The 56,659-nt window shown below is 45.9% G+C and carries 49 protein-coding genes and 1 tRNA gene; 40 read left to right on the forward strand and 10 right to left on the reverse strand.

The features are described 5' to 3' along the window. A partial coding sequence (locus Q0135_RS05215; protein ID WP_297988876.1) for a hypothetical protein occupies positions 1 to 206 on the forward strand: 206 nt, incomplete at its 5' end. A 529-nt stretch (positions 207 to 735) separates the two neighbouring features. Here the strand turns inward: Q0135_RS05215 and Q0135_RS05220 are convergent. Continuing rightward, positions 736 to 1,155, reverse strand: a complete 420-nt coding sequence (locus tag Q0135_RS05220; protein WP_367272145.1) for an EamA family transporter — start codon at positions 1,153 to 1,155, stop codon at positions 736 to 738. 158 nt (positions 1,156 to 1,313) lie between these two features. Here Q0135_RS05220 and Q0135_RS05225 point away from each other — a divergent pair, with 158 nt between their 5' ends. The 4 genes from Q0135_RS05225 (at position 1,314) to Q0135_RS05240 (ending at position 4,920) form a co-directional block, all read left to right on the forward strand. Continuing rightward, positions 1,314 to 1,700, forward strand: coding sequence for a hypothetical protein (locus Q0135_RS05225; protein WP_297923430.1), 387 nt, complete (start codon positions 1,314 to 1,316; stop codon positions 1,698 to 1,700). Between the two features lie 792 nt (positions 1,701 to 2,492). Then, complete coding sequence (locus tag Q0135_RS05230) at positions 2,493 to 3,716, forward strand: OprD family outer membrane porin (protein WP_297988880.1); 1,224 nt, start codon at positions 2,493 to 2,495, stop codon at positions 3,714 to 3,716. A 75-nt stretch (positions 3,717 to 3,791) separates the two neighbouring features. Then, positions 3,792 to 4,367, forward strand: coding sequence for a c-type cytochrome (locus Q0135_RS05235; protein ID WP_297988883.1), 576 nt, complete (start codon positions 3,792 to 3,794; stop codon positions 4,365 to 4,367). A 10-nt stretch (positions 4,368 to 4,377) separates the two neighbouring features. Then, positions 4,378 to 4,920 carry a DJ-1 family glyoxalase III gene (locus Q0135_RS05240; RefSeq protein WP_297988884.1) on the forward strand — a complete coding sequence of 181 codons (543 nt, stop codon included), beginning with the start codon at positions 4,378 to 4,380 and terminating at the stop codon, positions 4,918 to 4,920. A 598-nt stretch (positions 4,921 to 5,518) separates the two neighbouring features. Here the strand turns inward: Q0135_RS05240 and Q0135_RS05245 are convergent. Next, positions 5,519 to 6,337 (reverse strand): hypothetical protein, encoded by an 819-nt coding sequence (locus Q0135_RS05245; RefSeq protein ID WP_297988886.1) that lies wholly within the window; start codon positions 6,335 to 6,337, stop codon positions 5,519 to 5,521. Positions 6,338 to 6,456: 119 nt separating this feature from the next. On the opposite strand from Q0135_RS05245, the gene Q0135_RS05250 reads away from it, so the two are divergent. The 3 genes from Q0135_RS05250 (at position 6,457) to Q0135_RS05260 (ending at position 9,569) form a co-directional block, all read left to right on the forward strand. Further along, entirely contained in the window at positions 6,457 to 7,203 is a 747-nt protein-coding gene (locus Q0135_RS05250; protein ID WP_297988889.1) for an SDR family NAD(P)-dependent oxidoreductase, read from the forward strand. A 16-nt stretch (positions 7,204 to 7,219) separates the two neighbouring features. After that, positions 7,220 to 8,914: a Na+/H+ antiporter NhaC family protein gene (locus Q0135_RS05255; RefSeq protein WP_297988891.1), complete on the forward strand. Its 1,695-nt coding sequence runs from the start codon at positions 7,220 to 7,222 to the stop codon at positions 8,912 to 8,914. Positions 8,915 to 9,209: 295 nt separating this feature from the next. Beyond that, positions 9,210 to 9,569, forward strand: coding sequence for an EexN family lipoprotein (locus Q0135_RS05260; RefSeq protein WP_297988971.1), 360 nt, complete (start codon positions 9,210 to 9,212; stop codon positions 9,567 to 9,569). Positions 9,570 to 10,529: 960 nt separating this feature from the next. On the opposite strand, the gene murI is transcribed toward Q0135_RS05260, so the two are convergent. After that, complete coding sequence (gene murI / locus Q0135_RS05265) at positions 10,530 to 11,861, reverse strand: glutamate racemase (RefSeq protein WP_297988893.1); 1,332 nt, start codon at positions 11,859 to 11,861, stop codon at positions 10,530 to 10,532. Positions 11,862 to 12,053: 192 nt separating this feature from the next. Here murI and Q0135_RS05270 point away from each other — a divergent pair, with 192 nt between their 5' ends. After that, the gene (locus tag Q0135_RS05270) at positions 12,054 to 12,737 is read left to right on the forward strand and encodes a tetratricopeptide repeat protein (RefSeq protein ID WP_297988895.1); all 684 of its coding nucleotides are present in this window, start codon (positions 12,054 to 12,056) and stop codon (positions 12,735 to 12,737) included. Between the two features lie 768 nt (positions 12,738 to 13,505). On the opposite strand, the gene nfo is transcribed toward Q0135_RS05270, so the two are convergent. Further along, a complete protein-coding gene (nfo, locus tag Q0135_RS05275; RefSeq protein ID WP_297988898.1) occupies positions 13,506 to 14,360 on the reverse strand; it encodes a deoxyribonuclease IV in 855 nt (284 codons plus the stop codon). 353 nt (positions 14,361 to 14,713) lie between these two features. Then, a complete protein-coding gene (locus Q0135_RS05280; protein ID WP_297988901.1) occupies positions 14,714 to 15,205 on the reverse strand; it encodes a hypothetical protein in 492 nt (163 codons plus the stop codon). 77 nt (positions 15,206 to 15,282) lie between these two features. Here Q0135_RS05280 and Q0135_RS05285 point away from each other — a divergent pair. The 8 genes from Q0135_RS05285 (at position 15,283) to Q0135_RS05320 (ending at position 23,020) form a co-directional block, all read left to right on the forward strand. Next, positions 15,283 to 15,357, forward strand: a tRNA-Glu gene (locus Q0135_RS05285). A gap of 247 nt (positions 15,358 to 15,604) precedes the next feature. Continuing rightward, entirely contained in the window at positions 15,605 to 16,342 is a 738-nt protein-coding gene (locus tag Q0135_RS05290) for a spore coat protein (protein ID WP_297988903.1), read from the forward strand. Next, positions 16,326 to 17,525, forward strand: coding sequence for a multidrug effflux MFS transporter (locus Q0135_RS05295; RefSeq protein ID WP_297988905.1), 1,200 nt, complete (start codon positions 16,326 to 16,328; stop codon positions 17,523 to 17,525). Before Q0135_RS05290 ends, Q0135_RS05295 begins: the two co-directional genes overlap by 17 nt. A gap of 102 nt (positions 17,526 to 17,627) precedes the next feature. Next, on the forward strand, positions 17,628 to 19,451 hold the full coding sequence (gene thrS / locus Q0135_RS05300) for a threonine--tRNA ligase (protein WP_297924317.1): 1,824 nt from the start codon (positions 17,628 to 17,630) through the stop codon (positions 19,449 to 19,451). Next, positions 19,448 to 19,969 carry a translation initiation factor IF-3 gene (gene infC / locus Q0135_RS05305; RefSeq protein WP_005871062.1) on the forward strand — a complete coding sequence of 174 codons (522 nt, stop codon included), beginning with the start codon at positions 19,448 to 19,450 and terminating at the stop codon, positions 19,967 to 19,969. Before thrS ends, infC begins: the two co-directional genes overlap by 4 nt. A gap of 314 nt (positions 19,970 to 20,283) precedes the next feature. Next, a complete protein-coding gene (gene rpmI, locus Q0135_RS05310; RefSeq protein WP_005871089.1) occupies positions 20,284 to 20,475 on the forward strand; it encodes a 50S ribosomal protein L35 in 192 nt (63 codons plus the stop codon). Between the two features lie 98 nt (positions 20,476 to 20,573). Further along, on the forward strand, positions 20,574 to 20,930 hold the full coding sequence (gene rplT / locus Q0135_RS05315) for a 50S ribosomal protein L20 (protein WP_297924321.1): 357 nt from the start codon (positions 20,574 to 20,576) through the stop codon (positions 20,928 to 20,930). A gap of 128 nt (positions 20,931 to 21,058) precedes the next feature. Further along, entirely contained in the window at positions 21,059 to 23,020 is a 1,962-nt protein-coding gene (locus tag Q0135_RS05320; protein ID WP_297988908.1) for an autotransporter domain-containing protein, read from the forward strand. A gap of 339 nt (positions 23,021 to 23,359) precedes the next feature. On the opposite strand, the gene Q0135_RS05325 is transcribed toward Q0135_RS05320, so the two are convergent. The 3 genes from Q0135_RS05325 to selA are packed head-to-tail and all read right to left on the reverse strand — an operon-like array spanning position 23,360 to position 27,557. Further along, positions 23,360 to 24,073 carry a histidine kinase gene (locus tag Q0135_RS05325; RefSeq protein WP_297988912.1) on the reverse strand — a complete coding sequence of 238 codons (714 nt, stop codon included), beginning with the start codon at positions 24,071 to 24,073 and terminating at the stop codon, positions 23,360 to 23,362. Between the two features lie 51 nt (positions 24,074 to 24,124). Beyond that, positions 24,125 to 25,945 (reverse strand): selenocysteine-specific translation elongation factor, encoded by a 1,821-nt coding sequence (selB, locus tag Q0135_RS05330; protein WP_297988913.1) that lies wholly within the window; start codon positions 25,943 to 25,945, stop codon positions 24,125 to 24,127. Then, positions 25,938 to 27,557: an L-seryl-tRNA(Sec) selenium transferase gene (gene selA, locus Q0135_RS05335; protein WP_297988916.1), complete on the reverse strand. Its 1,620-nt coding sequence runs from the start codon at positions 27,555 to 27,557 to the stop codon at positions 25,938 to 25,940. Before selA ends, selB begins: the two co-directional genes overlap by 8 nt. A gap of 166 nt (positions 27,558 to 27,723) precedes the next feature. Between selA and Q0135_RS05340 the strand changes: the two genes are divergently transcribed. The 17 genes from Q0135_RS05340 (at position 27,724) to Q0135_RS05415 (ending at position 48,048) form a co-directional block, all read left to right on the forward strand. Beyond that, positions 27,724 to 29,406 (forward strand): 4Fe-4S dicluster domain-containing protein, encoded by a 1,683-nt coding sequence (locus tag Q0135_RS05340; protein WP_297988919.1) that lies wholly within the window; start codon positions 27,724 to 27,726, stop codon positions 29,404 to 29,406. Beyond that, entirely contained in the window at positions 29,406 to 30,275 is an 870-nt protein-coding gene (locus tag Q0135_RS05345; RefSeq protein ID WP_297988921.1) for a molecular chaperone TorD family protein, read from the forward strand. Before Q0135_RS05340 ends, Q0135_RS05345 begins: the two co-directional genes overlap by 1 nt. Positions 30,276 to 30,527: 252 nt before the next feature. Beyond that, complete coding sequence (locus Q0135_RS05350) at positions 30,528 to 30,725, forward strand: twin-arginine translocation signal domain-containing protein (protein WP_005871103.1); 198 nt, start codon at positions 30,528 to 30,530, stop codon at positions 30,723 to 30,725. A gap of 10 nt (positions 30,726 to 30,735) precedes the next feature. Beyond that, positions 30,736 to 33,657, forward strand: coding sequence for a formate dehydrogenase subunit alpha (locus Q0135_RS05355; protein ID WP_297988923.1), 2,922 nt, complete (start codon positions 30,736 to 30,738; stop codon positions 33,655 to 33,657). A gap of 9 nt (positions 33,658 to 33,666) precedes the next feature. Next, positions 33,667 to 34,224, forward strand: coding sequence for a formate dehydrogenase FDH3 subunit beta (gene fdh3B / locus Q0135_RS05360; protein ID WP_297924332.1), 558 nt, complete (start codon positions 33,667 to 33,669; stop codon positions 34,222 to 34,224). Positions 34,225 to 34,465: 241 nt separating this feature from the next. Further along, positions 34,466 to 35,083, forward strand: a complete 618-nt coding sequence (locus Q0135_RS05365; RefSeq protein ID WP_297988925.1) for a hypothetical protein — start codon at positions 34,466 to 34,468, stop codon at positions 35,081 to 35,083. Then, positions 35,080 to 36,018 carry a hypothetical protein gene (locus Q0135_RS05370; RefSeq protein WP_297988927.1) on the forward strand — a complete coding sequence of 313 codons (939 nt, stop codon included), beginning with the start codon at positions 35,080 to 35,082 and terminating at the stop codon, positions 36,016 to 36,018. Before Q0135_RS05365 ends, Q0135_RS05370 begins: the two co-directional genes overlap by 4 nt. Before the next feature lie 12 nt (positions 36,019 to 36,030). Continuing rightward, complete coding sequence (locus tag Q0135_RS05375) at positions 36,031 to 36,660, forward strand: LysE family transporter (RefSeq protein ID WP_297988930.1); 630 nt, start codon at positions 36,031 to 36,033, stop codon at positions 36,658 to 36,660. 42 nt (positions 36,661 to 36,702) lie between these two features. After that, entirely contained in the window at positions 36,703 to 37,188 is a 486-nt protein-coding gene (locus Q0135_RS05380) for a hypothetical protein (RefSeq protein ID WP_295151131.1), read from the forward strand. Positions 37,189 to 37,721: 533 nt separating this feature from the next. Then, entirely contained in the window at positions 37,722 to 37,829 is a 108-nt protein-coding gene (locus tag Q0135_RS11415) for a DUF2892 domain-containing protein (protein ID WP_367272144.1), read from the forward strand. A gap of 374 nt (positions 37,830 to 38,203) precedes the next feature. Further along, positions 38,204 to 39,415: a saccharopine dehydrogenase family protein gene (locus Q0135_RS05385; RefSeq protein ID WP_297988933.1), complete on the forward strand. Its 1,212-nt coding sequence runs from the start codon at positions 38,204 to 38,206 to the stop codon at positions 39,413 to 39,415. Continuing rightward, positions 39,370 to 40,203, forward strand: coding sequence for a hypothetical protein (locus tag Q0135_RS05390; RefSeq protein WP_297988936.1), 834 nt, complete (start codon positions 39,370 to 39,372; stop codon positions 40,201 to 40,203). Before Q0135_RS05385 ends, Q0135_RS05390 begins: the two co-directional genes overlap by 46 nt. Before the next feature lie 345 nt (positions 40,204 to 40,548). After that, positions 40,549 to 40,923, forward strand: coding sequence for a hypothetical protein (locus Q0135_RS05395; RefSeq protein ID WP_005871123.1), 375 nt, complete (start codon positions 40,549 to 40,551; stop codon positions 40,921 to 40,923). Positions 40,924 to 41,450: 527 nt separating this feature from the next. Continuing rightward, positions 41,451 to 43,631 carry an STT3 domain-containing protein gene (locus tag Q0135_RS05400; protein ID WP_297988938.1) on the forward strand — a complete coding sequence of 727 codons (2,181 nt, stop codon included), beginning with the start codon at positions 41,451 to 41,453 and terminating at the stop codon, positions 43,629 to 43,631. Between the two features lie 253 nt (positions 43,632 to 43,884). Further along, positions 43,885 to 44,469: a hypothetical protein gene (locus Q0135_RS05405; RefSeq protein WP_297988941.1), complete on the forward strand. Its 585-nt coding sequence runs from the start codon at positions 43,885 to 43,887 to the stop codon at positions 44,467 to 44,469. A gap of 355 nt (positions 44,470 to 44,824) precedes the next feature. Beyond that, positions 44,825 to 47,107, forward strand: a complete 2,283-nt coding sequence (gene metE, locus Q0135_RS05410) for a 5-methyltetrahydropteroyltriglutamate--homocysteine S-methyltransferase (protein ID WP_297988944.1) — start codon at positions 44,825 to 44,827, stop codon at positions 47,105 to 47,107. 179 nt (positions 47,108 to 47,286) lie between these two features. Then, positions 47,287 to 48,048, forward strand: coding sequence for a hypothetical protein (locus Q0135_RS05415; RefSeq protein ID WP_297988946.1), 762 nt, complete (start codon positions 47,287 to 47,289; stop codon positions 48,046 to 48,048). Positions 48,049 to 48,460: 412 nt separating this feature from the next. On the opposite strand, the gene Q0135_RS05420 is transcribed toward Q0135_RS05415, so the two are convergent. After that, complete coding sequence (locus tag Q0135_RS05420; RefSeq protein WP_297988949.1) at positions 48,461 to 48,586, reverse strand: hypothetical protein; 126 nt, start codon at positions 48,584 to 48,586, stop codon at positions 48,461 to 48,463. A 1,082-nt stretch (positions 48,587 to 49,668) separates the two neighbouring features. On the opposite strand from Q0135_RS05420, the gene Q0135_RS05425 reads away from it, so the two are divergent. The 5 genes from Q0135_RS05425 (at position 49,669) to Q0135_RS05445 (ending at position 55,037) form a co-directional block, all read left to right on the forward strand. Next, the gene (locus Q0135_RS05425; RefSeq protein ID WP_297988951.1) at positions 49,669 to 51,228 is read left to right on the forward strand and encodes an MBOAT family protein; all 1,560 of its coding nucleotides are present in this window, start codon (positions 49,669 to 49,671) and stop codon (positions 51,226 to 51,228) included. Continuing rightward, positions 51,229 to 52,533 (forward strand): DUF459 domain-containing protein, encoded by a 1,305-nt coding sequence (locus Q0135_RS05430; RefSeq protein WP_297988953.1) that lies wholly within the window; start codon positions 51,229 to 51,231, stop codon positions 52,531 to 52,533. Further along, positions 52,526 to 53,578 (forward strand): GDSL-type esterase/lipase family protein, encoded by a 1,053-nt coding sequence (locus Q0135_RS05435; protein ID WP_297988955.1) that lies wholly within the window; start codon positions 52,526 to 52,528, stop codon positions 53,576 to 53,578. Before Q0135_RS05430 ends, Q0135_RS05435 begins: the two co-directional genes overlap by 8 nt. A gap of 362 nt (positions 53,579 to 53,940) precedes the next feature. Then, positions 53,941 to 54,651 (forward strand): metallophosphoesterase, encoded by a 711-nt coding sequence (locus Q0135_RS05440; protein WP_297988957.1) that lies wholly within the window; start codon positions 53,941 to 53,943, stop codon positions 54,649 to 54,651. A 152-nt stretch (positions 54,652 to 54,803) separates the two neighbouring features. Continuing rightward, entirely contained in the window at positions 54,804 to 55,037 is a 234-nt protein-coding gene (locus tag Q0135_RS05445) for a SelT/SelW/SelH family (seleno)protein (protein WP_295098848.1), read from the forward strand. 273 nt (positions 55,038 to 55,310) lie between these two features. Here Q0135_RS05445 and efp read toward each other — a convergent pair whose 3' ends face one another. After that, positions 55,311 to 55,877 carry an elongation factor P gene (gene efp, locus Q0135_RS05450; RefSeq protein WP_297988966.1) on the reverse strand — a complete coding sequence of 189 codons (567 nt, stop codon included), beginning with the start codon at positions 55,875 to 55,877 and terminating at the stop codon, positions 55,311 to 55,313. An 88-nt stretch (positions 55,878 to 55,965) separates the two neighbouring features. On the opposite strand from efp, the gene Q0135_RS05455 reads away from it, so the two are divergent. Next, a partial coding sequence (locus Q0135_RS05455) for a hypothetical protein (protein ID WP_297988969.1) occupies positions 55,966 to 56,659 on the forward strand: 694 nt, incomplete at its 3' end.

Raw genomic sequence — 56,659 nt, forward strand, 5'->3', positions numbered from 1 at the left:
AAGCTAAAGATACCGCCAAATCTACTAAGGCCAAAGTAAATGCCAAATCAGAAAAGATGCAAGAGAGAATGGATGATAGCATGGATAAGGCTATTAATGATGATGGTAAAGCAAAAGGCTCTACGGCTAAGTTGAAAGACGAAGCTAAAGAAGAGGGATCATCTAAGGCTAAAGGTAAGAGGGGCAAGAAGGGTAGGGGAGAGTAATTTCTCCCGGTCTTAGCTTATTATTCTACAAGCCTAGCACTTGCGACGAATCATGATCTACGTAGCAAGAGCATAAATTTAGGCGGAGCTATGGAAGTGTGCAAGATTTCAATTCGCATCTTGCGTAATTAGCTTGTGATTGACTATACTGTAGATTTAGAAGTTTACAGTTCGATTTAAACTTGCGGATGCAATTTTATTTTATGATACGGTGAGCCGATATTTTTTGGAATTTTAAGGTGTAAATTCTTGATTTTTCATAAATTTTAATCTCACTACTTTTAAACAGAACTAAAACTACCCTAAAGACCGCCTAACTACAGCAAGGTATCGGCAAATCGATTATCGGCACGTTTAAGCTAATGCCTAGAGATCGTGTAGGCTAAAGTCAAGCCATAAGAAATCATAGTGGTTTAGGGCGGCAATTTTGCAGAAGCGGCAGTGGGTTTATCTGACGCAAAGCATATGGCGTAGTGCGAGAGTAGCGGCTAAAAAGACCACAAGAGATAGATTTAAAGCAAATTTTACCCTATTTAAACGCCAGCATCATCACTCCCGCGCCGATTAGTGCTAGCGCGAGCCATTCGCGAAGACTCGGTCGCTCGCCTAAAAATATCACTGCAATTATTACAACGAGCACTACGCTTAGTTTATCGATCGGTACTACTTGATAGGCTTTGCCGATTTGTAGGGCTTTGAAATACGCTAGCCACGATGCACCCGTTGCCAGCCCGCTTAGTATCAGAAATACCCAGTTGCGCGCCGTTAGGCTGGATAGCGGCTGCCAAATTTTGGCGTAGCGCAGGAAGGCGCCGAGGCAAAGAATGATGACGATCGTGCGAATGAATGTCGCAAAGTGGGAGTTGATCCCTTCGAGTCCGATTTTTGCAAATATCGCAGTCAGCGCCGCCAAAAGCGCATTCTCGCTTCGCCTAACGCTAAGAGAGATCTGTTTAAATTCCACTTCGACGCTCCTCAAAAACAAATGCCAGCGACGCAAGCGCATCCATCGTCGTTTAAATTCCAATTCGATGCCTCTCAAAAAAGCAAACTTTAAGCCCAAACCTACTACTCTAAAAATTCAAATTTTACAAATAAGGATACTGAATGAAAAATTTCATATTTTCCGCACTTTTGGCTCTTGGCATCGCAGGCTGCGCCGTAAGTACCGCTCCGACGCCTGCAGACAACTTACGCTCGCTAAAATCCGAGATTGTAAACTACACTCGCCAAAGCTCCACAGCTTACGTCTATACGTTTAAAGACCTATCCAGCGGCGAGCTTTACACCGCTCGCGCAAGCAGATACTATGCGGCTGCAGGAGATACTGCCTATATAAGTACCGCTTCAGGCGCTATCACCGATATGCGAATCATCTCGCGCAAAGCGGGTTCCGTTGCTCCGCGCGCTTATGATATCGGTAAAATCGAGACCAAACAAATGCATAAAAACGACGCTATTGCTGTACCTGAGAGCGAAAATATCAGCTTTTAATCCTACGCGATTTTTAGTCGCTGCGCCCTTTAAGGTAAGCGAGCCTGCTTTTACTTTGTGAAACGTTTTTGTGTTTGCTCTCTACTCTTATGAAGGCAATAGTTTCTGTTCTTAATCATGGCGGACTGGCGCGATTTGCTTGCGCTTTAAAGTCCGCTGATTCTTTACGCGATGTCTGCATAAATTTTATATTTTAAAAGTTGTGGAATTTTATATTTCACAGAATTCTGCGCTGCACATCTTACTTATATGGCTCGGCTCGCATTTCATATCCACTTGCTTTCGCGCTTAAATTCCTTGCTGCATGGCGCTATTTTGTCCGTAAATTTTATATTATAGAAATACAGCTGGCGCTAGAATTTTGATTGCGAAATTCTTATAAATTTTCTTTCTCGCGGTTTTTCGCGCACTGCTCGTTTTCAGTGCAGTATTCCCCGCTGATAAGATGTCGCGTAGATATTTTTAAAACCCACGCTTTGCAAATTTTGTGTCTTGAAAATTTCATTCATAAAATTTCACGTCGTAAAATTTTATGAAATTTCTCCCGCATGAAAGAGGTGTTGCCGTCTGTTTACCGCAGCCTGATATAATCCCCACATCGAAATTAGAACTCCTTTCAATAATGAGCGAGACCTGTGTGGGTCTCGCTTTTTTTATGCCCGTTAAATTTGGATTTTCGGTAAATACTCGGTAACAATTTGGTAAAATTTTAGTATTTTTCAGCCTATTTTAAGCATATAATTTGTCATTTTGTGCTACTATTGCGCTTACAAACTTTTAAAGGAGTTCAAAATGAAACTAGTTAAACTTAGTTTAGCGGCAGCAGTCGCTGCAGGTGCTCTTGCTATGAGTGCAAGTGCTGTTCCGTTAGAGGAAGCTATCAAGGACGTGGATCTAAACGGATACGCTCGTATGCGATATACCCATGATCACCTTAAAAATGAAACAAATAGTAATAAGGGCGTTTGGGAATTTAAATCCGAAGTAGATTTTAAAGCAAAAATCGACGATAACTTCTTTGGTGTAGTCGGTGTTAGATTTTTAGATAGAGATAATGGCGAGTCGCTTTCTTCTTCAAATAGCCAATATCACGGTACACAAAATCCAAGCGACAAAGATTCTGATTTCGATATCGCTAAAGCTTATTTAGGATACACTATCGGCGGTACCACTATTGCAGTCGGTCGCCAGGGCATAGGTTCGTTCTTTACCGACGATATGTATGGAGACGGTGTTAAGATTACTAGTACCGATATCGAGGGCTTGACAATTAGCGGCTTTTGGATGGATTCTTTAGAGAATGATAGCGATATTAGCTCTATAGATTCAAATGGAGCTTGGATGAATGATATTGGTCGAGTAGGTGGAAAATTAACTACCGATCATAATCTATATGGCATAGGATTTATGGGCTCATATGATCCTGTATCTTTCCAACTATGGTATAACGCTTTAGAGGACGTAGCACAGCTTTTCGCTGCAGAGCTAGCTCTAAATTTTGATATTTCCGATGATTTCAATCTTGGCGTAAAAGGTCAATACGCATTCTCTGATTTCGACGGAGATTATAAAGATGCGGGCGCTAGTGATGCAGACTTCTGGGCAGCAGAGGCTAATGCTGGTTTCTTTGGCGTTGATTTAGCTGCAGGTTATTTAAAATTCGAACCTGATGATAAAGATAAAGTTTCTTTTGTATCTTTTGAAGACCAAGGCTCCTTTATTAGCCCAGGTGAAGAGCTGCTAGACTATAGAACTTTCAGTGGTAAAAATCACTACTGGTATGTAGTAGCAGGCTATACCATCCCTGATACTGGCATCAGAATCGGCGCTGATTACCTAGACGGTAAAGCAGATGGTGATAATGCATATGAGGTAGTAGGTAGAATTTCTTATAAATATAATGAAAAGCTAAGCTTCAAAACTTGGTATTCTCACTATAAGATTGATGATGCTTATGGCACAGGTCTTGATGAGAAAAAAGATCGCATCAGATTTGAGGCTAAATACAGCTTCTAATTATTTACCTTATACGGGTAAAATTAGGGCGAAGCTTTTGCTTCGCCCTTTTTAAATTCTAAATCAAGGTTTTCTATGAAAATTTTTAAAATTTCTTTTTTAGCATGTTTTTTTGCCTTTACTCTAAACGCTGCAGATAACACAAATGACGATACATACGTATTCGAAGCCAAAGGTGAGTTTGCCAAAGAGCTAAAATCCCTGATCGAAAAGCATTCTAAAGATGAAAACGTAACTGTAAATATCTACAAAAACGCTCCGGTCGCAGGCAGTAAAACCCATAGCGGCAAGGTAAATCGAAATATAAATTCTTTAAAAGAAAGAGGTGGAGCTATCTTTGCTGAGAAGTGCGCTTCATGCCACGGCGAGAATGGCCAAAAAAAAGCTTATGGAGTATCACGTAAACTCAAAGATATGGACGCCAAAGAGATCTCGATAGCTATGTCGCAATACACTACAGATCTAAGTTATGGTGGCAAGATGAAAAATATCATGCAGCCGATCGCCGCTAAGACGGGCGCTACGGAGCTAGGCTACATCATTGCTTATCTAAAAGGCGACGATTCGTTCCTATACGATAGCTCGTCTAGTAGGAGCACGAATACTGAAATTTCGACCGCCCCGAGCGAGCAGGGCTCATACCTAAAATAAAGGAGCGTAGATGAAAGTAGCGATCGTTTTGGCAAACGGATTTGAAGAGATCGAGGCGGTAAGTTTGATCGATATTTTGCGCCGCGCGGAGATTGATGCAGTATCCGTGGGGCTGGATAAGAAATGCGTCTGCGGTACGCACGGGGTAGAGATGATCGCTGATGAAATTTTAGACGATATAAAAGTTTCGGAATTTGATATGATCGTTTTGCCTGGCGGCTTGCCCGGAGCCGAAAATTTGGCAAAGAGCGAGAGGCTGGGGCAAGTACTGCGCGATTTCGATGCAAATAACGCAAAAATCGGCGCAATATGTGCCGCTCCATGGGCGCTAGCTACCGCGGGTGTGCTAAAAAGCTCTTACACTTGTTATCCGGGTTTTGAAAATCAGATCGCTCACCCAGGCTATACGAATTCGGCGAATGTCGTAAAAGATCAAAATATAATGACTTCGAAAGGCCCTGCTACTGCGATGGAATTCGCACTACAAATCGTCCGTGAGTTAAAAGGCGAGCAGGTTTATTCCAAGCTAAAGTCCGATTTGCTTTTTAAATAAAATTTCAAGTGAAGGCCGATTCCAACGCGCTTTATTTTGCCATTTGTAAAATGTGGCGTGCTGATTTTGCTGCGCCTGAAGGCTGTAAATTTTATCTCGTTCTACACGTATAATATAGCCACAATATTTATTCTGAGTATCCGTAAACGACAAATGGAATTCTTGCAACTCAAATTTTAGATCGAAAAACGCAAAAGGTTTTATGGGCAACAGATGGAATTTTATTGGAGCTAGTTGCTATTAAAACCAAATATTAACATCACGACGGCGTGAAACGCGAGTATGAAGGGATATTTTGGGCGTAGGCTCTTAAAAGGATACTCAGCTGAATAAATTTCAGTGCGGCATCTTCGCGATGTACTCGCTAGCTGAAGCTAAACAGATCGCGCAAAACGTGCTAAACAAGGGTATCGGCGTGATCAAAAACGATAAGATCACGCTGGATATAAATTTGATCAAATAGCGACGTCGATGTATCAAGAGGCAAAATGGCGCAGTTTTTGAAGGTTTTGTTGGTAAAGCACAGACTTATCGGGAAGAATATAAGCTTGTAGTGCGCGACAAAAGCGTTATTTAGAATTCCTAAAAAGGATAAAATTTAGCGCTTCTTTAAAATATCGTCGTTTAAAAATGTCGCGCTACTTTGTATCGTTTTGATAACGCGGTCTTTAGAATTTTGCGTTTTGTCGGGTACAGGTCTGTGTGCGATCAAATTTACGCGCCCGATTTTCGCCGTGAAATAAAAAATCCCCAGTATCGTCGCGTTTAGAAATACTTCAAAATGTATGCGTTCTAATCCCCATATCCCTATGCTGGCGGCATGAATGGGCACAAAAATTATCGCGATTAAGACCGGATAATAATCCGAAATTTTATTTTTGGCAAGGATTACGGTCGTAACGATGGCGTATGCGATGAGCGTAAAAGGAGAGATAAGCAAGAGTGCAAAAAGCGCGTTTATGCGCTGATAATCTTCGTGCCCGATTAAGACGCAAAAACTACAAAACGCGAGCGTTATGAGAAAAAATAAAGGTAAAATCCACCGCGTTTTCACGTCGCGTCCTTTAAGCAACGATAAAAAGAGCAGATGAGAACCCAGCGCAATACAATAATAATCAAATATAACCGATGAGCTTAGAAACGTGAGCGGTATGGCGAGCAGCGTACCCGGTCCATCAAAATATATCCCACTAAACATGAGCCACGTGATAAAGAGTATAAAAGCATATTTAAGACCCGCATAAGTGGCGCAAACACAGATACTAACGAGGATAAATCGTATAAATTTGCTCATTTGCCTTTTCCCTAAATTTAGGTAATTATAGCAAACCGCGACAAATGAACGGCGTAAAATTTTAAATTTAGCCGTGCGCTCGCCGAATCCACTGCCGATCGCGAGCTCGCGCGCTAGAAGCACGCCCAATGTCCTTCGTGTTATTTCATCCGCGCCCGCGCCGCAAGATAAAATTCATAAATTCTAAATCCGTTTTGCGTTATCATTGCGCTAAATTTAAAATTTTACGCAAAGGGGATCATATGAAAAATACGGCATTCATCACGGGCGCTACGAGCGGCTTTGGAGAGGCGATCGCCAGGGCGCTTAGCGCGCAAGGCTATAAGATCATAGCACTCGGGCGTCGCAAAGATCGGCTACAAAAGCTAGCCGGCGAGCTAGGCAACACTCACATTATCGCCGCAGACATTCGCGATAAAGCTGCGGTGTTTGACGCCGTAAGCGCGCTGCCGCAAAATTTCAAAGACGTCGAGGTGCTCGTAAATAACGCAGGCCTCGCGCTCGGGCTTGAGGGGATCGCGCAGACGCCCGTAGAGGATTTGGAGACGATGGTTGATACGAATATCAAAGGCGTGCTGTATTCGACCAAGGCGGTGCTGCCGCTGATGATCGCGCGCAAAAGCGGCTATATCTTCAATCTCGGCTCGACTGCAGGCGCGTGGCCCTATCCGGGTAGCCACGTTTACGGCGCGAGCAAGGCGTTTATCAAGCAGTTTAGCCGCAATATCCGTAATGACCTGCGCGGCACCGGTATCCGCGTGACGGAGATCGCGCCGGGTATCTGCAAGAGCGAGTTTAGCGAGGTGCGCTTTAAAGGCGACGTGGCGCGCGCCGCGGCCGTGTATGAGGGGGTCGATGCGATCCTGCCCGAGGATATTGCGCAGATCGTGCTAAGCTGCCTAGCGATGCCGCACCGAGTCAATATCAACGTCGTAGAGGCGATGGCGACGCAGCAGAGCTGGGCTGGGCTTTTTATCGAAAAGCATTAAATTCTAAGGCGAGAAAATGAAAAAAATTCTATTACTAATGTTTTTATCGGTTGCCGCGTTTGCGGTAGATGACGCGACCAGACAGCATAATGCCGAGCTTTTCGGCATCTGGACGCTGGTGCCGCCCGTCGTGGCTATCGCACTTGCCTTTATCACCAAAGAGGTGATTTTATCGCTTTTCATCGGCGTTTTTAGCGGCACCTATATGCTTGCAGTCGTTAACGACAATCCGATCTCCGCGCTTGTGGGCAGCTTTACGGATCTGGTCGCGCGCGTGGTGGGGTCGATGGCTAGCAAAGGCAACGCGGGCGTACTTTTGCAGGTGCTTTGTATCGGCGGCGTGGTCGCGCTGATTAGCAGGACGGGCGGCACGAAAGCCGTGGCGCTTTGGATTAGCAAGCGCGCTAAAACGGGTATCTCGGCGCAAATTTCAACGTGGGTTATGGGTCTTTTCGTATTTTTCGACGACTACGCAAACGCACTGATCGTAGGCCCAGTCATGAGGCCGATCACCGATAAATTTAAGGTCAGCCGCGAAAAGCTCGCTTTCATCATCGACGCTACCGCCGCGCCGATTGCGGGTATCGCGCTAATTTCTACCTGGGTAGGTCTTGAGGTCTCTTTGATAAGAGCGGGATATGATCAGATCGGCGTACAAAACGTAAATGCCTTCTCGATCTTCGTGCAAACCATGCCGTATCGCTTCTACAATCTTTTCATGCTTGCTTTCGTGGTTTACGTAGCGTTCATGCGCAGAGATTTCGGACCGATGCTCTCTGCCGAAAGGCGCGCGGCGACGGGCGAAATTCACTCTAAAAATTCTAACATCGCCGAGCTAGAAGATAAAACGCTAGAGCCTAAAGAAGGCATCAAGCCGCAAGCTTCAAACGCCGTTATCCCGCTTATAGTGCTAATCTGCGGCGCATTTGCGAGCTTTTATTTTAGCGGGCTAAGCAAGCTTGAGGGCGATGCCCTCGCAGCCGCAAAGGCCGCTCCGCTAAGCTTTGCGACGCTTCAGGCGACGTTCGGCAACGCAAACTCGTCGGTCGCGCTTTTTCAAGCGGCGCTTCTTGCTACGGTCGTGTCTATATTCATGAGCGTTTACCGCAAAATTTTTAACGTCAGAGAAGCGATCTCTACGTGGATCAAGGGGTGGAAGACGATGATCGTCACGATCGTGATCTTGCTGCTTGCATGGTCGCTCAGCTCAGTCATCAAGGAGCTCGGCACGTCGCGCTATCTGGTCGATATGCTAAGCCAAAACACGCCGAAATTTTTGCTTCCGGTAGCGATTTTCGTGCTGGGCTCGTTCATTAGCTTTTCGACGGGCACCAGCTACGGCACGATGGGAATTTTAATGCCGCTTGCCATACCTTTGGCAAACGCCGTGGGACTTCACTACGGGCTTTCGGACGATGCGCTTCACGCCTATATGATCGTAAATATCTCTGGCGTGCTTACAGGTGCAATTTTCGGCGATCATTGCTCGCCGATTTCGGATACCACGATCCTTTCGTCGATGGGCGCGGGCTGCGATCATATCGAGCACGTAAAGACGCAGATGCCTTACGCTCTATCCGTCGGCGCGGTCGCCGTAGTGGCGGGCTATCTTCCCGTAGCGCTAGGACTTAGCGTCTGGATCGCGCTGCCGATGGGGCTTGCCGTTACGTGGGCTCTCGTGCGGTTCGCAGGTAAAAAGATAGAGGAGTAGCTCCCGCAAATTTTAAATTTGCTTTTAAATTTTGAATTCCGCAGCGATGCGGAATTTTGCTTTATCCCGCAGAATTCCGCTCTGCAAAATTCCGTCGCGCGGATAAAATTTTAAAGCGAAATTTCAAAAAGCGCGAGTAAATTTTAAAAGCAAAATTTTAACGAGCCGCGTTAAAACGGCGCGTGCGCCTGCAATTTAAAATTTTTAAATTAAACGAGTAGTAAAATACCGATAAATTTCAAACAAGGAGAATGAAATGAAAAATCCTAAGATGTTCCTCTGGGGGGGGTGTTAGCTGCTTTTTTTAGTTGGTTGCGGCGATGATACCGAGGTAAAAACTAAAGAATACTACGACGCGCATCTGGACGAAGCCAAAGAGGTTTTGGCAAAGTGCGATTTCAATACCCTTAAAGACGGGAGCAATTCCTATAAGAATTGCGTAAACGCCAAAGAATCAGTTAATGATATAAAAGTTGTGACGGTAGAATACTATGAAAAGCATATAGAGGAAGCTAAAGAGGTAGAAAAGAATTGCGATTGGTATAAGATAGAGGAAGGAAGCAAAATGCACAAGAATTGTGAAAATGCAAGTAAGGGGTTAGAAGAATATAGATTTAATGAGCGTAAAAAATATTTTACTGGAGGGCAGAAGTAAAAAAACCATAGGCTTGCGATAAACATGTTAATTTTAATATTATTTAAATATTAAAATTTCTCTTATCTCACACACTTAAATTCATTTTAATTCACTCTATGCCTTCGGCGCAGAGTGAATTTACCCCCTTCGGCGCCGAATTTTACAATATAAATCTCGCCCTCGAAACGATACGGCGCGAAATCTTGCTTTACGGATTTTGGAATTTCAAATTTAAAGCCTGCGGGCTTGGCTATCACAGAAAAGACTTACGGGCTGCGCGGCGCCTTAAAATTTAATCATTTTAAAATTTACGCCGCGTGGCTAGTCTAAATTTAACTCGGCGGCGGTGAAATTTCGCAGTGCGGCATGCTAAATTTCACGATCTCACATGCCGCTAGTCAAATTTTCTCGGCGGCGGTTTGCGCGGCGTGCTAAATTTAACTTCGCTCGCGCCTCTTATCTGCGCCCTAGTCTAAATTTAAAATTTCAATTTGCGGCGATAGTTCGTGCGGCGCGAGGCAACTCCTAACATACGGCGATCTCGGCTTACGCTATGAAATTCAAAGAATTAGTGGCAACGGCGGCGCTTGGCTTGCGCTATGCGGTTTCAAGGCAGACGGCGGCGTTGTGCGTTAAATTTTAAATTTACGTGCCGGACAGCGGAAGGCAGCATTTGCCCTGTAAAATTTTAACTTTCGCGCACCGGACGACGGCTAGGTGCCATTGCTCACATGCTGTTGCGAAGCTGCTTCTAAATCGCCGAGTTAAATTTTAGCGCGCCGAAATTTTAGTCTATGTGACGCGATTTACGAAACGGCGAAATTTTGAGTCTGCGCTGCGATTTATAGTGCATCAAAATTTTAACTTTCACGAAACGATCTGTGATGCGCTAGAATTTTAATTAAAATTTTAATTTGCGTGGTGCGATCTGCGATGCGATAAAATTTTAACCCACGCTGCGGCTCGCAGGCACGCTGCCTAGCCGATCCCTCGCATCGCATCAAGCCGCTTTAAAAATAGTTCTACTTTGCGCAGCTGCGCCGCATTTAGCGCCCTACCCGAGCAAAAATACTCCACGCTGTTACCGTTTGGATAATTAACTCGCGAAATGCCCGCCTCTTCGCTTCGCGGCTCAAATTCTAAGGACAAATCCGCGCCGCCTCGAGAATAAAGCTTGAGCTGTGAATTCGCATCTACGGCGCGTGGCGACATGCGGCATTTGTCTTCGTCGCACTGCTCTACGCCGCGGGCATTGACCGACAGCTTACCGTCGCGTTCGCGGATTGCGCCCAGCTCGCCCGTTTGCGAATTTGCGCTAAATTTTATATCACCGTCTGCGTCAAATTTATCCGCACAAACCTGCGATTTTACGTCGCGCGAAGTATCCATGCCGAAGCCGCACTCATCCGCGTTAGAAAACTCATCGCACTCATCATACCCCACTGCGCCGTTTTTTCTGGCGCCGCACGACACTGCACGAAGTTCGCTCATACCTTGCTCTATCATATCGGGCTTGCTCTCGCCGCAACTTTCTGTGTCGCGCCCACGGCCGCTATTATCGCGACCTTCTACGCCCCGCTTGTTCTTGCCTTTTATGCTCTCACTGCCCGCGTTAAATTTAGCCGTCCGCGAGGGCAAATCCTCGCTGCGCGCGAGCTTTAACCGCCCGCCCAGCTCGCTTGCTAGGCGATTTAGCGTGCCGTCTATGCCGTCGATGATACGCACGTGAGACGGCAAAATTTCGCGCAAAACGTCCTTGAAATAGTTAAAATGCGTGCAACCAAGCACGAGCGAACCGAGGCGCTCAAGCTCAAATTTAGCTAGTTCCTCCCGCAGATACGCCCGAACCGCGGGCGAGTCAAACTCCAAATCCTGCGCAAACTCCACGAGGCGAGGCAGCGGCAGGCTCCACGTCTCGCACTCCAGCCGCCCCACGAGGCGCGCTAGCTTCTCGCCGGCGATCGTTAGCGGCGTGGCGATGAGCAGCGTCGGGCGCGCGCCGAAGCTGTCCGCGGCGAGCTTGACGGCGGGCTCCATGCCGATAACCGGCACGCTAAATGCGCCGCGAAGCTCGGAAATAGCCGCGCTCGTGGCGGTGTTGCAAGCTACGACGACCGCGTCTGCGCCGTGCGCGACCAAAAACCCCACCGCATCGAGGCTTAGCCGCACGATCTCGGCTCTACTTTTCGTGCCGTAGGGGACGTGATCCTCGTCGGCAAAATACAAAAACTCCGCCCCGCTAAACCGCCGCAGAGCCTCAGCTAGCACGCTTAGTCCGCCGATACCCGAGTCAAAAAACGCTATTTTCAAATCTTTATCCAAGGTTAAATTTCAAAAAAGGGATTATAGCTCAATTCGGGTAAAATTTAAATTTTGAGCGGGCTTGGCGGATCCGCGGTCGGAATTCTCGCTACCTTATTAAAATTCGCGATAAATTTAATCAATTTTTTAGGGGGGGGGAGGGGGTAGAATTAGCCAAATTTTACCCGGAAAGGATACTAAATGAAAAAATCGCTATTTGCGTTAGCATTTATCGCTTGCTTTGCGTTCGGAGCATCCGAGCTTGAGACGCTAGAAAAAGAGTGCAATGACGGCAATATGGAGTCTTGCCTTAGAGCCGCTTTACAATACGAAGACAATACTAAAACACTTAAGCTGCTTGAAAAAACCTGCGACGGCGGATATGAGCCAGGTTGCCTTGTAATGTCGATCAGAATGATGCAAGAAAATCCTAAAAAAGGCATCGAATATCATGAAAAAAGATGCGATGCGGGAGACGCTATGTATTGTGGGTTATTGGGATCAATGTATAGTGACGGAGATGGAGTCGAAAAAGATATATCAAAGGCTATAATCTACCATGACAAAGCTTGCAATCTAGGGCAAAAGCTATCAGCGCTATCATGCGGTATGTTGGCAGAGATGTATCGTAAAGGAGACGGTGTAAAAATAAATTTAATGAAAGCGGCGGTTTATGATAAAAAAGGTTGCGACATAACGGACGAGCTAGCGAGTTGCTATAATTTTGCGCTATTTAACTACAACTCTAACGATAAAAGTAAAGCTGCGCGGTATTATAAAAAAGCTTGCGATTTAGGAAAAAATAAAAATTCTCCTTTTATGAATCCACCCGAGTTTAAAGAACTTTGGCAAAAATCCTGCGATATGTATGAGCTGCTAAAATAGCACGCCGAGCTGCGGCTGATACAATACGCGTCGGCTGCGGCTCAAAATCCCGCCGCCCTTAAATTTAAATCGTGGCGGTAGGCTACTAAGCTCAACGATAAAATTTTAAATTAATCGGGCGATATGCGGCAGAATTTAACGTAAATTTACACGGATCCTGCATAGATTTTAGCGCAAGCAAAGCGCTAAAATAAAGAGGCAGATTTGTCATAAGCAAATGCGTGCTAAAAGCATAGATTGGCACGCAGCAAAATTTTAAGTTAGAATTTATGAAATCTTATGCGCTTCGCCTCTGCACGGATCGGACGAAAGTAGAATTACAAGATTGGAATTTACGCAGTCGCGCGTATAAAACTTCGCGCGAATTTTTTGATGTGGAATTTAGAATTTTAGAATTTCTAGAACTTCGAATTTGACGCTGAGCCTTGAAATATCGTAGCGATAGAATTTTAAAATTTACCGCTGCATCGCTTTAAAAATCTTGCTTGAAAATTTTAATTACGCAGCGTAAAATTTTTCATTTCTGCCGCGACGCTGCGTTTTTCTATAAAAATTTTGCTCTTTTGCTCTGGTGCTGTGTTTTCGTCGTAGAATTTCGCGACTTTTTACGGCGCAGAATTTTTAGCGCGAAGTTCCTCATTATTTTTGCTTGTTAAAATTTAAGCGATAAATCTCACGATGTTAAATTTGCACGGCATAAGGCTCTTATCGCTGGCGCCACTTTGAAGCGAAATGAGATAAATTCTACGTGGCGCAAAAGGCGCCCGACTAGGCTTTGCGGCGTCCTTGCATACTGCGCAAAAGTGCGATCTCCTCCGCCCAGAGGCTATCGTCGATCGTTTCTAAAATCAGCGGGATCTCGTCGATGTTCGGGTCGTTCATGATGTTTTCAAACGCCGCGAGCCCCAAAAATCCGCGCCCGAGGCTCTCGTGCCGATCTTTGCGCACGCCAAGCTCATTTTTCGTGTCGTTTAGGTGCATGCCGCTTAAAAATTTATAGCCGATCGCGCGGTCAAACTCGCTCATCGTGCGCTCATAGGCCTGCTGGCTGCGCAGATCGTATCCTGCGGCGAACGCGTGACAGGTATCGATACAGACGCCGATGCGATCTTTGTTTGAAATTTTGCCGATCACGTAAGCGAGCTGAGCGAAATCATAGCCGAGATTGGAGCCCTGGCCCGCGGTGTTTTCGAGCACGAGCTTGACGCCTGCGGTGTTTGCGATGGCGAAATTTAGCGATCCTGCGATATTATCTAGGCACACTTGAGCTGAAATTTCATTTAGATGCGAGCCCGGATGAAAGTTCAAAAGCCTAAGCCCGAGCGCCTCGCAGCGGCGGATCTCGTCCACGAAAGCGTTTAGGGACTTCTCGCGCTCTGCCTCGCGCGGATGGCCCAAATTTATGAGGTAGCTGTCGTGCACCAAAACATGCTCCGCGCTGATGCCGCTTTGTTTCAGCGCGTCTTTAAATGCGGCGATCTCCTCCGCGCTAAGCGGCGGCGCGTCCCATCTGCGCTGATTTTTGACGAACATCGCAAACGCGTCCGCCCCGATCTTTGCGGCGTTTAACGGCGCGTTAGAAACCCCGCCGCTAGCACTCACGTGCGCTCCGATCCGCTTCATTTTACCTCCTAAATTTTATTTTGCGCCGCACGCGGCAAATTTCATCAACCCTAGCTGCGCGCGGATTTTTTAAATTTAAATGCACGCTTTTTCTTTCGCACATACGCGCTGCTTAGTAAATTTCGTCGCAAAGAGCCGGCGCAGAGTATTGATAAAACCGCGCCGTTTGCACAACTTAGGCGGCTACCCCGCCGAGTAATGGAATTTTGACCGCTCGCGCCGTATTTTGAAGCGGCTGCTAGAGCGCATTATTCCCGCGCGCTTACAAGAACGCACCGCGCGAAATTTTACTCGTTTTCGAGCCCTGCGGAGTAACATATCTTGCGTGCTGTAAATGCCTGCCGCGCGAAATTTTACTGCAGTTCACGGATTTTGATCTTCACGCCGCGTTTTGCGTCGGCGAAGCTTATGGATCTTCCGCCGCCGTCCTTGTCACGGCAAACCTTATAATCGATAGAGCCATCTTGTAAGCTTTGTTCAAAGCAGTGGCCGCCCGTGTCGCTACCGCCGAAGATCGGTTTGCCGTCTAGGATTTCGCCCAGAAGTCCGCGGTAGTGCTCGGCACCGAAGAATTTTTTATTGAAAACGAGCTCGTCGTCGCACGCACCGTTCATGCAAATTTTATCGCCTTTTAAAACCAGGCTCAGCACGCTGATGCCGCTTGCATAAATTTGAACCTCGGTTTGGTTTTTAAATTTACGCATAAAGCCCGCGTCGCTGGTGCGGGTAAGCGGCGAAACGACGGTGAAATTTACAGCTTGCGTAGAAGCGGGCTTGAGTGCAGTGGTAGCGCAGCCTGCGAGCAGAAGCGAAAGTGCAAGCGGCGCCAGAAAAGAGCATTTCATAAATAATCCTTAATTTAAGTTGGGTTTAAGTGCGTCTTGAGTAGAATACCGCCTTTAATCTTAATACCAGATTAAGTGGCCCCTTCGTCTAACGGTTAGGACATCGCCCTTTCACGGCGGTAAAACGAGTTCGAATCTCGTAGGGGTCGCCACTTCTAGGTTTTAAAATTTTTTGACGCAAATCTTAGTTTTTGTAAAATTCTGAAATTTTATCCAACTGCTAAATTTTAAAATTATGCGCTTTTGCTGTTTCCTGCGCTACAAAATTCCAAGACTTCAATAAATTCTACTTGATAGTTTTAAAATTTAGCCCCGCCGAATTTATGTAATAAATTTTATGCAAACAAATAAAACTCGCAAATTTAGCTCTTTCTAAAAAAAATTCGCTAAATTTATTGAATGCAAAATTTTAAAGAATATGTAAATGAAATTCTAAAAAATCATCCTGGCGAGCGCGTCACGAGCTTTAGTTTCGAGGGTGAGAAATACTGGCTCAAGCAGCCGGAACTGCGCATCCGCGGCGGATTACTTACGAAAATATCTAAAGCAAATCCGAAAGCCTCTTTCGATTACGAAGCGCTAAAATGCGAGAGCCTGTACGCAGCCGGCGCGCCTGTGCCGCAGCTGGTGCTGCGAGACGAGAGCTTTTTCGTACTCAAAGACGGCGGCACGCCGGTGGACGAGGTGCTAAAAAGCTCGGATGAGGCATCTTGCTTGGCGCTCATTCAGGGCTACGCTGCGGCGTTAGCACATCTACATTCGCGCGGCTTCATACACGGCAGACCCGCACTGCGCGACGTCTTAGTAAAAAACGGCGAGATGAAATTTATAGATTTTGAAAATCGCGGCGAGCGCGGTGATCTGCAAAAAGCCAAAATGCGAGATTTTTTGCTGTTTGTCTATGATCTTTGTCGCGAAGGTCTGAGCGAAGGCTTTGTTCGCGCAAGCATTTGCACCTACGCCTCAAGCGGCGGGCAGGATGTAGTGCAAAGTGCGTGGGCTACGGTACTTGCGCTGCGTCCGATATATTTTATCGCCAGGCTCTTGCCGCAAAAATTTAAAGATCTAAACGCGCTCGTGCGCACGTTTGAGCTCTGCCTAAAAATAATTGAGGAAAACGATGGTCAAACAAAGTAAATTCGCTAAATTTAAGCTGGTGATTATACTCGCCTATATGTCCGCTCTGGCGCCACTTTCGACCGATATGTATCTGCCCGCGCTGGAAAAGGTAAAGGCAAGCTTTGCTACGAGCGAGTTTTACACTCAGCTATCAGTTGCGAGTTTTTTCATCGCTTTTGCGCTAGGACAGCTCGTTTATGGGCCGCTAAGCGATAAATTTGGTCGTAAAAAGCCGTTATACGCGGGCATTTTGCTTTTTATATTTGCGTCGCTTGCTTGCGTGAGCTTTGATAGCGTTTACGCGTTTATATTTTTTAGATTTTTGCAAGCTTTAGGCGGGTGCGCGGGAGTGGTACTTGCGCGAGCCGTAATTAATGATAAATTCGAACTGCACGAGGCTGCGGCGATGTTTGCGCTGATGATGGTCGTAGGCTCGCTAGCGCCGATGCTAGCACCAACTCTAGGTGGATTTGTGCTAGATTTTTTCTCATGGCAAGCGATTTTTGCGATTTTGTTTGCGCTTGGAATTTTGCTTTTTGCATTTATATTTTTCGGACTTGGCGAGAGCGCTCAGATAGACAGGACTGCTACACTTAGCGTAAAAGGCGTACTTGGCGAATACGGCATAATCTTGCGAAATAAAGAATTTATGCGCTATACGCTAGGATTTGCAGTTGCGATGAGCGCGCTTTTTGCTTATATCACGGGCTCTAGCTTTATATTTTTGGGCTATTATGGGTTGGGTGAGCATGCCTTTGGCGTAATATTTGGCATCAACGCTCTTGGAATGACCCTCGTTTCGGCACTAAATGCCAAACTCGTGCAAAATCGCGAACCCATAGCTTTATTAAATTTCGGCCTAATCGCGATGCTTGTGACGAGCCTGATTTTGCTCGCATGCTCTATGCTTGACCTTCCTTTCATCTGCTTTGAGGCTTCGCTTTTCGTGCTGCTCTCATCTCTTGGCTTTGTTGCTCCTAACGCCACGACGCTTGCGATGGCGCTGTATAAGGACGGCAACTCGGGCGCAGCTTCGGCGGTGCTCGGAACTGCGCAATTTGCCATCGCCGGGGCTATTTCGTTTATCGTGGGTGCAGTGGGAGCGAATAAGCCGTTTTTGCTCGCAAGTGTGATGGCGATTTGTGCTCTTTGTGCGAACGCTGTGTATTTTTTATTGCGAGAAAAGAATCAAAAATTTTAATTTTAATATTTTTTAAATTTATCGTTAAGGATTGATTAGCTAAAATTAGCTTTCGTTCTTTCAGTGTAAGAAAGACAATTCGGTAAAAAAGGAAACAAGCCAATGAGCGATATTATCGCATATAAACTTAACGGTGAAATTTATGATACTCAAAGTATCGGCGAGCGCGCTAACGAGGCGCAGCCGATATATTTCGATAACTCCGAGGACGCGCTTAAAATTCTGCGCCACTCCTGTGCGCACCTTTTGGCGCAGGCGGTGCGCGAGCTTTATCCGAGCGCTAAATTTTTCGTAGGACCCGCGATCGAGGATGGGTTTTACTACGACATCCGCGTCAGCAAAGATAACGGCGAAAAGCTCGGCGAAGAGGATCTAAAGACGATCGAAAAAAAGATGCGCGCGCTTGCCGAGGCAAATTTAGAGATTAAAAAGATAGCCTCCACCAAAGAGGCGGTTGCGAAAAAATATTCAAACGACGATCTTAAGCAGGAAGTTTTAAAACGTATCCCCGAAGGCCCGGTGAGCTTATACGCGCAGGGCGAGTTTGAGGACATCTGCCGCGGCCCGCATGTGCAAAATACGAAATTTTTGAAAAATTTTGCCCTTACGCGCATTGCAGGAGCGTATCTCGGCGGCGACGAGAAGCGCGAGATGCTAACTCGCATCTACGGCGTCGTATTTGCCGACAAAGATAGCCTTAAAAAGCACCTTGCGATGTTAGAAGAAGCTAAGAAGCGCGATCACCGAAAGCTCGGAGCCGAGATGAAATTCTTCACCTTCGACGAGCAGATTGGCGCGGGACTTCCGATCTGGCTTCCTGCGGGCACGAGGATGCGTATAAAGCTCGAGGAGCGCCTTTATAGGCAGCTTCGCAAGCGCGGCTACGAGCCGGTGCGCGGCCCTGAAATTTTAAAATCCGACGCGTGGAAGATCAGCGGGCACTACAGTAACTACAAAGAAAATATGTATTTTACGACGATCGAGGATCAAGAATACGGCATCAAGCCGATGAACTGCGTCGGTCATATCAAGGTTTATCAAAGCGAAATCCGCTCATATCGCGATCTGCCGCTTAAATTTTGCGAGTACGGCGTCGTGCACCGCCACGAAAAAAGCGGCGTCTTGCACGGGCTTTTCCGTGTGCGCGAGTTTACGCAGGACGATGCGCATCTGTTTGTGATGCCGAGCCAGATCAAAGAAAACGTCTATGAAATTTTAGATTTCGTAGAGCTTTTGATGAAAGCTTTCGGCTTTGAATACGAGCTTGAAATTTCGACCAAGCCGCAAAAGGCGGTCGGCGACGACGAGGTTTGGGATATCGCGACGAAGGCTTTAAAAGACGCACTTGACGAAAAAGGCTTAAAATATGGTCTAGACGAGGGAGGCGGCGCATTTTACGGACCTAAGATCGACATCAAAATCACCGACGCGCTCGGTCGAAAATGGCAGTGCGGCACGGTGCAGGTCGATTTTAACCTGCCTGCGCGCTTCGAGCTTGGCTATATCGACGAAAACAATGAAAAAAAGCAGCCCGTGATGCTGCATCGCGCGATTTTGGGAAGCTTCGAGCGGTTCGTGGGGATTTTGCTCGAGCACACCGCGGGCGAGCTTCCGTTTTGGATCTGTCCTACGCAGGTATCAATCGTGCCGATCGGTGAAGCGCACGCAGACTACGCGAAAGAAATTTTAAATTTGCTGCGCGCGGCGGACATTGACGGCGAAATTTTAGATAGAAACGAGACGTTAAATAAACGAATCAGAACGGCTGAAAAGCAGAAGGTGCCGCTCATCATCGTCCTAGGCGATAATGAAGTTTCGGCTCGCAGCGTGGCCTTGCGCGATCGCAGGGCGCGCGAACAGCGAAATTTAGGGCTGGATGAGTTTTTAAATTTCGTAAAAGCTAAATTAAACGAGGTGAATTTTTGAGCAGAGAGAAAGAGGTTTTTCTAAACGAGGACATTCCGGCTAGCGAAGTCAGGTGCATAGGCGACAACGGCGAGGTTTACGGCATAATTTCAAAGGCGCAGGCGCTGCAAATCGCCGAGCGAGAGGGCGTGGATCTGGTTTTGATAGCGCCCGATGCAAAGCCGCCCGTTTGCAAGGTCATGAACTATAGCAAATTTCGCTATCAGCAGGAAAAAAAGCTCAAAGAGGCGAAAAAAAAGCAAAAAATCATCGAAGTCAAAGAGATCAAGCTGTCCGCTAAAATCGCTCAAAACGACATTAATTATAAAGTAAAACACGCGAAAGAATTCCTTAGTAGCGGCAAACACGTCAAACTTCGCGTATTTTTAAAAGGGCGCGAGATGTCAAGCCCAGAAATCGGCGTAAATTTGCTCAATAAAATTTGGGATGAATTTTTCGCAGAAGTGGCCGATCGCGATAAGGCGCCTGCGCTGGAGGGTCGCTACGTAAATATGCTGATCACGCCGAAAAAGGCGTAGCGTAAATTTAACGGTATTTTGCGCCGAGTGCGGCAAAATTTTAAAATTTACGCGCTGTTTTTCCCCGCGGTACAGCGCGTAAATTTAAACTAAATAGCAAAATTTTAAAATTTATACAGGCTAGTTTATCTCTAAATTTAACCCTTTAAATTTGTATAAATTTTTTGGATCCAGCTAAACCGAATCTTAAACGGGCGGCAAAATTTAACTTTAAATTTATCTTGCGTTAATTTAAGCTCTAAAATTCCTTAAATTCAAATTTTTCAAAGAAACTTTATTATATACTTCCCATTCACTTTAAAAAAAGGACGACCATGCCAAAGATGAAAAGCGTGCGCGGTGCCGTCAAGCGTTTTAAAGCGGGCAAAAACAAGATCAAAAGAGGCTCTGCGTTTCGCAGCCATATTTTGACGAAGATGTCTCAAAAACGCAAGAGGAATTTGCGCGAGGCCCAATACGTCGATTCTACGAACGTATCTGCGGTTAAAAAAATGCTTTGCAAATAGTGCGAAGTTAGTTTTTGACGAAAGTCATTCAAACTCCCCTAAATTCATGGATTTTAGGGCAAGATCCCCAAAGGGACGCCGATTAAGAAAGGATTAATATGGCAAGAGTAAAAACGGGTATCGTTAGACGCCGCCGTCACAACAAGGTGCTAAAGCTTGCGCGCGGATTTTATAGCGCAAAACGCAAACATTTCAGAAAGGCCAAAGAGCAGCTGGAGAGAAGCCTCGTTTACGCCTTCCGTGACAGACGCGCGAAAAAACGCGATTTCCGCAGACTTTGGATAGTGCGCATCAATGCAGCTTGCAGGCTAAACGACATCAGCTATTCTAAATTTATAAACGGACTTAGAAAAGCGGGCATCGAGCTTGATAGAAAAATTTTAGCAAATATGGCTATGAACGACGCCGAAGCTTTCGCAACCGTCGCAAAGAAGGCAAAAGCGGCATTAAAATAAGCTTTAAAATTTGGTCGCCTTAAGGCGGCTAAATTTTTAAATTTCGACAAAGCTTTTAATTTTAAAAGCGCGTCCGCAAATTTATCGAAATTTAAGAATTTGGATAATTTTATTTGAGGCGGTGCAGAATGCTAAAGTCTTTGAAAAAAATCGTATCTCTTGCGCTTATCGGTGCAGCAGGGTTCGGCTATGCGAGCGAGCAGAATTCCTGGGGCTATGCAAACGCGCAAAAATCACCTTCCAACAACACTTCCCGTTCCGATGTAATGAGCGCTGCGGATAGCTTGGGCGCGAAATTAAGCAGGCGCGACGCAGCTAGCGATAACTCCGCGAGCGACGAGTATGAAAACTCATTTCGTATCAAGCTCGAATATGCAAGAGGCTTTGCTAAAAAGGGTTCATATTCGGGCAGACTTAATAATCAGCGCGTTATGATGCCTGCGTTTCGCTGGACGGGTAATAGCGGCGTAAATGCCGAGTTTTGGAACGGCATTACCAATATAGGCGGCGCGCTGGTTCCTTACGTGGCTTTCGGCTCTTACGAGGCGGCGATACCGGGCGATCAAACTACGCAATATCTGGTCAGAAGGGACGAAGACGCCGTTCAGATGAAGCGAAATATTGCGGCGGGCATAGCAAATTTAGGCTATACCTATACCAAAAATTCTACTAGAAATCTAAATTTGGTCTATGCCGATATCGATAATTTCGTAAATTTCTACGGCAGAGAAAATATCGCAGGATACTTTATCGACGAAGTCAATACCGAGAATAATCCCGCAACTATTGCCTATATGGAGAGTATCTACAATTATATCAAGACCAAATACCCCGGAATGCTAGTTTTGGCAAATAACGGCTGGGGCGTGCGCGACGCCATAGCCCCTTATGCGGACGTTTGGATGCTGCAAGAGGTGAGCGCGGACGACTACATAAACCACTATCGTCCTAGAACCTCTGAGTTTGAAAAAGACCCGGCAAATTCCTCTAAAATTTTGCACGTCATATACAACGCAAGACCCGATCAATACGACGAGATCATAAGATTATCTCGCGAGCGCAATGCGGCGAATTTATTCATCACTTCCGATACGAATGCCTATCCTAGCGGATACGATGATCTGCCTACCTATTTTGAAGCGCTGATGCTGGCGATCAATAACTTCACGCCTAAAAACGGCAGCCTGTTTTCGCAGGTCGCAAGAGGCGGCAACCGCATAGGCATCGAGATGCCGCGCTCGAAGGTCGATCTGGATCTTACCAAGCTAGCAAGAAATTCCGCTTATAAAAATTTAGCCGATACCGACGGGCAGGAGTTTAACGTAAACGTAAGCGCGATTGGAAACTACGGCGGGGATTACAAAGACCGCTCGGGCGGCGTCAAATACGATCACAAGAGCGACGGAATTTTACTCGGAGCCTCCAAGAGAGTGGATGATCTTACGCTGGGCGTGATCTTTGGGTATCAAAAATCGGACGCTTGGTACGAGGGTAAATTCGACGGTGTCAAAGAAAACATCAAATCCTACGAGCTCGGTCTGGTGGGCAGATACGATTTTAACGAGAACGTGGATCTGGCGGTCAATTTAACATATTCGACGAACGATCATAAATTTGAAACCAACAACGGATTCGGCGCTATCCACGGCGCGAAATACAAGTCGCAAATTTGGGATTTCAGTACGAGGGCAGGGTATAAATTCTTATTTGAAAACGGCTACATTAAGCCATATTTGGGGCTTGGAGCGATTATGGTGAACGAGGACGCGATCTCTAGGCTTAAATTTAGCTCCGCTTCAAAAACCGCGCCGAACGGCACCGCGGGAATTTACGCGATCAAGGCTTTCGGCGATCTGCAGATATTCGCAAATGCGGAGTACGAGCATCGATTTAGCGGCGATTCGTATCATGCTAGCAGAAAGTATTCGGACAGATACGACGTGGAGGGGCTTGATTATTCTAGCGGCGTATTTAACGGCGCGATCGGACTGAAATATAAGATCCTTCAAAGCGTCGCACTTAGCGCATCATACGAGCTAAGCGAGAGCAAAAATAGCCTGGCAAGAGCAGGGGTAGAGGCGGAATTTTAATTTTTATAGAATTTAACGCAAGCTCTAAGCGGACGACATAGAGCCTAGAGATAGAATCCCTTTATAGCAAGCGGAATTTTACAAAAATCCGCGTTCAAATTTCATTTAGAACTCCGCCTAAAATTTTAAAATTCCAGCTGTGGATTTCGTTTATATATTTTCTCGCTTTTAAATTTCATACACTATCGTTTTTATGCTACTTTCAATATAAGGAACAATGCAGAATTTTGCTGGAATTTTGCACGTGTAAAATTTTATAAAATCCGGATTAATTAAAATCGCTAAGGCTAAGACGATGAGGTAGAATTTTGCGGATCGCTCCGCAAAATTTAAGAGAGATTATTTTAGCTTGTCTAGTTCGATGATGTAAGGCACCGAGTTTACCCCCGCATCGAAGTATTTGGCAGCTAGGGCTTTTGCAGCGTTTAGCTCAGCAGCGCTTACGTCCTTGGCGCCTGCTTTGTTATCTTCAGCGTAATATTTTTTAAAAACCGCTATCTTTTGCTCGTCGGTTTTAGCATTTTTGATCTCTTTGTAGATGAGTGCGGATTTTGCGTGGCCGTCGTCGCCGTGAACGGAGGTCATGACGATATCGACATTGTTATTTTTTAACGTTTCTTCGATCCTTGCCATCTCTTTGCGGCAGAATGGGCACAAAGCGTCCGTCAGCATTAAAATCGTAGGCTTTTTAGGATCGTTTCCTAGTTTGATGATATTGTCTTTGCTCTCTGCTTTGAAGACCTTACTTAGCTGTCCTGCAATGCGGTCTTGTTTGATCTGCTCCTTATAGACTACGCGTTTTTTAGGATCGATGATATCGGTAAAGATCAGATCGCCTTGGGTGAAAATGATCTCCTCTTGCGACATATTGCCTTGAGAAATCTTTAAAACGACCGCCTCTACGCCCTTTGGCTCGCTAAGCGGGATGCGCTCGGCGACCTTTATTTCGATGCCTTGAGGCGCACCGCCGTAGATGGATAGAATTTCGCTGTCGCTTAAAGCCGCGTTTAGGCTCGCTGCGAGCGCAACTGAAGTTAAAATAGCTTTTTTCATTTTTTTCCTTTGCAAAAAATTCCGCGCATTGTAGTGCAAAATTTTAAATTTTTACTTTTTCAAATAGCGTTTATTGTCGATCGTCACGATATTTCCCATTTTATCTAGGTATTCGAGATAGCAGATGACGAATTTCCTGCTAAGCCCAAGCTCCTCTTTGGCGTTCGTGACGTTTACGAAGCCCTCTTTTTCGATGATCGCGTAGAGGCGCTTGATCGCTAGGGCTAAATTTTCAGCCTCTACGAAGAGATTGTGCGCGAGACGGACGACCTTTTTGGCGTAGGTCAGCTTCTTTAGCGCGTCATCGCCGCTACTGCGGTCAATCTCCAGCTCGTCATAGACGTTATAAGGCGCTAATGGCGCTATGCCGCCCTTTTTGATGAGATCAAAAATTTTACTCTCCAGGCTCTGTTTGAGCGTGTCAAAATCCACCCCCGATTTTACGTAAACTCCGCCCTTTTTGGAGACGATGCCGCTCCGCTCAAGCTCGCTAAGAGCGCGCGCGGCAAGCTCCTCGCTGGCCCACGATAGCTTTAGGGCGATCGAGGCGGGCGAAAAGATCGCGTAGTCGTTTTTTGAGACGATAAATTTTATGAGATTTTTTACGTCCTCGATCGCGCTTAGATCGTAAACGCATAAATTTGCCTCGTCAAAATACGTCCCTTCTAAGCCGCGCGCGATCTTTACCGCTTCGTCGTATTCCATCCCGAAGCGCTGATACGCCGAAAATAGCCCGAATCCATGCTTGTGAAAGAGGCTTAAAATTTTAAACGCTTCGGTAAAATTTCGCTTCAAAAGCGCGGTGAGAAGTACGGCTTTGCTCTGCTTTTTTAGCGGCTCGACTACGGCGTTTAGCACGCGTCCTCCGCCGATTACGCGCGAGTTTGACAAGCAAACGAAGGGCTCGCCGAATTTTAAAAACATCGTTTTATCAAATTTAAAGCTTACGAGTTTCTCGCCGCTTGGAAGTTCCTTTAAAATGAGCGCTTTTGCTGCGCTTTGCTTGCTTCCGACGCAAAACAGCACGTCTTGATTATGCGAAATTTCGCCGCTAAAGGTGCAGTCCGCTTCATTAAAGCCGCGGAAAAAGCCTTTTTTGCTTAGGATTTGCCCCTTTTGCAGCTCGCTCGTTTTGGCGTCCAGACTTAGCGCGACGCGGTTTGGAGCCTGCGCTAGCGGCGTATCCTCGTCGTGGATCTGCACGCTTTTGACGTTAAAAATTTTACCCAGATCGCAGTTATAAAGCTTTTCGCCCTTTGAAATCGCGCCGTTAATGAGGCTGCCCGTTACGATGGTGCCGAGCCCCTTAAGCGAAAAGACGCGGTCGATGTAGTAGTGCACCACGCCGCCTCCTTGGCGCTGCGCGGGCTTGATATTGAAGAGATAGTTTTTCAGCTCAGCGATGCTTGCGGGATCTTTTATGCTGATAAAAAAGGTGTTTAAAATTTGCAAATCTTTAAATTTGCAGATATATTCCTTGCACTGCGCCGCGACCTCGGATTTGCGCGCGTCGTCCGCTAGATCGCACTTGCTGATGCATAAGATCACGCTTTTTACTCCAAGCAGCGATAAAATTTGAATATGCTCTTTACTTTGCGGCATTAGCCCGTCGTCCGCGGCGACTACTAGCATCGCAGCGTCGAAGGCATACGCGCCGCTAATCATCGTCTTTACTAGATTTTCATGCCCGGGAACGTCGATGAAAGCGACGTTAGTATCCCCCGAGCGCAGATGCGAAAAGCTAAGATCGATCGTGATGCCACGTTCTTTTTCGCTCGGCATTCGGTCTCCTTCAAAGCCGTTTAGCGCCTTGATTAACGCGGTCTTTCCGTGATCGATATGGCCTGCGGTGCCGATGATTACGCTATTCATAAATTTCTCCGATCTTTTTTATTAAATCTTGCAAGTCGCTTTTTAAAATCGATCTGAAATCGAGCAAAAATTTATCATCCTCGATCCGCCCGATTATGCCCGCAGCGCGAAATTTTGCCTGCGTGCTCTGCGGATCTGCGCCATCTAAGATCGCAAGCGCGACGCTAGGGTAGGGGGCGCCGGGCATCGTACCGCCGCCTACGAAGGTGGTAGTAGGCACGATCTGCGATTTTACGCCGATGCGCGATCGCACTAGCTCCGCTCGCTCACGCAGCTCATCTAGGCTTAGATGGATCTGATCTATCGTCGTGATGAGGTGAAATTCTTTATTTATATACGCCTTGATCGTCTCGGCAAGCAGGCTTAGCGTGATCTTGTCCACGCGCAGCATTCGCAGTAGCTGGTTTTTGCGCAGGCGCGCGATGAGCTTGCGATCCCCTAGGATGATGCCGCACTGCACGGAGCCGAAAAGCTTGTCGCCGCTAAAGCTAAGCAGCCGCACGCCGCTTTTTAAAAGCTCAAAAATAGATGGCTCGCTTTTGCCTAGCCCAAATCCCAGCCCGCTTGCATAGCCGCTTCCAAGATCGTAGTAATCGATGATCTCGTTAAAGCTTTCCTCTTTTTTCATGCTAAATTTTGCGGGGTAAATTTTAGAAATTTCATCGGAAATTTCGCTCTCGCCGCCCGCACTATCTCCATGAAAACGCTCGCTCTTTGCGGACGGCTCGCTGCTATTTAAATTTAGAGCATTCGCAGAGCCTGCAGCTAAGCTTAAACCATTCGGCGCAGAATTTAAAATTTCGCCGTCTGCGTCCGAAGAGCCGCCGCAAAGATCTGCTAAATTTTTAAAGCTTGCCGCTCTAAGCGCTAAAAATTCTCTCTTTGCCTGTGAGGCGCGACGTGCGAGAGCCGCTACCTCCGCAGCGCTTACGCTCGAGCTAAAGCCCGAAATTTTAAAATTTGAGCGGTGTACCTTCATCAAGATCGCCGTGTTTTCATTGATCGCCTCTTCGTAATCTTCCGGCTTGGTTTTGTTCGTAGTGCCTATCTCTGTGAGTTTTGCGCCAGAGTTTGCCATCACTTCGCTTACCCGAAAGCTCCCGCCGATCTCGACTAGCTCGCCGCGGCTTACTACGACTTCGCGTCCGCGCGCGAAGGTATTTAGCACCAAAAATACCGCCGCAGCGTTGTTATTGACCACGAGCGCGTCCTGCGCGCCGAAGAGCTCGCTGCACAAAAGCGCTATGTAGTCGTATCTGTTGCCGCGCGCGCCCTTGGATAGGTCGTATTCTAAATTTGAATATGAGGTGATGATCTTTTGCGCGCGGGCTAAAATTTCGGCGCTGATGACGCTGCGGCCGAGGTTTGTGTGCAGCACGACGCCGGTTGCGTTGATGAGCGGCTTAAGGCTTAAGCTTTGAAATTTTTCGTAGCGCGATTTGATGCGCGCGATGATCTCGCTTTCGTTTGCGACCGTGCCTCCTTGCAGCGCCTCCCTGCGTGCTTCTTCGATGAGCTCTTGTGCGATTTTGATGATTTGCGGGCGGAGGCAGTTTTGAAACTCCTGCGCGTTTGCGATTTTGTCGATTTTTGGTAGTTTGATTCGTTGCATTGCGACCCCGATGCCTTAAAATTTAGGCGATTTTATCATTTAAAGCTTTGATTTTGCTTTATCTATAGAATTATTAATTTAAATTCGATTTACTTTAAGTGCAGAATTTAAAAGCTGTTTAGAAAATAAGAGTAAAACCCGCCTAATTATCAATTTAGGATAGATTATGAAAGAACATGGATTTTACGCCGCGGGGCTAAAAGATGTCGTCTTAAGCGATGATATCGAAATTTGCGGCGATGAAGAGGGGGCGAAAAATGAGGAATTTATCGTCGCCAATTCGCCGAAACTAAAAGCGCAAATTTATGCGCCCGAGATAAATTTTTATATAGAAAATTCCGCAGATGAGCCGCTGCAAATCGCTAAAAACGTAGATATTTTGTATCGCGCCAAGGATATCGCCTTCGACGGTGCGCTAGATAGTGACTATCAAAAGCCCGTCGGCAAAAACGTGATTCTCGCCTGTGACGAGCCGCGAGAGGAGCTTGTGGGGCTACTTAGGCAGCATGGATTTAAGGTGATCACGTTAAGCAGAGCCGAGATTAAGTTCGTCTACGGCGAGATTGGCGATCTCGCGGTTACGATTTTAAGCGAGCGGGATGAGGTTGAGACTGAGGCGGATTTTTTCTTGATTAGCGGCGCAGCGCCATATCAGCTACGACAAAGCGGCTGCTACGAGATCTCGGGGCTAAAAAACGATGAAATTTTAGAGATTTTAAATTCCAAAAGCCCGGTTTATCATTATAAGAATTCCACGATCTTCGATCCTGCGATCTGCCAGTATCAAGGTAGGCGAAATGAGCTGCGAGCGCCATGCGCGGAGATTTGCCCCACAGTGGCGATTTTGAAAAACGACGAAAAGCGCGAGCTAGTATTTTCGCATATCGACTGCGTCGGTTGCGGCGCGTGCGTGAGCGTCTGCCCTAGCGGCGCGCTGAAATTTGCCAAGCTGCCCCAAAGAGTATTTGGCGAGATCGCAAAGCTCTATGCAGGCAAAATTCCGCTTCTCATCGCAGAGAGCGAAATCGCATCCGCACCTGCAGTGCAGCTTCCGTGCGGCGCGCTACCGTTTGGAATTTTTGGAAGCAAGCAAATAGATGAGGCAAATTTGCTAAGCGCGATGCAAGAAAGCGGCTCGAGCGTGATCGTTTACGGCGCAGACGTGGGCGAGAGCACGCGCGAAGCGGTGGAGCTTATCAATGGAATTTCGCGCGCGATCTATGGCAAGGACGCGGTATTTTTAGCGCGAAATTTAATCGAGCTGCGAGAAGCGCTAAAGCAGGCGCAAAGCTCTCAGCCCTGGGCGTTTAGCCTAAACGAGCAGGGTCTTAGCAAGAAAGAAATTTTTTCCAAACGCGTAAGCGCAATGGTTGGCGAGGGCAGCTTCGGCACCGTAAAAAGCGGAGAGTTGCTAAAATTTGGCAAAGTAAACATAAACGAAGCGAGCTGCACGCTATGCCTTAGCTGCGTGGGTGCCTGTAATACCGGCGCGCTGTATGCCGATAACAGCGACAATTCGATTAAGTTCAACGCTTCGCTTTGCACGACGTGCAACTACTGCGTTTTAAGCTGCGCCGAAAAGGATACGATTGAGCTTAAGCCTTGCGGCGTGGAACTTGAGCCGGGATTTTTTAATTACAAAATGCTAGCTAAAGACGAGCTTTTCAAATGCATCGAGTGCGGTAAGGAATTTGCGACAAGCAAAGCCGTGATGAAGATCGCGGATATGATGGGCGCGCATTTTGCAAACGAGCCTGAAAAGATGAAGACTCTTTTTTGCTGCGGCGATTGCAAGGCGAAAATAATGATAAAAAAGCAGATAGAAGATGCTAGAAAAGGGGCAATGTAATGGATGCGAATCTACTTCAAGCAAGAAGCTACTACTACGAATTTTTTGCAATTCCGTTTTTTTTCTATGAAACGGATACGAAATTTAAGCGCTGGAAGGAGCAACTGGAGTTTTTACGTAGCTCGCCCATCGTGCCTAGCGATGAGGCGGAATTTCAAAATTTGGCGAAATTCGACTTTGCAGCGTTTAAAAGCGAGCAAAATTCCGTGCTTTTTGATTTTTCATACGCCAATGTGCCGATGAGTGCGAGCTTCTACGACGAGGGGCGCGACGACGGGCGTATGCGTGTCGCAGTAATCGACGTGCTAAAAAAGAGTAAATTTCGCCGCAATATGGAGCTTTGCAAAGAGTGCGAGGACTATGTGGGATTTATTTTTTACCTGCATTCGACTCTGCTGCGCGACGCGGCTGCAAAACACAGCGCGGTTTTAAACGGACAAAATTCCGTGACAAACGAGCAAAATTCTACGAATAGCGCGAGCTTAACGGCGCAAGACGGAAAAAATTCTGTAGATTCGTATGGCAGTAAAAATTTTACAGGTCCGCAGAATGGTAAAAATACCGCGAGCGCGCAATGCACTAAAAATTTCATCGGTGCGCAAGACGGCGAAACGCTGGCGTTAGAGCTTTTTACGAATGTCACCAATAGCTTTGTGGATGAGTTTAGCGAGCTTTTGTGCGGGCATGTGCGGGCGGATTTTTTCAAATCATTAGGCGCACTAATGAGAAGCTTTTTTGCGCTTGAACGCTCGCTTTTAGCTATAGCTGCTCCGCAAAAGAAAGATCGCAGCGTCGTTAAAGAAGCGATCAAAAAAGGCGGCTATCAAAATAAATTTACCAATCCGGAAGATATTTTTGATCTGGATTGATAAATAAAATTTTTAACGGAAATCTTAACGCGAAAGCAGAATTTCGGTTAAATTTTAAACTCGCAAGCTCGAGTTTTGCGAGTAGTTTTTTAGTTAGAACTTTATATTTTGAATTTTAAATAAAATTTAAAAAGTAACTTAAAATTTAATTTCCATCTCACTGCCTTTTCGTTATAATTCATTAGACTTAAATCCTGTAACAGGCGTTACTACAATAAAAGATTTAAAGCGATTTCTTCACAAAGGAAAACCATGGAGAACAAACGCAGGGATTTTCTTAAAAAATCTCTAAAAATCGGCGCAGTAGGTGCCGTGGGCGTTGCCGCGTCTCAGGCTCTAGCGAAAAGCGAGCAGGACTATGGCGATACCGTTCGTGGCAAATCACCGAAAAAAGAGGTGCTTTACTGGGAGAGTGAAGCGTGGAAAAAATACTATAAAGTAGCTTACTAGGAGAATTTTCATGAGTGAGAATGCAATCGGAAGGAGATCGTTTTTGAAACTCGCCGCTTTAGGAGCGAGCAGCGTAGCCGCGTTTGGCGAAAATAATACGCTAAGAGCCGCTACTGAGCAAGAGATCAAAAACCCATTTCCAGGTTCCGTTATGAAGCGAACGATATGTTCGATCTGTTCCGTAGGCTGTGGTATCGAGGCTCAAGTGGATGAGAGCACCAATACCTGGATTCGCCAAGATATGGCAGTAGATCACCCGATCTCGCAGGGCAGTCACTGCTGTAAGGGAATCGATCAAATCGATCTAACCAAATCTAAAATGCGTCTTAAATATCCACTCAAAAAGGTTGGTGGCAAGTGGGAGCGCATAAGTTGGGAGCAAGCCGTTAACGAAATCGGCGATAAAATGCTTCAAGTTCGCAAAGAGGACGGCCCTGATAGCGTAGTATTTCTGGGTTCGGCTAAATTTTGTAACGAGCAGGCATATTATTTTAGAAAATTTGCAGCCTTCTGGGGTACGAACAGCAACGACCACGTAGCACGAATTTGACATAGCGCAACAGTCGCCGGTGTGGCGAATACTTGGGGTTATGGAGCTATGACAAATCATGTAGGTGATATGGCGAAAAATTCTAAAATAATCCTTTTCATAGGTGCGAATTCCGCGGTTGCAAATCCAGTGGGAGCTATGAAGCACGCTCTTCAGGCTCGCGATAGAAACGGCGCGAAAATCGTTGTAGTTGATCCAAATTTTACTAGAACTGCGGCTAAGGCCGATATGTATATTAGAATTCGTCCGGGAACCGATATAGCGTTTGTGTACGGAATGCTGCATCTAATCTTTAAAAACGGCTGGGAAGATAAGGAGCTAATAAAAACCAGAACCTACGCCGTAGAGGAAATCAAGGCCGAAGCGGAGAAATGGGATCCGAAAGAGGTAGCCAACGTCACCGGTTGCAAAGAAGAGGAGCTGATAGAATTTACGAGGATGTTCGCTACTACAAAGCCCGCTACTTTATGCTGGGCTCTAGGCATTACACAGCACTCGATCGGAAGTTCTAATACTAGAATTTTGGCTCTTTTGCAGCTCATACTAGGCAATATGGGCAAGCCAGGCGGCGGCTGCAACATCCTTCGAGGCCATGATAATGTTCAGGGCGCTACCGATATGTGCAATCTCTCCGATAGCTTACCTGCGTATTACGGGCTAGCCGATAACGCTTGGAAGCACTTCTGCAAGGGCTGGGGCGTAGATTACGAGCAGTTTATTAAAAGATTTGCCGTCTCTACTAAGCAGCCGCACGAAAAGCAGGGTGAAAAAGTGCCTGGTACGAATTTTACCGAGTATTTTCACTACGATCCGAGCATCGAGCAAGATGTGATAAACTGGCGCAACGAAAAGGGCTTTTCGCTATCTAAATGGTGGCAGGGCGTTTTGAAAAATGAGCCCGTTTTAAGTAGTGGCAATGTCCGCGTTCTTTGGGTGCAAGGCACAGGAATTACTTCTATGGCTCATGTTCGCGAGACTCAAGAAGCATTAGGCAAGATCGATATGCTGGTAGTCGCCGAGCCGTTCTTAAACGAAGTAGCGATTCTAAACGATAGACCGGATGGAATTTATGTTTTGCCGGTAGCTACGCAGTTTGAGAGCGAAGGCCATCTAAGCGCTACAAACCGCAGCGGCCAGTGGAGAACTCAGATTGTTAAGCCTCTATTTGAGAGCAAAGAGGATCAGGAGGTAATGTTTTTATTCGCGAAAAAATTCGGCTTTTACGACGAATACGTTCGCGGCATGAAGATGGGCATCGTTGATGGCGAGCTTAAGCAGGTTAAAGACGATTTTGTTTGGCCTGACGACGCTACCGATGAGATTGCACGCAATACTCAAAGTATTGGAAATAACGGACGCACTGCAGCTAGATTTCGCAGACAGCAGAAGAACTGGCATCTATTTGATCCCGATACTTTGCGCGGCATAGGTGGCGAGGTCGAGGGCGAATATTACGGGCTTCCATGGCCTTGCTGGGATACGCAACACCCGGGCACGCCGATTCTTTACGACGTAACTAAACCTTATGCCGACGGCGGTATGGGATTTAGGAACCGCTTCGGCTTAGAACACGACGGCGTTTCGCAGCTAGCCGACGAGAGCATTACCCTTCCTGGCTCAAAAATTTCGGGCGGACACGCGGAGATTACCAAGGCAAATATCGAACAGGTTTTAGGCATTACGCTAAGCGAGGATGAAAAAACCAAGATGGGGCCTACGTGGAGCACAGATTATAGCGGCATTATCGCTAAAAAATGCCGCGAGTTTGGAATTTGCCCTTGCGGAAACGCAAGAGCCAGAGCGAAGGTTTGGCAGTTTGCGGATCAAATTCCGAAGCACCGCGAGCCGATCCACTCGCCTAGATGGGATTTAGTGGAGAAATATCCGACCTTTGCGGATCAAAAACGAAATTTCCGCGTCTTTACGAGATTTATCTCCGAGCAGAAAAAGCAGGATTGGAGCAAGGACTTCCCTACTATCGTAAGCTCGTTAAGGCTTGTAAATTTAAGCGGTGCGGGCATGATTGAGCGCACGAGCAAGTATCTTTCAGCGATTACTCCGGAGATGTTTGCGCATGTAAATCCTAAGCTTGCCGCTGACAAAGGTATCAAAGATGGCGAGATGATGTGGATTCATTCGCCGCAAGGCACGAAGATCAAAGTCAAGTGCATCTATTCGCACGCCGTTACGCCCGATCGCATCGTTATGCCGTATAACTTCGCGGGAATTTTCCAGGGCGAGGATCTAAGCGAGCGCTATCCTGAGGGCACTAAGCCATATATCAGAGGCGAGAGCTCAAATACGATTACCAACTATGGCTTTGACATAAATACGCAAATTTCGGAATTTAACGCCGGTCTTTGCAGACTAGAAAGAGCATAAGGAGATAAAATGCCGGCAAGATTAAAATTTTACGTCGATGTCGAGCGTTGCATCGCTTGCTATGGTTGCCAGGTAGCCTGCAGCTCGGCGCACGAGGTTCCCGTGCAGATCAATAGGCGCAAGGTTATCACTTTAAACGAGGGCATAGAGGGGCAGGAGGTTTCAAGCTCTATTGCTTGCCAACACTGCACCGATGCGCCTTGCGCGCAGGTTTGTCCGGTTCAATGCTTCTATATCAGAACCGACGGCGTCGTTTTACACGACAAAGATAAATGTATCGGCTGTGGATATTGCCTCTACGCGTGTCCGTTCGGCGCTCCGCAATTCCCTAGAGACGGAGCTTTCGGTATCAAAGGTGCGATGGATAAGTGCACTATGTGCGCGGGTGGACCGGAGCCTACGTTTTCGCACGAGGAACTGCATAAATACGGTCAAAACCGCATCGCAGAGGGCAAGGTTCCGATATGTGCAGCGATCTGCTGCACGAACGCTCTAATCGTGGGCGACGCGAGCAGAGTTTCGGAGGTTTATCGCAAGCGCGTACTTACGCGCGGCGTGAGCCTATAAGATTGTGGAATTTTAAACTCCTCCGGTTTTAAAATTCCGTCTCTTTTCGCAGAAATTTCAACCGAGCGACGGCTTTAAATTTAGCGGTCGCTCGGCACGAAATTTTATTTGAAAATCTCCGCTCCTGCGTATCGATCGTTATATTATTTCAAAAAATCACTCCTTACTGACATTAAAATTTTAAATTTATGCTACAATCACTCAAATTTAGGATTTGAAATCTTAAGCGAAAGGATCCGTCTTGAAAAATAAAATTTCACTTTTTTTGGTCATTTCGGCGTTTTTGATTTTTACAGGTTGCTCTAAAAACGTGCCCGTAAATAGCGGCATTGTGCGCACTTCCGAGCCGCTTCACATTATGGAATTTCCGCAGGATAAACTCATAAGCGTAAATTTCACCAATACCTCTACGACGGATTCAAATTTAACCCAAGTAGTGATCGGGCATCTGCGCGCGGACGGATTTAAGGTCGTAAATAAAAGCGCGGCGAACGTCCAAATCGGCGGCAATCTCAACTATTTCCGCAAGGCGGATTTTTCGCGCAGATCGTGGGATAATCCGAGATTTAGCTTCGGTATGGGATTTGGCAGATATTACAGATATACGGGCGTAGGCGTGGGCTGGGGGATGCCGTTCGGATACGATCCTTGGGACGACGATGATTATTACAGAGACTACTTCTACGACTCGCAGATTAGCCTCTACATAAGCGTTAAAAACAAGGGCGCGTGGAAGGACTACGTAACGAATCTTAACTACCAAAGCATCAAAAATCCGGGCTCTAAAGACTCGGTAATGGATGCGCTAAATTTTAAAATTTACGAATATATAAGACAACTGATTAAGCAGGGAAGATGATAGTAAAAGAGAATAAAAAGCCCGTAGCGATGACGCTGGCGGGATCGGCAATTTTGGCGCTTGCTAGCGGATATTGCTACCACGCGGGCTTTGGCGGTGCGGCGCTTTTTGCTTCCGTAGTAGCGGCATTTTGCGCGTTTTTTTGCGCGCTCAGACTCGGCGCGAAAAATTATTTGCAGATCGGCGAAGACGCCCTTACTATCGTGCGCGGCGCAAATTCCGAGAGCTTCGAATATAAAGATATAGCAAATTTAGGCACCAAAACCTTCGTCGCGGGCAGAAACAAAACGGAGCTTTTAAATTTTGTATTCAAAAAAACGCCGCAGGCGCAGGACCGCTTTAATTTTTTGCGATTTTACAGCGACACGGAGGCCACGCTGCCGGGCTCGTTTGAAATTTCGATCTACGAGCTGAGTAGAATTTTACGCGAAAAAGCGGGTCTTTCGCAAAGCTCTGAGGAAGAGCAAGCCGCTCCAAAGACTCGCAAGGGCGCTAAGGGCTCTAAAAAAAGCGCGAGTAGCGCCAAAAATTTTAAAGCTAAAAACTTTCGCGATGAGAATTTTGCTTCAAAAAATTTCGATGCGCAAAATTCCTGCGCCGCACAAAATTTAGGTGAAAATTCAGGCGCACAGAAATCCTGTGCCGCGCAGGATTTCGCCGCGCAAAATTCTAATGGCGCCGCCGATTCAAACAGCGCGCAGAATTTGAAGGGCGCTTCAAATTTAAACGAACAAAGCTCCGCCGCGCTGAACAATGCCGCTTCTTCAAATAGTGCTAGCGCGGGCGAAAATTTCACAGGCGCCGAGGATTTCGCGTCTAAAATTTCCGCGGGCGATAATGAGCCTGGCGCTGCGCCCGAAAGTGCGGCGGTAGACGGCTCCGATACTACCGATACGGCGATGCAAAGCTCCGCCTGCGAAAGTAAAAATAAGTAGGCAGGCGCGGCCTTGAACTCCTTGCCGATCGGAATTTTCTTGCAAGGAGCCGCGCTGATGCTCTCGCTCATCGTTGCTATCGGCGCGCAAAATATCTTCGTCATCTCCCAAGGCCTTGCGAAAAACCACGTCGCGGCTGTTTGCATGGTTTGCGCGCTAAGCGATGCCGTATTTACGGCCGTAGGGATATTTTTAATCGGCGGCGCCCTTAAGCAGGGCTCGCTTCTTACCCAAATTTTAGGCATAGGCGGGGTTATATTTCTGCTCTGCTACGCGCTAAGCTCGTTTTTTAGCGCCTACAGGGGCTCGCATTTTGCCAAGATCCAAAACTCGGCAAATAGCCCACTAGCGCCCGTCGTAGCCAAGGCTCTCGCGGTGACGCTTCTAAATCCGCACGTGTATTTAGACACCGTCGTGGTCGTGGGCTCGCTCGGCGCTACGATTGCGGATGCCCACAAGTTGTGGTTTTATGCGGGAGTTATGTTCGTGTCGTTTGCGTGGTTTTTCGGCTTGGGCTACGGCTCAAGCGCACTTTCGAAGCTTTTTGCAAGCAGCAGAGCATGGCGCATAATCGACGCGCTCGTGGGAGTTTTGATGCTGTATATGGCGTATCTGATCGCGAAGTTTGTCTTTAAAATTTAAAATTTAACGCTAAAATTCCGCATTCTTGATAAAGGATCTATGATGAAAATTGAAATTGAAAGCGGGCTCGAGCTAAAAGAAGCCTTGTGGCGCGTAGAGAAAGCTCTGCGACTAGTGACCGACAAGGACGGCAAAATCACATCGAGCGCGACGCTTTACGTGGGCAAACATTCGCTTTTAAATTTACTCGATACCAACCAGATCGAAAATATCCAAAACGCATATGCGCGCGCCAGGACGGAATTTCGCGCGGAGATGCTGGGTGTGCTGGAGGGCTTTTTATCTCAAGAGGACGCCGAGAAAGATCCGGAATACGCGCTATTTAATCAGCTCTACCAAATGGCGATGACTGCGGGCAGAAAGAGCGATATCTTTATCCATGTCCAAGGCATAAGCGAAAACGAGGTCGTGCTGCGCGTATATCAGCGCTTCGAGCTGGAGAGTGGCGAGACAATCTATTACGCAGGCGGTGAGTTTAGCTACAATCTGGATGAAAATTTCGGCAAAATTTATCGCTACGAAATCTGATTTTAACGCTGCGGCGCAAGATCGGTGCCGCTTTGATCGTAAATATCGCACTACGCTTTTCGCTGTAGTGTCTAAATTTAAACCTTAAAACACGCGGCGAGCTAAATTTAGACAAACTTTCTGCAACGATAGAATTCCGCTCGGTTAAATTTATTGTAATTCCAAATTTAAAGCTTATATAAATTTCGCCGCGTTACCGCCGGCGTTTGAGTTCGCCTTGCTTTACATTCGTCAAAATTTTAAGTCGAGCTCGCATAAAATTTTATTTCTTAGGTACACAAATTTTGTCGGATCGCACTTTTATGCAAAAGAAAAGATAATTAAATGAAGCCGAATTTAACCAAGGCGCGTATGTCGGAGGGCTAGCTGAAAGATACGTTAGTTGGCGGTTTTCTGCCATTGCTTACTTTAAAAATTTTAAGCATTAATACGTGTAAAATGTAAAAACAAAGAAGTGAAAACGCAATGCTAAGCAGGAAAGCTTAGGATAATAAGAGCGCTAATGGGACTAGCGATAATGATCGCGAAAGCCGTTGTTTAGCAGCTGGTGGGGTCTGATTGGACTGGTGCCTTTTATCGTGGGCGTTACGGGATTTTGCCCCGCTTGCTACTTTTTAAACCGCTGTTCGCTAAAGCGCTAAATTTAGCCGCGGTATGCGATTTTGCCGTGCGCCGAGAAAATAAGCGCGATAAATTTTAGCGGTGAAGCGAACGAGCTTTAAATTTTAAATTATCCACGCCTTGCCGCGGAACGTTAAATTTAAACGAGCGCTTTAAAGCTTAAAATTTTATCGCGCAATACAAGGCGGTAAATTTAATCTCGTGCCGCCGTCAATCGGCATGCCGCTATCTGCGTAAAATTTTAGCGCCCACCGCTTTTTAGCGCTCTTGTTAAAGTTGGCTTGCGCTCCGCGCTAACCATAGCTAAACTCTATGATTAATCGCATCCTACCTCTTAAAATTCATCTTAAATTTGCTAAAATTGCAACTAAATTTAAAATTTAAAGGAGCCCAAATGTCAAATATCTTAATCATAGGCGCGGGCGGCGTGAGCCAAGTCGCGACCGTAAAATGCGCGATGAACGCGGACGTTTTTAGCAAGATCACTCTTGCTAGCCGCACCAAAAGCAAGTGCGACGCGATCGCTAAATTTATCAAAGACCGCCTAGGCGTCGCTATCGACACCGCCCAGATCGACGCGGACGATACCGATGCCGTAGTCGCTCTCATTAAAAAAACAGGTGCCGAGCTACTGCTAAACGTCGCGCTGCCATATCAGGATCTAACCCTCATGGACGCGTGCTCTCGCGCCGGCATCCCATACATCGACACCGCAAACTACGAGCACCCCGACACCGCCAAATTTGAGTATAAGCTGCAGTGGGCGAAGGACAGCGAGTTTAAAGCCGCAAACACGATGGCGCTGCTAGGAAGCGGCTTTGATCCGGGCGTGACGAACGTATTTTGCGCCTACGCGCAGCAAAATCTCTTTGACGAGATCCACGAGATCGACATCCTAGACTGCAACGCAGGCGATCACGGATATCCGTTCGCGACGAATTTCAACCCCGAAATCAACCTGCGCGAAGTAAGCGCAAAGGGCCGTTACTGGGAGCGCGGCGAGTGGAAGGAAACCGAGCCGATGGAAATAATGTTCAAATGGGACTACCCGAAAGTAGGCGTCAAAGATAGCTACCTGCTCTACCATGAGGAGCTAGAAAGCCTCGTTAAAAACATCAAAGGATTAAAGCGAATCCGCTTTTTTATGACCTTTGGACAGAGCTACCTAACTCACATGAAATGCCTAGAAAACGTCGGTATGCTACGCATCGACGAGATCGAGCATAACGGCGTGAAAATCGTGCCGATACAGTTTCTAAAGACCTTGCTACCTGATCCTGCATCGCTAGGCCCTCGCACGAAGGGCAAAACCAACATCGGCTGCGTGATACGTGGCTTAAAAGACGGTAAAGAGCGCCAAGTCTATATCTATAACGTCTGCGACCACGAGGCTTGCTACGCCGAGACGGGCGCGCAGGCGGTGAGCTACACGACGGGCGTGCCTGCAATGATCGGCTCGATGATGGTGGCAAAGGGCATCTGGAGCGGCAAAGGCGTCTTTAATATGGAAAATTTCGACGCTAAGCCTTTCATGGACGAGCTAAATAAACAAGGATTGCCGTGGGAGATGATAGAGATGAAACCTGGCGAAAGATACGAGGTGTGAGCATGGGATTTATCCTTGAAATTATAAATAAAATATTAAATCGTTTAAAGCTTGAGCTTGAAAGCCTTGAAGCTAAATTTTATTTTTTTGGTATTTCTATAATATCCTTTTCAATATTATTAATGTTTAAAATACAAAATAATATATTTATTGTTATTTTATTCTTAATTGGTATATTATTATTTTGCGCAGGAGTTTTGGTCTGGTGTTTTAGTTTATTGAAAAGGAAATGGGTTGTAAACTTAGTGAAAGTTTTCTTGGTTTTACTAAACGTTTCAACTTATTTTTTAGCAGAATTTATATCTAGAAATTTAATTGCTGAAACCATATATTTGCCTGTAAGAGATTTTGATTTTACTTTAAAAATTTTAACCTCTATTTTTTATATACCTATAGCTGTTTACTTGTCTTGTATTTTTTTAATAGTAATTGCTTTTTTGGCGATGATTGTTGGCATGATAATAGATATGGTAAGTTCCAATTTGACTAAATTTAAACATAAATATGAATTAAAGCCAATATACTTTTGCAGAATAGCAGGGATAGTTTTAATTGCGTCAATTGCACATTTTGTTTCTAGCAGTGTTATTATTTACAGTATCTCTAGTACCCCATTTGTATCAAAGGTTATAAAATATATAGCCTTTTATGGTGATTATCAATTAATGAAAAATTATCCCGATGTAAAAGAGGAAGAGCGTATAATATTGCATGAAAATGGCGTAATTTCATCTGCAAGTCAAAATAATGATGAAATAGTAATAAAGATAAGAAAATTTGAGGAGTAGAATTCTATGTAATCTTTATGCTATTAAGACTATAAAATAGCCTTAATAAAAAATCATTATTGCTTGCTTTTACTCTTTCTTGTGTAATGCTGGTAATATTTTCTGCGGGTATACCGTGGACTATGTCCTAGATCATCGCGCTATTTGTTTGGCTAAGCGCGCTTGCTGCGTATTTAATAAGTAAATTTTAAATTGCGGCGAAATTTTATAATTTGCCATCGAGTTCGGCTCTGTTTTAAACAGACAGGCGATTTCTTAAATTTAAACTCTAGCTAGGCTTAGACCGAAATTTTTAAGTAAACTTTGCTATAATCGCCGAAATTTTGAAAAAACCGAGGAGAAAATATGAAATTGATTTACGCTGCTTGCGTGCTAGCCGCTTTTGCTTCGGCTCAGACCGAAACTGTGCAGGTGCCGGACTTTGCTAAAAGCTCAATGAAGACGCATGAGCAGGCCGAGGAAAAACTAATCGCAAATGCCCTAAAAGGCGATCTAAGCCAGATCGCAAGCGATCTAAAGATCGATAAAACTCTAAAGGGTGGCGAATCGCTTGTCATTAACGGCGCGCATTACAGGACGATCGAGGGCGACAGCACGCAGTGGAAAGAGGGCGATGCCGTGCGCCTGCTAAGCGGCAACAAAGATGGTAGGTGCTTAAGCTCGATTATGCTTAATCTGCGCACGAAAACCGTCTGTAAGTTTATGTGCGACGCGTATTAGGCGAGAATTTCGTCTAAACCACAAAAATCCACCGGCTCGGTGTAAGCTTCTTGCAACGACCGGTTGTTTCTGCTATTTAGCCATAGCATAGATCGCTAAATATATGCCTATGAATAAAACGTTATTATATATTTTTTTTAAAAGCGTTCGTTATGTTTATTGTCCTATATTTGTTCATTCCGCACCCAGAAGATGGAATTTATAATATGTTAGATATACGCATGTTTATTGGCTTAGTGTTGTTTTGTATCTGCCTTATATTGGATATTTAGTTTACATCTTTCTCTATCTTTACGTATCGTATTTTTTGATGGTCGCCAAAATTGCATATCACAAATTTAAATTCTAAACGGCTTGACTTGGGTTGCTTTTAAAATTTCGCTTTAATATCGATAAATTCTGCTATAATAAACGCAAATTAAACAATGCCGTTAAAGACGTAACGCGGACGTGATAAAGCAAGTAAAATTTGTAGAGGCAAATTTTGCCTGCCGCTCGGTACTTCAAATGGCAAATCAAGGAAAAAGATGCAAAAATTTAGAATTACAAACGGCGAATACTCACGCATGGATATTTTTTTGATCATGACGCTGGTTTATATATTCGGCGTGGCGTGCAGGTTTTTTTGGATATATTGGGCTAGCGGGATCGAGCAGTTTTCTTTTGACGGCGAGCTCATCATGACTACAAATGACGCCTTTGCAAACGCCGAGGGCGCGCGCGATATGATAGCGGGCTTTCACCAGCCGGGCGATCTTAGCCCGTACGGCGCGTCGATCCCAACTCTAGCATTTTTACTTAGCAAAATTTTACCCGTCAGCCTAAATAGCGTTGCGATCTATATGAGCGTGTTTTTAGCGCCGCTAGTGGCCGTGCCGATTATTTTGATAGCAAGAGAGTATAAGATCCTGGGCGCAGGCATCATCGCGGCGCTACTTGCCACCATATTGCCGGGATATTATATGAGGACCTTGGGCGGGTATTTTGATAGCGATATGCTAAATATCGTCCTGCCGATGCTGACAATCTGGGCTCTAATCAGGCTTACGCAAAGCGGCTCGCAGCGAAATTTAATCTTGCCCGCGGTCTTTATGGCGTTTTATGATTGGTGGTATCCTAGCTCGTATTCTTTAAATATGGCGATTATAGTGATATTTTTAATCCATACTTTGATTTTTAATAGACACAATGAGGAAAATTACAAAGCGATTATTCTTATGGTCGCAGCGGTCATAAAATTTAGCGCGTATTACGAAGGTGAGACAATAATTGTAAATTATATTTTATTGTTCAAAATCGCACTCATTGCATTGCTATATTTTTTAATGATTAAAATTCCAAGTCATAAAAGCAAAAAAGCTCTTTGGATTTTGGGTACGATCGTCGCAATTACGTTCGTCATATTCGGCGGACTTACGCCCATAGCAGTGCAGCTTAAAGCTTACGTCTTAAAGGATGTAAGCAAAGAAGAAATTTTCTACTTCTACGGCGTTAGGAATACGGTTAATGAGGTAGAAAACGCTAATTTCATGAAATTTGTGCTTGAATCTAGTGGGCATCTATTTATATTCATATGTGCAGTAGGGGGACTGGCTCTATTGTTGATAAAATTCCGTTCGTTCATCTTAACCTTGCCGATGATAGCGCTTGGAGTTTTAGCACTTTTCGGTGGAACTCGCTTTACAATGTATGCTACACCGATGATAACGCTTGGATTTGCTTATTTCATATATTTCACGCTGAATTACTTTGAAATACGCACCTGGCTTAGAAGTACTTTGTTGGCTATTTTAACCTGTTTAGCGCTAATGCCTAGCATAGATTTTATTTATAAATTCCGAGTTGCGCCTACGCTTACGAAAGACTCCATAACGCCTCTTGCAGAGCTAAAAAATAAGGCTAGCAGGGAGGATTATGTGCTATCGTGGTGGGATTACGGATATTTAATCAGATATTACTCAGATGTAAAAGTAGTAGCTGATCCCGGAGGTAGACAGGCGGGAGAATACACTTTTATGAGTGCGTTTTCCTTTAATAAAGATGAGGTAAGCTCTGCTAATATGGCAAGGCTTAATGTCGAATATATACAAAAGTCGCAAGGTAAAAAATTTGATCCTAAACTGGAAGATAAATTTAAACTAAATCTATATCAAATTCAAAAAGATTATGGTGAAGCCGATATCAATAAATTCCTAAGTTCTTTAAGCGACAAGAATTTCAATCTTCCACAGAAAACTAGGGATATATATTATTATTTCGTACCGCACATGATAGATATATTGCCTAATATCTTAAGATTTTCTACCGTAAATATAGAAACAGGTAAAGAGTCTTGGACGCCATTTATTCATGTGGGTTATGATATTAGAATGGGTAAAGATGGAGAGAGCATCATAATAAATGATGAATGCACGCTGCCTAGCGTCGATCCTGAATACCTAATCTATGACGGAAAAAGAATGCCTATTAATTCATATTATCAAGTGGGCGAAGCAAACGGTAAACTCGTCAAATTATCTAAGCAGATAGATAAAAATTCCAATCTTTACGTGATATTTTTACCGGATTACCAAAGAATTTTAATCTTAGATAAAAAGGTCTTTGAATCAGCCTTTATCCAACTTTTTGTGCTGGAAAACTATGATAAAGATCTGTTTGAGCCCGTTTACTTAAGTAATTCTGCGCGGATTTACAAGTTATTAAGATAAATTTATATTCAGAGGAATATTTCGTAAATTCTTATTGCATTATGCTTCTACGAAGCGTATGTTACTAAGCGATAAAATTTATAATGCAAGCTATATACTTAGATTTAGAATTTATACTGGTTATAAATAAATCAAAAATACTTCAAAATTTTATCACTAAAAATCGTAAATGTTATGTATTTACTTTAAATTTAGCCTAGGTTTCGAAGCGTGTCGCTATCATTAAGATGAAATTTCACCAAAAGGAGTAAAAATGAGAAATTTAGTTGCAAAAGTGGCGCTTCTTAGCTCTTTAGCTGCAGTAAGCGCGATGGCGGAGGGGCTTTTTATAGGCGGCGAAGGCGGATACAATTTCAAAAACCAAGCCGCAGGTTTTGATGACGGACAGCCGCAAATCGGCGTTAAAGCCGGATATGACTTCGGCACGTTTAGAGCTTACGGCGGGTATTTTTACGGATTTAAGGGTGAGGATTCTAGCTCGAATGCCAATTCGAAAAGAAAGGTTAAATGGAGTACACACGATTTCGTAGCCGGTGCGGATTTTACGCCGGAGCTTTTCGGTAGATTTAAGCTCGTCCTAGGTGCTTACGCTGGGCTTTCGGTGCTAGATACTGAAGTTAAAATAGACTATAGCAATGGCGGCTGGGTTAGAGCGGACGATACGCTGGGTGGCTTCATTTTGGGCGGCAAGATAGGTGCTGCGTATGAGTTTGGCTCCAATAGCGAGATTGAAATGGGCTTTAAAGCAAGCAAGGCGTGGTACAAAGACGGCGATTATATCGAAGATAACGACGGTAAAAAATACGGCGTTTACGCAGGATATAATTATAAATTCTAAGAATTTTCATATTTGAGGCGTTGCACTGCTTTCATAGAGCCTTGATGCTCAGTGGCTTTGCGGTGTGTCAGGTAAGGCTAGCTTCGTCGCAAGGCTTTACTAAGTTTTAGTAGAATCTTGCGATGAGGTTTAAATTATGATGAATTTAACGTCTTCAAATTCCATCATCAAATTTTAACTCATAGAATTTCGTCGATAAAAATTCCATTTCAGATTTTATTGGCTAAATTCCACCCCTGCGCTTTTGGATAAAATTTCGTTCATTTTCGAGATTAGATTAAAATTTTAATGACGGCAAAAGAAATTTTAGATAAAATCAATACTTTAATACCAAAATTTTACTCAAAGGATAGAGATGAAGAGTTACGTTACGGGCTTTCCGCGTATCGGAGAGCAACGAGAGTTAAAGAAGGCTTTGGAAAGCTATTGGGCGGGCAAGTGCGATTATGACGCTCTAGAGCGAGTCGCCGCAGAGCTAAAAAATCGCCACATCAAATATCAGCTGGATGCTTGGAGCGGCCTAATTAGCGTAAACGACTTTTCATACTACGATCTGATGCTCGATACCAGCGTGCTTTTCGGCGTAATCCCGCAGCGCTTTGCGGCTCTTTCGGCGCATGAGCAGTATTTTGCGATGGCGCGCGGCAGCAAAGACGCAGTCGCGATGGAGATGACGAAGTGGTTTAACACAAACTACCATTATATCGTGCCAGAGATCTCTGCGTATACGGAATTTAGCCTAAATCCTAGTAAAATTTTAAGCGAGTATAAGGCCGCGAAGAATAACGATTTTAAGGATTCCTGCGCGCTAAAGATAAATTTAATCGGACCTATCACCTATCTTGCGCTTAGCAAATCAAGCGACAAAAGTGATCCACTCGCGCATTTAGATGCCCTTGCCGCGAAATATGAGGAGCTGCTAAAGCTTCTTAGCGAGCTTGATAGCGAGGTCGTAGTTCAGATCGATGAGCCGATTTTCGTGACGGATCACGCGACTGAGCTAGCGCCAAAGATCGTGCCTGTTTATCAGCGCCTAAGCAAGGCTGCAAGTAACGTAAAAATCATCTTTATGACCTATTTCGAGCATGCGACCGAGGCCGTGCGCGAGATAGTAAAGACCGATGTTTGGGCGATCGGGCTTGATTTTGTTTACGCAAGCGAGGAGAATATCAAAAAAGAGCTTCAAATTCTAAAAGACGCTAAGACCGTGCTCTTTGCGGGCGTGATTGACGGGCGTAATATCTGGAAGAGCGACATCGATAAAAAGCTAGCTCAGCTTAGAGCCATCGAAGCCTACGTGCCTAAGGAGCGCATCTATGTGGGCACCTCCTGCTCGCTTTTACATGTGCCTTTTACGCTAAAATACGAGGACAAGCTAAGCGCCGAGGTTAAATCCTGGTTAAGCTTCGCGGTCGAAAAACTAAGCGAAATTTCGATTTTAACCCATCTTTTCTTTGAAATTCCGATGTGCGAGCACGGCATGAAGGCTTACGAGCAGAATCAAAAATCCGCCAAAACTCGCGCTAGCTCGCCGCTCATCCACGACGAGAAGGTCTCTGCGCGCGTGAACTCGCTAAGCAAGCTTGAACGCACCGATCGCTACGAGGATCGCATCAAGGTGCAAAAAAAGGAGCTAGGCTATGGAATTTTACCTACCACTACGATCGGCTCCTTCCCTCAGACTGCAGAGCTTCGCCAAGTTCGCAACGCCTACAAAAAGGGCTTAATCAACCGCGAAGCCTACGAGCGTGACATCAAAGCCTACATCGACGACTGCGTTAAATTTCAAGATGAGATCGGTCTGGACGTGCTGGTTCACGGCGAGCCCGAGCGTAATGATATGGTCGAGTATTTCGGCGAGCAGATGAGCGGATACGCATTTAGTGCCAACGGCTGGGTGCAGAGCTACGGCAGCCGCTGCGTGAAACCGCCGCTACTTTTCGGCGACGTGAGCCGCCCAAAACCGATGACCGTGGAGTGGATCAAATACGCTCAAAGTCGCACCAAAAAGATCATGAAAGGCATGCTAACGGGACCTGTTACGATGATGAACTGGAGCTTCGTGCGCGACGATAAGCCTCGCGATCAGATCGTAAAACAGCTTGCGCTCGCGATTTTTGATGAAATTTCGGATCTACAAGACGCGGGTATCAAGATCGTTCAGGTGGACGAAGCTGCGTTTAAAGAGGGCTATCCGCTTAGATCCGAAAACATCCCTGCATACGAAAAATTCGCCGTTAGTGCCTTTAAGCTCGCCGTTAGCGCAGCCAAAGCGCAGACGCAGATTCATACGCATATGTGCTATTCGGAGTTTAACGACATAATCAAAACGATAGAGGCGATGGATGCCGACGTCATCAGTATTGAGACCGCTCGCAGCGGCAACGAACTGCTTAAAATTTTTAGATCGGTCGGCTACAAGCAGGAGGTCGGCCCCGGCGTTTACGACATCCACAGCCCGCGAATTCCTAGCGTACATGAGCTCGTAAGCCAGATTCGCGCGCTGCTTGAAGTGCTTCCGAAAGAGCAGCTGTGGATCAACCCGGACTGCGGCCTAAAAACTCGCAAATGGGAAGAGGTGGAGCCGAGCCTAAAAAATATGGTCGAAGCGGTTAGGATCATCCGCGCAGAGGCATAAATTTCGCGCAGAACGGACTTTGCTGCCAGGCAAATTTCCACCCAGCAGCCGTTTTTGCGATAAAATTCCGCGCTAAATTCTATTTCAAATTTCAAGGTCCGATCGGCGCGGAATTTTAAAATTCGGGCTTTTGAATTTAGCATTTGTCGTTTTTATAATCAAAATTTTTAGGAGCAAAAATGAAAGTAAAAGTATTTGCTGGCGCGGCTATTGCGGCGTTTGTGCTGTGCGGCTGCGGCGAGGATAACGTAAAGATCGTCAAAGAATATACGCTGCCGCAACAAAAATCCATGACGATCGGCAATGCAATCGACGGCTCTAGCGAGTGCAAGAAGGTCTCTTGGCAGGATATCAGCGTCAAAAATAGTATCCAGGCGGTGAAGATGACTTGCGAGGTAAGCGCTGAGGTGTTAAAAGCGGAATTTGACAAGGCTAACGCAGCCTATGAAAAGGCATATGCTTCGGAGGCGGAAAGCAAAGAAAAGCGTTTGCAAAATAGTTTAAAATACGCGTCTGATAGTTATGAAAGGTTAAAAACGCAAAGCTCGCCGCAGTTTGATAAAGATAAAATTCTGCAAACCGCGAATAAGTTTTGCAAATTTGACGAAGAAAAGAGTAAAGGCATTTCGTTTAGCGCTCCGGTTAAATGCGACGACGACGCCCTACAAAAGGAAGTCGCAGACGTTTATAAGCTCAATGCGAATAGTTGGAGCTATGCTAATTTTTTAAATTTGATAAAAGATGTCGCCGCAAGCTCCCAAAGACCGGTGAACGTGCTATTTATCGATAAGCCTATGCAAATCACGTCGCGCCAGATAGAGATAAAATTCATCGTAAATACCGATAAGAGCGTCGATGTGGATCGAACTGCGATTATGATCGAAGATGGCAGCGCCAAAGAGATCGGAAGTGGAATTTTAAGAAAATTTTACAAAAGATAGCGTTTTGATTGTACTGCGCCGCGAGCGCTAGCTCGGCGCTCGGACAGATCCTGCGAGCGAGCGGTAGCTCTAAATTTTGCGGCAGCGAGCTACCGAATTTTACTGCACGAGTTTAAAAACAGCGACGCGAAATTTTATCGTGCCCGCTTCGAGGACAGGTTGCCGAAGCCGCGTATTCCGACTAGGTCCTGCGCGATATGCAGAGCGTTTATTTCGAGTATGGACCGCTAAAACAGCTGCGCGAAATTTTACTTCGAGCGAGTATTAAAAGGTAGTATGAAATTTCACCGCGTCTGCTTGGCAAGCATATTTGATAGCTGCTAAGTAATACGGCGATGTGAAATTTTGCGCGAGATTTACGGATTTCTCAGTTGGGCAGGCGCGGGATTTTTTTAAAATGCGGCGTAAAATTTTATCGCGACTGCTCGCTTGGAATTTCATCGCAACTGCTAGCTTGCTTGAGGTGCGGAGCGTAAATTTTATCGCGATTGCCCTGAAGGCGGGCTGGGGCAAGCGATAAAATTTTAAATTCTCGCAAATTGATCCCTTGTGCACACAAACCTCGCTAGCCGAATAAAAAACGCTGAAATTTGCAATTTTACGCGGCGTTTTATGAACTTGTTCGCGCCGCTAAATTAGAATTTCAAAACGCGAGCTAAAGCCGGTATAGTTGCGCTAGAAATTTTAAATTGCAAATTAAAATTTACATTATCTCGTTAGAATGGCTGGATTGCGAAGCGAGATTCGGCTCTGCTAGGTTAAATTTCAGCTTAAGTCAAAATCTATGTAGCCGTATTGAAAATTTACGACTAATTTCGCCTGGTGAGCTGGAATTTACGCCGCGCTAAAACTAAGCCTAGAGTCGAAATTTTACGATGCGAAGCTTATTGATTTTACTTGCGTTTTGCGCGAAAGAGCGAGGCTGACGCAAGGCGCATTTACGCTGCCACAAAATTAAAAGGGACTTTATGGTAGCGTAAGTTTGCAATTTGCAGTAAAAATAAAGCCATGATTTTGGCTCATAAGGCACAGCTTTTAGATGGTTTCTATCGCGCCTTAAAGTGAGATTTACTTAGTAATTTCGCGCGATAGATTTTAACGGGCGGAATTTTATCATCGCTGCAAAATTTTTGGCTTTTAAAATTTTGCTTTGTAGAATTTTAGCCCTCATAGTTGTGATGAAGTGGCTCATCTTATTTCATAAGATTTTAGCGGCGTCGCGCGCCTAATTTATATGGCATGATTCCAAAAAGCGCTTATTTTGAAATCCTGCGGGTAGAACCTATGAGACTGCGTTTGCGAGCTTTTGTAAGAATTTGATGGCAAACCGCTCAGCGCGTTTAAAAATTTTATTCGTGCGTCGAGCTCTCATTTGGATTTTAAATTTTGCTATTGTGGCGGAATTTTGCTCACGTGGCAAGGGCTTGCTGCAAGCTGTCCATGAAATCTAAGGATTTGGACGCTAGATTTATTAGAGCGTTTAGCGGCGCAATGCCGCACCTGCGCATAAAATCTCGCGTTGCAAGCGATTTAAAAAAAGCTTTTTCGCTTCGTATAAATCTCACGCCGCGAGTGTTTAAAAGCCGCAAGAGCTTTAAAAATTTAAATTGGAAAGATTGAATGACATTTTTTTCGCCTGAGTTTGTCCTTGCTTTTTTAGCGTTTTTAATCGTTTATTGGACGCTCAAAAATCATATTTTCGCGCAAAAAATTCTGATCCTGCTGGCAAGCTACGGCTTTATGTGCTCCATAAATCCGCGCTTTGCGCTAGTGCTTGCGGCCTATAGTGCTTTCGTATATTTTGCAGGGGTGTGTATCGCGCGCGCTAATCGCGTAGTCGCAAAAGCCATACCGCCCGCAAAGCAGTCTTCGCATAAGAAAAAGCTCTCGCGTAAAGTGGCAACCAAGCAGATGGGTGTAACAAAACAAGCTGGCATAGCAAAGCAGGTGCAAAAAGCGGGGTTAGCGAAGCAGCTCCCACTACCCACTACGAAGGCACGCGCAGTGATGCTTGCGGCGGTTGCTGGCGGCTTATTTTTTCTCGCGTTTTTTAAATATTATGGCTACGTCAGGGAGTTTTTCAATGCCGTGCTTGCCGCGCTGCACCTAGGTGCCGTAGATAGCGTGGCGTTTCCGCTTGGAATTTCATATTATGTTTTTATGTCGATCACCTATTTCGTCTCGGTTTATAGGCGCGAATGCGGCGAGCAGGGCTTTTTGAGCTTGGCGTGCTTTTTGGCATTTTTCCCTAGCGTCGTGATGGGTCCTATCGGGCGCGCTAGCGCTGCCAAGGGCGTAGAGCCAGTACTGCCGCAGTTTGATCGCTTCAAGCACTTTGGCAATGCCGATGAAATTTATGTGCTTATAATTTTTGCCTTAGTTAAGCTGCTGCTTATTAGCGGCTATTTGGGCGCGTATTATAGCGATGTGATTTCAGGCGTTTACGGCGATGAGCCTGAGTCCTCCGCGGCGCAAATTCTAGCCGCACTGCTGCTTTATGGCGTGGTGCTTTATACGAATTTTAGCGGCTTTATCGATATGGCGCGAGCGCTTGGGCTTGCGATGGGCTTTAAGTTGCCGCAGAATTTTAATATGCCCTACGCGGCCAAGAATTTAGGCGAGTTTTGGGATCGCTGGCATATCAGCTTATCCACGTTTATACGCGATTATATTTATATCCCGCTTGGTGGCTCGCGCAGGGGTTTTGCACGTACCTGCGTAAATTTACTAATCGCGTTTGCGCTATCTGGCATTTGGCACGGCGCGGGATTAAATTTTTTGATTTGGGGGCTTTTGCACGGAGCAGCGCTTGTATTTTTAAAATGTCTTGCCAAAGTGGGCGTAAAGCCGCTAAATCCGTATTTGGCACTATTTTGTACCTATATTTTTGTAAGTTTCGCTTGGATTTTTTTCGCCAATTCCCTTCCAGATGCGGCGGCGATTTTGAGCGCTTTTACCCGCGCGCGAGTTTTCGGAGATATTAGCGAGCTAGCGGTGCTTGCGGTGATTTTAGCGGGGATTTTTGTTTATCCTAAAATTTCAGCTCTTAAAGATACTTTGATCGCGCTTTTTGCCGAGCTGCCGTTTTTACCTAAAGCTCTCGTGCTCGGCATGATCTTCACGCTGATTTTTGCGCTGATGCCAAGCGGAATTCCAAATTTCATCTACGCAGGATTTTAGATGCTTAGGTTTGTTTCGACTCTGCTTTTTGCGCTGCTTTTCTCGGCATTTTTTATGCAAGGATCGCTGCTTTATTATTTGGAGCAGCGATTTCACGATGATTTTGGGCTGGAAGAATGGCTGCGCCGCTCGCCGTTTCGCGTAGGCGGAGAGATCTACGAAAAGATTGCAAATGGCGCAGATAAGCTTGAGCAGCGTATCAAAGGCGAGGACATTAGCAAGGATGAGGACGCAAGTCCGCATAGCGGAAGCAAAAATTTTAAAAAATCTGCGCAAGATCGCATGGCGGAAAATCAAGCTTTGCAAAGTGTGCGAGATCACGATGCTTCGCAAAGCGTTAAGTCGCAAGGTAGCAAGCCGCAAGCCCATGCCGCGAAGAATTCCTCTTTAAATAATTCTACGCATCATTTAAAGACGCGCGATTCTGCGCAGGGGCCTTACGCACAAAATTCCGCTTCTAAAAATTCTACTTCGCAAAATTCCGTGTCACAAAGCCTGGCTACAACAAGCTCTGTGCCGCGCAGCTCCTCTGCGTCACAAAACTCCGTTACGGCAAGCGCAACCTTGCAAAGCGGCGAAAATTCCGATTCTCAACTTCCCGCTCCGCAGGCTTTGGAGCAGAATTTAACGACGCAAAGCTCCGCGGAGATTGATGCTAAAATTTCGCTTAGCGACGATGGCAAAATCCGCCTAAATGCAGGCGATGAGGTACTTTTTATGGGCGATAGTCTGATGCAATACGTGGGGATGAATGCTAAGAAATTTTTCCCGAAGCGAAGCCTGAGGGTGATTGATCTTAGCAAGCAATCTACGGGGCTTGCGAGCAAGAAATCTTTTGACTGGCAAAAGACGCTCGATACCGCACTTAGCGAAAACGGCGGCGTTAAGCTCGTAGTCGTGCTGCTGGGCGCCAACGACGTCTGGGAGTACCGCGCAGGCGGCAAGACCTACGGCATCAAAACGCCGCGCTGGCGGGAGTTTTACGCCTCAAGGGTGCGCGAGATCTACGATACGGCGCACTCGCACGGCGCAGGAGTGCTGTGGCTTGCGATGCCGTGTATGCAAAAGCCGGATTTTGAGGAGAAAACGCAGCTGCTAAATCAAATATATGCCGACGCCAGTATGGCGCTTGGCGGGTATTTTATGCAAACAACCCCGCTGGTGTGCGAAAAAGGCGTCTATAAAACCTATCTGCAAAGCGGCTCCAAGCTCGTGCGCGTGCGCCAAGACGACGGCATTCATATGAGCAAAGAGGGTTGCGAAGCGGTAGCGAAAGAAATTTTATCAAGGATTGAAGTTGAGTAAGTTTATGGTCATTTTATTTGCCGCATTATTAGGTGGATGCGCGGCAAACGCAGGCGTCCGCGGCATAAATTCCGCAAATACAAAAAGCTCTGCGGGCTTTGGAGTGAAATTTTTTGGCGATTCGCATTTAGGAAGCGACGCGCTGATAGATGCTTTCAGGCACGGCTTTTTCGTGCAAAACAGCGTCGGCTTCGTGCCTGCAATGATGCCTAAATATCACAAAAGCGAAAATATAGAATTTAAGCAAAGCGGCTTTAATGTAATCTCATCCCGCACCGAGCAAGACCCCGATTTCCCGCTATGCGGAGTGATCGCTACCGGCAAAAAGGGCGCTAATGTGCGACTGGAGCTAAAGCAGCTTAGCGGCGATTTTTACGTCGAAATTTTACATAAATCGGATCAGGGCGGCGAGATTTTTCGCGTGCGCGATGCAAGTGGGCTAAGCGCGTATATTTCGCAAGAAGTGCCGCAGAAATGGGAGTATTCTAAGCTGCGACTTAGATTTCCGATCGAAATTCGATCGCTGCGTGACGGAGCAGAGCTTGGAGGATATAAAATTTACCGTAAAAACGCGCGCTTTGCAGACTCTTGCGCGAGCAATGGCGCGTTTAGCAACCTCTACGAAAAATGGGGCGCAGATGCCTTTGGTAGGGATTTTTCAGGACTTAGATACAATCTCGTAGTCATCGCTTACGGCACAAACGACGCGATGGATCCGAAATTTGACGAGCAAAAATTCTACCAAAGCGTCCGTGGGCTGCTTCGCTCCGTTCGCTCCGCAGCTCCCGGTGCGAAAATCCTGCTCGTAGCGCCGCCGCGAAGCCCTAAAGTGCCAAACGCCTCACGCGCTGCGGAGGCGCTAGCGCATCTAGCGCGAGATGAAGGGGCGATGTTTTACGACATAGCCGGTCTTATGGATGAGGATGGCGGCTGGCGCGGCTGGCGCGAGCGTGGGCTGATCCGCCCTGACGAAATCCACTTGCAAAAAGAGGGCTACGAAAAAATCGGCGCAGCGCTGGCGACGAAATTGCGCGGCAGGCTTTAAAATTAATCTTTAAATTTAGGCGGCTCGCCGTAAAATTTACAAAGTTCGTCGCTAAATTTAAAATTTAGCGGCAGTAAGCAAAGCTGCGCCTACTTGGATTTCGCCGCTTAAATCTGCGCCGCGGAATTTAAATCAGAAGCTGCGGCTTTAAATTTACGCGTCGATAGGCTTGATGCCTGTGCTTTTAAAATATGTCGCCCAAATTTACGCTTTTAATTTGGATTAAATTTATGTGGTTACGGCTAGGGGCGAAAGGTCTGTGCGGTGTGCGCTGCGTAAAATTTAGCGCTTAAAATTTCATTCGCATGGGTTGCGACAAAGCGCGGCGAGTTAAATTTAAGAAAGCAAAAAAGGAGAGGCAGATGATATATCTTTGCGGTGATACGCACGGAATAAACGAGATCGGTAAAATAACGAACAAAGCCTTTGCGGGCGGGCTTAGCGCCGATGATTTCGTCATCGTGCTCGGAGATTTTGGGCTGTTTTGGAGCGAGCGGATAGATGAGTTTATGGCGCGCAAAAATATAGAAAGATATTTCCCTGCCACGCTTCTTTTCATAGACGGCAACCATGAAAATTTCGATATGTTGGATGAGCTGCCGCGCGAGCGAAAATTCGGCGGCACCGTGGGCGTGGGCGGCGAAAACATATTTTGGCTGCGGCGCGGCGAAATTTACGAGATTGCAGGGCGACGTTTTTTGTGCTTCGGCGGTGCGCTTAGCGTCGATAAGGCGCATCGGATACCGGGGCTTAGCTGGTGGGCGCGCGAGATTCCGAGTGAGGAGGAGTTTAGCTATGCGATGCAAAATGCGCGCGATTTCATCGCCGCGGGCGGACGGATCGATGCGGTGCTGAGCCACACGGCGCCGGGGTTTGCGATGAAATTTTTAAAAGAATATCTCTGGTGCGGTAAAAGCACTCCCGATAAAACGTCTGAGTATTTGGAGCGGATCTTTGAGCTCGTAAGGCCTGAGCGGTGGTATTTTGGACACTTTCACGGCGATAAGAAATTCCATGCGCACGGCTGCGATTTTCATCTCTGCTACGATGAAATTTTAAAATTTGAGGACTAGCCTTGAGCCCGCGGCAGTGAAATTTAGGGCTTTGCAAACGGCGAAATTTCGCTCGTAAATTTTAAATGTTACGACGCGCGAAATTTTAGCCTTTATATTAAAATTTAAGCTAGTTCTGCTAGAATGTGGCACTTTTTTAGAAAGGAATAAAGATGAAGGTTGTAATTACTTATTGTAATTCTTGATCTTATAGACCGCAAGCTCTCCGTGTGAGAGATGAAATAACAAGCGTCTATAAGGATGCAGTTGTCGAGTTGGCCCCTGGTGGCAGCGGAGACTTTCTAGTAGAAGTTGACGGCAGAAAGCTTTTCTTCAATAAAGATTTTGCTAAGCCTCGTTTCCCAAGTGAAGGTGAAATTTTAAATCTAATTAAAGTTGCAGCCTAGCTCAAAGCCCGAAAGTGGGTCGTAAGATTTGCTTTCGGGCGTTTTTATACTCAAATTTCATATCCGTAAATTTAATCATAAAACCATCCTGAATTTGCCAAATCAGCGCTGCGTAAAATTTAGACTAAATTATCCCACATTTCGGCAAATTCGAAAAGCCATTTTAATCAAAATTTACGCAACCGATGCGGTTTAAATTTATCATCCGGAGTTTATAAATTTTAAAAGAAAGAGGAATTTTTGCGAAATTAAAATTTCGCAAAAATAGAGAAGTTATTTGTTTGCTTTTTCGATATACTCGCCGCGGACGGTATCTACGCGGATGACCTCGCCTTCGAGCACGTGAAATGGGATCTGCACCACGGCGCCTGTTTCAAGCGTGGCGGGCTTTTTGTTACTGCCCTGCGTATCGCCGCGGAAATTCGGCGCGGTTTCTACGATCTTAAGCTCCACCACCTGCGGAACCTCGACGCCGATCGCCTTGCCGTTGTAAAACATAATGTCCACCATCATGCCGTCAAGCATCCATTTTTTCGCCTCGCCCACGTCCTCGTCGCTAATCGCGATCTGTTCGTAGCTATCGGTATCCATGAACTGACACGCCTCGCCATCGTCGTAGAGATACTGCATCTCTTTTTCCTCAAGATTCGGCGCCTCGCATTTATCGCCCGCGTGGAAGGTCTTTTCAAGCACCTTGCCATCGATGAAAGATTTTATTTTAACGCGTACGAAAGCAGGCCCTTTTCCCGGTTTTACGTGTTGGTATTCTATGATTTTAAACGGAATTCCGTCCACCTCGATTTTTAGACCTTTTTTTAGATCGCCCATTGAATAAGCCATAAATTTCTCCTTAAATTGATAGGGCGCGATTATAACAAATTTTATTTTAAATTGATATAATTGGCGAAATTTTAAGGGGAGGGAAGCTATGAAAAAAATCATCTACGTTTTGGCTGCGTGTGTGGCTTTTGTGCTTGGCGCGAATGCGAACGAAGCGGAGTTCGTAAAAAACCTAAAGCAAAGTCTAAATGATAAAAACGCTCAGCTCATCTCGATCGACAAGCTAAACTCGCTAAACGGGCTAAATTTGCTGATCGTCCGCTCGGGCGATAAAAAAGAGGCGTTTTTAGCTAGCGACGACGCCAAAAGCCTAGTGGCAGTGACTGAGGAGCCCAAGCTCGCGGACGCGGCAGATGCGGCGCTATTTAAGATGAGAACTCAAATTTTAAAGGACGCCAGAGACGCCGCCGCGCTTGAGCTGCTAAAGAGCATAGATCCCGCGAGATTTGCCTATATCGAGTCGTTTGATAAAAATAATCCCTACGTGACCTACATCGTGGGCGATCCGGAGTGCCCGTATTGCGCCGAGGAGATGAAGAGGATCACAAAGCATCTTCGCAACAGCAACGTAAAATTGATCTTTGCGCCGGTGCACGGCAAGAGCGCATTTATCAAATCGGCGCTGGTTTTAAAGCAGCTAAAAGCCCTCTCTCCGAGCGATCAAAAGGGCGCGATCGACGTGATCGAGAAATACTACGACAAGGATGTGCAGGTAAGCGATGCGGACGTCTCAAAAGCCGAGCTTGACGCCGTGTATGCGGACACCAAGACGCTATTTTCCA

Origin of the sequence: uncultured Campylobacter sp. (assembly GCF_937981295.1) — a bacterium.
Classification (GTDB): Bacteria; Campylobacterota; Campylobacteria; order Campylobacterales; family Campylobacteraceae; genus Campylobacter_B.

Bases quoted from the DNA above. Each gene is read 5' to 3' on its own strand.
- Q0135_RS05225 (WP_297923430.1), top strand. From the start codon at position 1,314: ATGAAAAATTTCATATTTTCCGCACTTTTGGCTCTTGGCATCGCAGGC.
- Q0135_RS05230 (WP_297988880.1), top strand. From the start codon at position 2,493: ATGAAACTAGTTAAACTTAGTTTAGCGGCAGCAGTCGCTGCAGGTGCT.
- Q0135_RS05235 (WP_297988883.1), top strand. From the start codon at position 3,792: ATGAAAATTTTTAAAATTTCTTTTTTAGCATGTTTTTTTGCCTTTACT.
- Q0135_RS05240 (WP_297988884.1), top strand. From the start codon at position 4,378: ATGAAAGTAGCGATCGTTTTGGCAAACGGATTTGAAGAGATCGAGGCG.
- Q0135_RS05250 (WP_297988889.1), top strand. From the start codon at position 6,457: ATGAAAAATACGGCATTCATCACGGGCGCTACGAGCGGCTTTGGAGAG.
- Q0135_RS05255 (WP_297988891.1), top strand. From the start codon at position 7,220: ATGAAAAAAATTCTATTACTAATGTTTTTATCGGTTGCCGCGTTTGCG.
- Q0135_RS05270 (WP_297988895.1), top strand. From the start codon at position 12,054: ATGAAAAAATCGCTATTTGCGTTAGCATTTATCGCTTGCTTTGCGTTC.
- nfo (WP_297988898.1), bottom strand. From the start codon at position 14,360: ATGAAGCGGATCGGAGCGCACGTGAGTGCTAGCGGCGGGGTTTCTAAC.
- Q0135_RS05280 (WP_297988901.1), bottom strand. From the start codon at position 15,205: ATGAAATGCTCTTTTCTGGCGCCGCTTGCACTTTCGCTTCTGCTCGCA.
- Q0135_RS05290 (WP_297988903.1), top strand. From the start codon at position 15,605: ATGCAAAATTTTAAAGAATATGTAAATGAAATTCTAAAAAATCATCCT.
- Q0135_RS05295 (WP_297988905.1), top strand. From the start codon at position 16,326: ATGGTCAAACAAAGTAAATTCGCTAAATTTAAGCTGGTGATTATACTC.
- thrS (WP_297924317.1), top strand. From the start codon at position 17,628: ATGAGCGATATTATCGCATATAAACTTAACGGTGAAATTTATGATACT.
- rpmI (WP_005871089.1), top strand. From the start codon at position 20,284: ATGCCAAAGATGAAAAGCGTGCGCGGTGCCGTCAAGCGTTTTAAAGCG.
- rplT (WP_297924321.1), top strand. From the start codon at position 20,574: ATGGCAAGAGTAAAAACGGGTATCGTTAGACGCCGCCGTCACAACAAG.
- Q0135_RS05320 (WP_297988908.1), top strand. From the start codon at position 21,059: ATGCTAAAGTCTTTGAAAAAAATCGTATCTCTTGCGCTTATCGGTGCA.
- Q0135_RS05325 (WP_297988912.1), bottom strand. From the start codon at position 24,073: ATGAAAAAAGCTATTTTAACTTCAGTTGCGCTCGCAGCGAGCCTAAAC.
- selB (WP_297988913.1), bottom strand. From the start codon at position 25,945: ATGAATAGCGTAATCATCGGCACCGCAGGCCATATCGATCACGGAAAG.
- selA (WP_297988916.1), bottom strand. From the start codon at position 27,557: ATGCAACGAATCAAACTACCAAAAATCGACAAAATCGCAAACGCGCAG.
- Q0135_RS05340 (WP_297988919.1), top strand. From the start codon at position 27,724: ATGAAAGAACATGGATTTTACGCCGCGGGGCTAAAAGATGTCGTCTTA.
- Q0135_RS05345 (WP_297988921.1), top strand. From the start codon at position 29,406: ATGGATGCGAATCTACTTCAAGCAAGAAGCTACTACTACGAATTTTTT.
- Q0135_RS05350 (WP_005871103.1), top strand. From the start codon at position 30,528: ATGGAGAACAAACGCAGGGATTTTCTTAAAAAATCTCTAAAAATCGGC.
- fdh3B (WP_297924332.1), top strand. From the start codon at position 33,667: ATGCCGGCAAGATTAAAATTTTACGTCGATGTCGAGCGTTGCATCGCT.
- Q0135_RS05370 (WP_297988927.1), top strand. From the start codon at position 35,080: ATGATAGTAAAAGAGAATAAAAAGCCCGTAGCGATGACGCTGGCGGGA.
- Q0135_RS05380 (WP_295151131.1), top strand. From the start codon at position 36,703: ATGAAAATTGAAATTGAAAGCGGGCTCGAGCTAAAAGAAGCCTTGTGG.
- Q0135_RS05385 (WP_297988933.1), top strand. From the start codon at position 38,204: ATGTCAAATATCTTAATCATAGGCGCGGGCGGCGTGAGCCAAGTCGCG.
- Q0135_RS05395 (WP_005871123.1), top strand. From the start codon at position 40,549: ATGAAATTGATTTACGCTGCTTGCGTGCTAGCCGCTTTTGCTTCGGCT.
- Q0135_RS05400 (WP_297988938.1), top strand. From the start codon at position 41,451: ATGCAAAAATTTAGAATTACAAACGGCGAATACTCACGCATGGATATT.
- Q0135_RS05405 (WP_297988941.1), top strand. From the start codon at position 43,885: ATGAGAAATTTAGTTGCAAAAGTGGCGCTTCTTAGCTCTTTAGCTGCA.
- metE (WP_297988944.1), top strand. From the start codon at position 44,825: ATGAAGAGTTACGTTACGGGCTTTCCGCGTATCGGAGAGCAACGAGAG.
- Q0135_RS05415 (WP_297988946.1), top strand. From the start codon at position 47,287: ATGAAAGTAAAAGTATTTGCTGGCGCGGCTATTGCGGCGTTTGTGCTG.
- Q0135_RS05425 (WP_297988951.1), top strand. From the start codon at position 49,669: ATGACATTTTTTTCGCCTGAGTTTGTCCTTGCTTTTTTAGCGTTTTTA.
- Q0135_RS05430 (WP_297988953.1), top strand. From the start codon at position 51,229: ATGCTTAGGTTTGTTTCGACTCTGCTTTTTGCGCTGCTTTTCTCGGCA.
- Q0135_RS05440 (WP_297988957.1), top strand. From the start codon at position 53,941: ATGATATATCTTTGCGGTGATACGCACGGAATAAACGAGATCGGTAAA.
- efp (WP_297988966.1), bottom strand. From the start codon at position 55,877: ATGGCTTATTCAATGGGCGATCTAAAAAAAGGTCTAAAAATCGAGGTG.